The sequence below is a fragment of the Faecalicoccus sp. LCP19S3_E2 genome (genome assembly GCF_052121255.1).
Classification (GTDB): Bacteria; Bacillota_I; Bacilli_A; order Erysipelotrichales; family Erysipelotrichaceae; genus Faecalicoccus.
Genome location: NZ_JBQKEP010000009.1, coordinates 1 through 55,551, shown reverse-complemented (window position 1 = coordinate 55,551; position 55,551 = coordinate 1). Strand labels below are relative to the sequence as shown.

Genomic DNA, 55,551 nt, shown 5'->3' with positions numbered 1-55,551 from the left:
TATATTAGTTTTTATGGCAACGAGGCTTATATCAAGGGAATGCACATTGCACCGTATGAGCACGGGAATATATTTAATCATGAGGAAACAAGAGATCGAAAACTATTGTTGCATAAAAAAGAGATTTTGAAGTTGGAGCAGTCGGCACGTATAAAAGGCTATACGGTAGTACCTACACGACTGTATTTAAGTAAAGGCTTGGCGAAATTAGAGATTGCTCTGGCTAAGGGTAAAAATCTGCATGATAAACGAGAAGCGCAGAAGAAAAAGGATGCGCAAAAAGAGATTCAGAAGGCCTTGAAGAATGATTATTAGTGCGTTATAATGGCTTTCCTGGGGATGTTTATGGTATTCGATGAGTAAACGTTTGGATATGACCACAGCCACGAAGGACACGTGTAAAAACCACTTAAAATTAATTGCTAAAACTAAACTTGCTAATGTTTTTGGTGTAAACCAGAGCATGGCTTTCGCTGCTTAATTTAATTGCCTACGTTTGGCTTGCAGCCCCAATGGTCTAGGTTCGCTTTCTTATTAGCTATTGCAGGACACATAAAGAAGATAAGATGAAGTAGTGATCCGATACTTCATACGAAAATTTTAGGATCACATCTTAAGATCTTTGTTCTTATCCAAAGCTTAGGATTATTTTGATAAGAAAAGCTGTAAACGTTGTATCGTGGGACTTTGCTTAGACAGGAGTTCGACTCTCCTCATCTCCACCAATAGCTTGTAACTCCTTTATGTAAAGGAGTTTTTTTAATTTTTTTATCAAAAATTGCGAAAAAATTGCAAAAATTTGCGAATTTTATTCAATTTTACATGTTTCATCCAATATTTTTTTCATGTTTTGTCTCATAGAATCATATATATGTGCATAAGTTTTTCTTAGCTCTGTCACTGTATGTCCTAATCTTTCGGCAATCAAAGAATCATCGATTTTGTTTTTGATCAAAAAAGAAGGTATCAGAATATGGACAGAGATAAAGTAAACCAATCTCTGCTTTTCATGGTGGATATACAAGTCCTATAGCCATTTTTACGGAAGAAGGTAGGATTGAATCTGAAATTAATTATTACAGACGAAGACTCAATGAGTGTAAACCCATTGAGCTTTTTCTTTAGCGGACCAGAATTTTTTGTTTGATTTACATTTCTTCTTTTTAAATAGTTGGAATGTAGTCGAGAAATATGGTTATTCAAGAAAAGGTTTATGGAAACATATCAGAAGTGAGATAGCAAAGCTAATTTAATGTATACGTATAAAAATACGTATTAATATATTGACATACGTATATAAAGGCGTATAATATACTTGCAGGGAGGAAAAAAGATGCCAAAAACTTTTAGAGAAATTGTGAAAATCTTGAAAAAAAGATGGGTGGTATCAAGTTGGACAGAGCGGATCTCATGTGCAATTCAAACATCCAACAAAATCAGGAAGAGTTACAGTTCCTAAACATGGCGGACGGACAATCGCTCCGGGCACTGAAAAAAGTATCTATGACCAGGCTGGACTAAATAAAAAATAGCCCGGCAGGTCATAGGTTTGGCATCTCAATTATAAAAAAGAAAGGACGGAGAAAATGCTATGAAAGGATTAACTTATTTAGCTGTCTTAGAACCATCAGGAGAAAAATCGTATAGTTTGTATTTTCCGGATATGCCTGGTTGTTATTCAGACGGAAAAAATCTAGAGGATGCTTTAAAAAAAGCAAAGGATGCGTTGGAATTACATTATTATGGCATGGTAAAAGATGGAGAAAAGGTACCCAAATCAACAGGAAAGGTATCAAAGGAAGATGCAGAGGGATGTATTGTATGTCCGGTTACAATCTATCCTGATGTTGTAGTGGAAAAGTACAATAATAAAAAAGTAAAAACAAATTGTACTTTACCGGCATGGCTAAAAGAAATAGCAGAGAATAATCATATTAATTATTCACAAGTATTAGAAGCTGCAATTAAACAAAAGCTTGGATTGAATCAGTAAGAATTATAAAGAGTACACACTGTGTACCAAAAAGAGAGTATATTAATATCATCAAGAAGTCTCAGATAAAAAGTTTGAGGCTTTTTCTTTTGGAAAGAAGTGATTTTGTGGAAAGAAATAGACATGATCAAGGTGGTACCCACCGCCTAGCCTTTGAGCGGAATAAGAAAAAGATATTTGTTATTCAAGAGGTGTGTGGATTATGTGATAAGCCTGTCGGCTTTAGCTGCAAGTATCCTCATCTTTTATCAGCATGTATTGATCATATTATTCCCGTCAATTAAGGCGGACATCCAAGCGACATAAACAACTTACAGTTGGCTCATTGGACTTGTAACTGGCAGAAGCCCGATAGATTATGAAGGAGTAAGGGATCTAAAAAAAAGCCAAGAATATTTGAAGTGGTTCCCAAGCTAAGGATAAGATAAAAACCTACTTTATAATCGTGATTTTTTTCCATTTGGTTTATGATCAGCATAAACACATGAAAAAAGTTATCAAAAAATTGCTTTAGTTCGTTATCTTCGTTTTTATTGAAAGAGGTGGAATCATCATGAATTATCAGGATATTGGAATACTGTTAAGATGTAGTTAAAGCTAATTTTGCAGTTATTTTATCTTTGTATCTATTCAATATGCTATATCAGTCTATTTAGTGGATGTGCTTGCCTGACTCATCTGTAAGTGGCTCGAGAAGAAATTAAAGAAGTAGTGTAATGAGCACAAAAAAAGAGAGTTACTCTCCCTTTTTATGTTTCAGGCACTTTGCTCATTTGACTACCTGAATTACAGCATAGTATCAAGCATGGTCAATTTGTTAATCACACTCAATTTTGTCATTAAATTTCATATGTATATCAGCAGTGTTTACAAATAAAATAAATATGCAATTTGTTATGAAACAGCGCCTTCTGGAACAGATATATGTTCTTCTATCATCGTTTCAAGTAAGCCTTTATCTATTTTATCGATTTCTTCAGCCAGGTTGACCGCATGATCATTGATTCGATCATAATCGGTTAAGATTCTGGAGAAAGCAATTCCCAGTTCACTGGAAATAGTTTTGTCTTTTAAGCCCTGGATCTGAGCCGTTCTCCATTCCTGTGTGTTTTCATCGATTTGGTTATTGTAGTTGTTTGCTTTGTTTAGATCAAAGATAAAATCATGCATTTTGAAAGTTCTTTTTTTCATCTTTCGCAAGATTGTTTTTTCGGCATCATTTGTGGTTTCTTTCGATATAATCAAAGCCTGTCGATCCATATTGATCGCATAATCACTGATACGTTCAATATCGACTAACATCGTATAATAAGCGGTAAGTGTTTTTGAAGTTTCCTGATTTAAGTTGCCATAGGCAAAGGCATCGGTAATATATTTGGAGATCGCACTGTTCAAGAAGTTAACAGCCGCTTCTCGTTTCTGAATCGATTTGGAACGATCTTCTTTATAGTTGATCAGCTGATCAAAAGCATCCGATACGTTGGTATAGGCAAGCTTCATCATACGCATTATTTCATCATTGACCTGCTGCACATTGATGGCTGATAAACCAATGATTTTATTGCTTTTGGGTAGAGGCTGTAAATACATTAAACCCTCCGAATCCACCGATAATTTCTCACTTGGAAGAACGTGCTGGGCAAAGGCAGCTAAATAAGTTCCAAACGGCAACAACAACAGGGTGGTGACCACATTAAACAACGTATGCATATTGGCAATCTGCTGGGCTGCATTATCCGGTGACCATCCGGCAACCACGGAAGTGAGCGGCGTCAACAGACAAACCGTGGTAAAGATGATCGTACCGATGATGTTGAAACTCAAGTGAATAATCGTTGTCTGCCTGGCTTCTCGACTGGTTCCAAAGGATGCCAAAATGGCTGTAATACAAGTACCGATGTTTTGTCCAAACAATACAAAGACTGCACCATCCAAACCAATCAAACCACTCCGGGCTAAAGCCTGCAAGATACCTAAGGAAGCCGAAGAACTCTGAATGAGAGCGGTGAATAAAGCGCCTACTAAAATACCGATGGCAGGATTGGAAAAGTTTGTCAACAATGAGATGAACGCTTCGGATTCTCTGAGTGGACTCATAGAAGAAGACATCATGTCCATACCAATAAACAAAATACCCAAACCGGCAATGATCGAACCAAAATAATGAAGCTTTGGATTCTTCAAGAAAACGATCAATACAACACCGGCAAAGGCGATCAGTGGTGCAATCTCACTGACATTCAGTGCCACCAGCTGTCCGGTGATGGTCGTACCGATATTGGCACCCATAATGATCCAAACAGCCTGCTGCAAAGTCATCAAACGGGCATTTACAAATCCGATGACCATGACCGTTGTAGCACTGCTGGATTGAATGGCTGCAGTAATCAAGGCACCTACGATCACGCCAAGGAAACGATTGGATGTCAGCTTTTCCAGGATGGTCTTCAACCGGTCACCGGCTGCTTTTTCCAGACCATCGGACATCATCTGCATCCCATACAAAAACAGGGCAAGACCCCCAAGTAATTTCAAAATTAAAGAAAGATCCATAGTTTTCTCCTTTAAGGTTTACTTCTACATAATAAAAGGCAATGCCTATGATTTCAATAAAAAATATAAAATAATCCTTAAAAGGATGTTACACAGCTATAATCTTTTTATAAGAGATAAACATTAAAAAGTTTAAACCCTTAAAGCAATATAAATGCATTAAGGGTCTAAACATAGATCAGGAGAGAAATATATTATATGGAGTAATACTTCGATAAAAATTTAATCATGCGTTGAATATATTGTTTTTGAGCTTTAATACCTGTTCCTCCAGAGCCATTAAGCCAACTCATAGTGAAGTTCTCATTTTCGAAGAAAAATGTAATCGTACAACGCAAAAAGTTATTCTTAATTGCGATATTTTTTATTTGTGTTAAAGGAATATGAAATTTTCCAGTTACACGGGTAACATCCAGAGGATTTAAGAGAACTATATTCAAAAATGATTTGGTGATTCCTACATAACAATAGTTATTGAGATTACCGGTTGTTGAAGGAGCATCACCTAGAATAAATGCATATAGTTTAGGTGTGGTTCTAGAAAGTGTAGCCCAACTGACGGATACATATTTTTCACTTTCGGTTAATAACGGGAGCAGTTCTTTCATCATGCTCTTTTCATTCATAGTGATGGACATCATCATTAACTCCATTTTCCAATGTTTTATATAAAATTGAAAGATTTTCTTGTAATGTATGATTTTTATTAAATAATCCGGAAGTACCACCTGTAAATAATGTTGCTCCTGCCATTGCGCAAGATAAAATAGTATTTCTGTTTATATTCCCATCCACTTCAATGGGGATAGAAATGTTTTCTTTGTCCATGCGTTTTTTCATTTCCTTTATATGCTCTAAAGCCGGTTTATAAAATTTTTGACCTGAAAAACCAGGGAACACAGTTAGTTTTAATATAGAATCTGCCTCGTTAGCATAAGTTAAAAAATCATCTGGAACATCGGTGTTGCAACAAAAGCCTAATATTGCTTGTAAACCTGCTTGTTTGATGATTTTCAGATTACTTAATACATCGCATTTCGATTCGTAATGAATTATGATTCCATCGGCTTTATTTTTAATAAATGTAGGGATATATAATGTAGGTTCTTCACAAGCTAAGTGAACAATAATGGGTTTATCAGTTAAACTTTTAAATACAGGTAACATGCGATCCCCGAACATAAAACAGTTGTTGAATCTTCCGTCAACTACATCATAATGCAGATTTGAAATACTCGAATTATTGATTTCTTGCATTGAATCTTTAATATTACATAAATTAATACATGTTAATGACGCATTGATTTTGTATTTATTTAAATTTATCATGATTGTAACATCTCCTGAATTAGAGGTTCATAAGGAGTATGACGGCAATTTTTTAATGCCGCTTTTAAATAAGATTGACTAGTTTTGACATTATGTAAATAATGGTACTGTAGACCAAGCAGATATTCATATACTCCGATTCGAACACGATTAGCTTCTTTTGTGTAAGCATCTTTTTGTGATTTGAGTTGATCCAAGCTCTTTTTAATTTCTTGAATATGATTACTTTTCTTATCGGCTAGTATATCGTACATTATTTGCATCACATGATATTCGTTTGTGTTAGGATCATCCTTGCAAACAGAGAGCATTTCATGTGCTTTTTCAAATTGACTTGTTTCCAGATAAAAGTAAAAGGCATGTTTAGCTAATGGTAATTTTTGTTTTTTGCTCATTCTAAGCTTTTGGAACATGGTTGCATATTGTTCTTCTATCTTTTTTCTGTCGCCTTGCATAGTATAGGAAGTCAATCGCATAAATTCACGGTTATATGGCTTATAAGAGAACGTGCACCAAAAACTATCTAAAATTTCATCTAATGTATCATACTCTTTGTGAGAAAGGGCATCGGTCATTTTTTTATAAATTCTTTGTTTCATGAATTTAGGGAAAATCCATAAAATACCAATTGCAATAATTACAATAATGAATACAACAGTCAAGATAATACCTCCTAATACATACTCATTTTCAAATTCTCTTCGCAAACTTTTTTGAATTCATCAAAAGAATTTACTGTTAAAATTTCCTGCTTGAATTGATTGTTAAAAAGTAGTGGAGATAAATATTCCCATGCTCTAAAGGCTTCTAAATTATTATTCTGGATGCACACCAGAAAAATAAGATTCACATAGTTTCCTTCAATATCCCATTGAGCCGGTTTTTCTAATATGATTTCTCCAATAAAAGAAGCATTCGTTGTTGAGTGCATTGGATGGAGAATCGCAATGGAGTTTCCAAAGTAGGTACTTCCTAATTCTTCGCGCAATTCAATTTCTTCTCTTAAATTTTTGCAGTCATGTAGTTTCATTGCGGTAGATACCAAGCATTCTTGAATTTCTTCTTTTCTTGTAAAGTCTTTGATAAAAAATAGATTGGGATCAAAGAGCTTCATGATATCTTCTACATTTTTAAATCCTTCGATTCGTACCTTAATTTTTTCTAGTTCATTAGCGTCAGGGAAAAAGTTTATTTTTGTCGCAAGTCCGGATTCCGTTGCACGATTATCCTCCGTTGAGAAAAATAAGTCATATCGGTCTAAATCTAAAATTTCTAAATCCTTTGTTGTCACAAATGTAATAGAAGTAATATACTTTTGAAATTTATCATATAAGTATTGCTCTAATAAGAAATATTCAGACCGTTTTAAATTTGTAATGATGCATATTCTTTTATTTCCCCTTAATGCCGATAACTCCTGAATACTTTTATTAAAATAAATGGCCAAAAAGGCTGTTTCACTTTCCTTTATTTTGATTTTATATTTTTGAGATAATAAATATGAAAAGTAAGTCGCTATATCAAAAGCATATGGGAAGCTTTGTTTAATATAATCCAACATTTCATTTTTTATTTGAACATTATTTCGTGCCCGTGAAATCATGGGAACACAATGCAAGGCTAGTTCCATTCGAAGATTTACATCGTGTCTAAAGTCAGTTGGATAGACTTCATATATTTTTTGCAGAGCTTCTAAAATAAAAGCGTTTAAATCTTCAGATATATAATCGGTATTGCTAAAATTACTATGGTTGTTGATATAGAGACCTAAGAAGTTTATCTCTGTTTGTGGAACACGAATCAAGTAATGTTTTTCAATGCGATCAAATATTGTTTTCGCAATTTCGATTTCTATGTCATAATTTTGTCCATCGCTAATATCTTCTTCATTCAGATAAAAGAAATTACTGATGCGTTTAATAGAAATATTGATCCAAATAATAATGTTTTGAAATTCAACATCGGATATGGGATATCGCTTGTCTAAGAGTTCTTCCATTAGAATTTGTCGTATAAATTCAAACTGGGCTGATTCATTTGGAGATATTAAATTGCTGGGAATCATTTGGAAATAACTGTAGTCATTTTCCATTAAGCATATTCGTTTATCTCGCTCTAAACCATCGATATATACCAGCCCTTTTGTTTGAATAAGGCGTAAAGAGAATTTATTCAGAAGTTTTTCTAATTCTTTTAAATCGGTAGTTAAGGTAGACTTCGATACATAGATATAATCTGCACATTTTGTTAATGAAATACTTTGCCTTTGGTTTAAAAGAAAATGTAGAAGCTTGAATACACGATCATCTTTATAATTTAAAGATAGTTCATCAGATTGCATTCGTATCTCATTGAGTTTTTTAGTAAATTGTTCATTATCTACAATTTTGATACGGGTACCGAAAGGAACTTTAGATTCAATTATAAAAGCATTTTTATTAACAGAAGAAAAATCTTTTATCGCTTTGATATCGTTTTGAATTGTGCGAAGACTTACATTGTATTTGCTGGAAAAATAATTTGCCTTGAACCAAGAGCCCACTTTATTAGTGAGTTCAAAAAAAATACTTGCCTGTCGTTTCGTCAACATTTGCTATGCTCCTTTCTATTTTTATGGATACAGTAAACTTTATACATTCTATAACTATAATAACGGAAGTATAAATGTGGAAAATATTGCCTTTTGCGTAATTAATATGCAATAAAAATTAAATAAAGATTGCGTAATTAATCTGAAAATGATTAAAAAAAACGCAATCTTTTCTTTTTTATAATGCCTTTAGAAAAGCATAAACAAAAAAGGAGGATTATATGAAAGCATGTGTAATCGAAAAACCACTGCATTACAAAATTGAAGATTTACCAATTCCTCAACCAAAACCGGATGAGGTATTACTGCGGGTGACGACAGCAGGAATCTGTACCAATGATGTCAGAGATTACAAAGGATCCAAGTATACCTATCCTCGCATAGGAGGACATGAATATGCCGGTATAGTTGAGAGGCTTGGAACTGACGTAGATACTTCGTTTTTTAAGCCAGGCCAGAAAGTAGTCAATTATATCATTGAAGAATGTGGAATGTGTTATAGCTGTAAGCATAATGCAGAAAATTTATGCGATGCTGCGGAATCCGGAAAAGTATTTTATAACGAAAATGGTATTTCTGGATATATGGGTTATGCCGAGTATGTTTGCGTAAAAGCCAGACATCTGTATCACTACAGCGATTCTGTTTCAAATGAAGAAATCGCATTTACTGAACCTTTGGCATGTGTCATTAACAGTATCAATAAAACGAATATTCGCATGGGTGATGATGTAGTGATTATTGGTGGTGGTGTCATGGGTTTGCTTCATGTCTTATGTGCCAAAAAACAAGGCGCTTATGTCATCGTAAGTGAGACGGATGCAAAGAGAAGAGAAATCGCATTAAAAATGGGAGCTGATAAAGTCATTGATCCTATTCATACAGATCCAGTAGAAGAAGTCAAAAAGTTGACTGGACAAAGGGGAGCACAAGTTGTATACAACACAACCGCTATTCCTGCTGTTGCCAGTCAGGCTATTGAGATGGTTGCAAAAAGTGGAACGGTAAATATGTTTAGTTCCATGCATCCGAATGATCCAATCTTAGTTGATGCAGGTAGACTACATTCTCAGGAAATCAAGGTTACTGGGACAGTTAGTCCAACGGAATGCTCTTTTGCACAGGCTGTAGATTGCATAGAAAAAGGAATCATTGATGTCAAACCTTTAATTGACAAAGTATTTGATTATAAAGATGTGACAGAAGCTATGGAATATGCAGCTAGACCAGATACATATAAAGTCATGCTTAAATTCTCAGACTAGGAGGGACAATCATGAAAATAGTCAATGGATTTGATTTAATGGATTATGCTCAAAAACGTAATGTTATGTTGCCAGCTTTTAATACAACGAATTTGGAAATGACCAAAGCCATCATTCAAGGATTGAACTCAGTACATATGCCGGGGATGATTCAAATTTCATCAAATAATCTTCATCTTTCGGATCCGGAAACGATTGCCTTTCTGGTTAATAAATTTTTAAAAGGGACGGATACACCTATTGGTTTGCACTTGGATCATGGAAAAAGTTTTGAGGATGTAAAAGCGTGTGTAGATGCAGGTTTTACTTCCATCATGGTAGATGCATCAGATCAAGATTTTGAAGGGAATATTGCGGAAGTGAAAAGAACGGTAGAATACTGTCATTTTTATAATATTCCAGTAGAAGCTGAACTAGGTGCCATTATGGGCAAAGAGGATGATCATGTCAGTGAAGCAGACTGTCATACAGATCCGGCGCTGGTAAGAGAATTTGTTGAAAGATCGGGTTGTGACTTATTGGCTGTATCTATTGGAAATGTACATGGATTTGATGTAGAACCAAAAGTTGATCTTGATTTGTTGAAGAAAATAGCCGGAGTGTCTCCGGTGCCTTTGGTTCTTCATGGTGGTTCTGGAATACCGTTTGAACAGGTCAAAGCAATGAAACAATATAAAATGTTGAAGATTAACTACGGTTCCGATTTAAGGTCAGCATATATCAAAACTTTTGGAGAAGCATATGAAAAGAATCACAAAGAAGCAAATTTGTTTGGGTTGTGTAAGAAAGCCGTAGAAAATGTGGCCAAGACAGCTAGTGATTTAGTTTTGATTATTAATGACATGAAGTAGGGATACTATGTTTGCGATTGGATTTGATATCGGGACATCTTCTTTAAAAACATTAGTATTGGATGAAAAACAACAAGTTTTATTTGAAAAAAGTTATTCATATCAATATCAGGAGTTAAAAGATGGTTATCGCCAAATTGACCCCATAGTATGGACTGATGCTGTAATGACAGGCTTAAAAGAAGCAATGGATGTAATTGGTGATAAAGGAGAAGTTGTGATTGGTGTAACCGGGCAAATGCATACGACGGTTTTTTTGGATAAAAATGGAAAACCTGTTTATCCAGCTATATTATGGAATGATTTGCGAACAGCCCATATTGTACCAGCACTAAAAAAAGAACTTTCAACGTATCCAGAAACGAAATACATTTCTAAAATCATTTCTCCTGGATCTCCGGCTGCGAATACAATATGGTTTCATAATGAGCACCCTGAACGCTTTAAAACAGTTTGCCATATTCTTACTCCTTATGATTATATTGTTTATTTTTTAACGGGTAGATATAGTCAGGACTATTGCGATGCTTCTACAAGCTCAATATATGATATTCAATCTAAAATGTGGTCGAGTATTATGATGCAGAAATGCAAAGTAACAGAAAGTATTTTGGGTAAAGTTATGCCAAGTTGTCAAATAGTCGGTAAAGTGTTACCGGAAATCTGTGATGAGTTGAAATGCAAGAATGCACCAGAAGTCATCGTAGGTACTGGAGATAACCCGGCGAATGCGGTTTCTTTACATCTTATCGAGCATAAAGATCCTGTCATTTCTTTAGGTACATCAGGCGTAGTTTTAATAGCTAAAGAAGATGGGGATTTTGAAGGAAAAGGAAAAAATGTTCTTTTTAGTAAGGATGGAAATCATATTGTGAATATCGTACAAGGGACAGTCCGTTCTGCTGGTGGAGCACAAAGATGGTGGGTGGAAAATGCAGTACAGACATCGGATTTTGGGGTAGATCAGAAAAATATCCTGGAAGATGATCTTGGCAATAATAGTGTGCTGTTTTTTCCGCATATAACAGGAGACAAACTCATTTATCAAGATTTGGATATTCGTGGAGCATTTATTGGATTAAGTGCATCAACGAAAAGAAAAGATATGACACAGGCGGTGATGGAAGGCGTAGGATACGCTTTAAAAGAAGTTATGGAGAATATGGGATTGAAAAACTGGCCACAGAAGATTCGCATTAATGGTGGAGGAACGAAAAGTGAAATATGGATGAGAATACTTTCTTCTATTTTAAATGTTCAATTAGAAGTGGTGAGGGGCAATGCATCTCCATGCTTTGGTGTTTGCCTTCTGGCTCTACAGTCAAAAATGGATTTGGAATACGCAGTAGAAGCACCACAAGCAATATTTTACCCGGATAAAAAACGTGTGCATAAATACAACGAAGGGTATCGCAAATATAAGAAGATCTATACAGCTTTGAAAGAAATTGCGTAATTAATATGAATTTCATTGTGATAAATATAACAAGGTTTTGTTTACAATTAGACCGTAAGATGTAAACGCTTTCAGTCGAATGTTTCAAAACCGTACTTAATGGAGGGAGGATAATATGAGAATTATTTTAGTATCTCATGGTTCTTTTTCGAAAGGGCTGTATCAAACGATGGAAATGGTCCTTGGCCCGCAGGAGAATTTATCCTATGTTGGACTATATCCTGAGCAAGGGGTAGACATCCTAAAAGAAAACATTGAGAAAGAATTTAAAGAGGCTAAAGAAAATGAAGAAATTTTGGTCTTAACAGATCTTTTTTACGGAAGTCCATTTAATGCCGTTGTGCAACTCATGAACAAATACGATGTCTATCATTTAACAGGGATAAACGTTCCATTGCTAATGGAGATTTTGATTATGAGAAGTAACGGTAAAAATGCAGAGGAAATTTGTGAAGAAGCAATGAAACTCGCCGGAAGCACAGTACAAGATGTCCGTAAATATCTTGCGGACATGATGAAAATGGAAGAGGAGGATGAAGAATGCGAAACATCGTTTTAGCTAGAGTTGATGACCGATTGATACATGGTGAAGTGGTTACTGCATGGACACCTAGTTTAAGCGCAAATCGAATTGTCATTGTTGACGATCAGGTAGCTGCGGACAAGTTTAATAAACGCGTATTGATGGCATTAGCTCCACAGGGAACTAAAGTAGCTGTATTGACAGTTGAAGGAGCTACAAAAGCTTTACAGAAACCAGATCCAGGTGGAGAAAGAGTTATTGTATTAACAAAAACACCTATTGTATTTGAACAACTCATTGATGGAGGAGTTGATATCAAAGAAGTTTGTCTTGGAGGAATGGGCATTCGTGGTGATAGAAAACCATTTGTAAATAATGTGTCTGCCAGTCCTGAAGAAGTCGACTCGATCCGTCGTATGCGACAAAAAGGTGTGAATGTTTATTATCAATTAGTACCTGAGCAGAAGGTTGTCGATATTTCAAATTTGTTATAGCGACAGAATCTGCAGACATAAACATAATAGGAAGAGAGGAGAAAGATTTATGTCAATTTCGGTTTTACAAGCTGTCCTTCTGGGAATCTTGTATTGGATCGGTGAAGCAAACCTTCCATTTGTTGGTTTGTGGACCATTCAGCGACCATTGGTTTGTGGTTGGATTGCCGGGATTATTTTAGGTGATCCACTAACAGGAGCTATGGTCGGAGCTTCTATCAACTTGGTTTACCTAGGATTCATTTCAGCTGGTGGATCCATGCCTGCTGATATGGCTTTAGCTGGTACTTTAGGTGCCACTTATGCCATTACTGGTGGACTGGATGCTGATACAGCATTGGCATTGGCAGTTCCAATTGGTATCTTAGGAACATTAGTTTGGTATGCTCGTATGACATTGGATTCAATTTTTGTACATGTCGGAGATAAATTTGTAGAAAAAGAACAATATAATCGTCTTTGGATCTCCAATGTATTATTACCACAGATCATGGCTGCTGTAATTTGTATCATTCCTTGTTCATTGGCTGCATATTTCGGTGCTGCTTATATCCAGGATTTTGTAACGATGCTTTCTGGAACACCATTAAAAATATTCCAGATTATCGGTGGATTAATGCCGGCACTAGGTATTGCGATTACTCTACAATATATTTTTAAAGGTGAGAGTCGCGTGTTCCTATTCTTCGGATTTGTCGTTGCAGTTTACTCTGGATTAGGATTATTACCTTTAGGTGTAATTGCTTTATTGATTGCTTTGATCTATGTCCAATTAGCTTACAAACATGGAAATGATAAAAGCTCAATTGCACAGGAAGCTGAATTAGAGGAGGATTTCTAACATGGCAGAACAAAATAAAATTAAACATGTCATTCCTAAGAAAGCCTTGTATCATGCAGCTTTCAACTGGGAAACTTGGGTACAGTGTTGTTATAACTATGAACGTATGATGGGTATGGCCTGTGGACATACATTTGTACCGGTCATCAATTATTTATATAAAGATGACCCTGATGGTGCAGCCAAACGTAAAGAAGTTATGGAACGTGAGATGGAATTCTTTAACGTTCATATTGAATTTGGTTCTTGTATTTTAGGTATGGCCATTGCATTGGAAGAGCAGAAATCTCTTGGTGAGCCGATTCCAGGTGATTTTATCACTTCTTTAAAAACTTCTTTGATGGGACCTTTGGCTGGTATCGGTGATACCATTTATCAAGGTGTATTGATTCCAATCTTATTGGCAATTTGTATTGATATCACGTTAACTGGTACTGTTTGGGGATCTATTGCATATTTAATTTTGATGCTTGCGATTTCTTATGTGTTTAGTTTTGCAAACTTCTTCTTTGGTTATCAGCAAGGTTCGGATGCCATTATGGATTTCCTTGAGAAAGGGGTATTGGACAAACTGTTGTTAGGTGCTCAAGTCATGGGATGCATGGTTATGGGTGGTTTGATTGCCAACTATGTTACTTGCTCCTGCGGTCTTGAAATTGTAACTTCTGGTTCCACCTTTAATGTACAGGAAACTTTGTTTGATGCCGTTATGCCAAAGATTCTTCCATTAGGATTTACGATGCTTGTTTACTGGTTGATGAAGAAACGCTGGACTTCCATCAAAATTATTATTCTAATTGTTATCATTGGTGTTGTTGGAGGACTTACTGGAATTTTAACAGCATAATTTGAAAGGAAGAGACTGGTGAAATATGCTGTGTCTCTTCTTTTGTTTATTTAGAGGAGGAAATAAAATGAAAGCTTGTGTATTGGTTGAACCTGGCAAATATTCTATTGAAGATATTCCAATGCCGGAGATTAAAGAAGATGAGGTTTTAGTTAGAGTTTTAACTTCAGGGATTTGTGTAAATGATGTAAGAGATTATAAGGGAAGCAAATGGTCATATCCTCGTGTGGGCGGTCATGAATACAGTGCTGTTGTCGAAAAAATAGGCAATGATGTAGATCCGTCAATGGTTCAAGTCGGAGATCATGTAATCCCATATATTATCGATGATTGTGGAATATGCTATGACTGTAAACATCATCATGAAAATATTTGCGCAAATTTCACAAAAGGAACTTCTTATTTTAATCCAGACGGACTTTCAGGGTTCTTCGGGTTCTCTGAGTATGTGGCTGTTCCAGCAAGACATTTATATGTATATCCAAAAGAAACTCCGGATGCCCAAGCGGCATTTACAGAACCGCTTGCATGTGTTATCAACAGTATCAATCGCTCTAATATTAAGATGGGTGATGATGTAGTTGTGATTGGCGGTGGAGTAATGGGTCTTTTGCATGTATTATGCGCAAAGAAACAAGGTGCTCGTGTTATCTTGAGTGAAACGGATGCAGCTCGTAGAGAATTTGGTTTGAAAATGGGAGCTGACGTGGTAATAGATCCATTGGAATCAGATCCGGTTGAACAAGTAAAAAAACTAACAGGGGGTCGCGGTGCAAACGTTGTAGAAAATACAACGGCAATTCCATCGGTTGCGGCTCAGGCAATTGAAATGACCGCAAAGAGTGGGGTATGTAACATGTTTAGTTCGATTCATCCTAATGATCCGATTTTAGTCGATGCCGGAAGATTACATTCGCAGGAAATTGTAGTGACTGGTACACAAAATGGTACCATTGAAACTTTTGCACAAGCAATTGACTGTATTTCAAAAGGAATTATTAATGTTAAGCCTTTAATTGAAGCAGTTTATCCATATCAGGAAATTAAAGAAGCTATGGAATGCGCTTGTAGACCAGATACTTATAAAGTCATGGTTCAATTTTCTAAATAAACAAGGAGGATCATCATGTTAGCTACTTTGAATGATATTTTTAAAATGGCAGAAGAGAAAAAAATCGCAATAGGTGCTTTTAATGTTGTAAATTTTGAAAACATTTTAGCGGTATTGGATACAGCAGAGAAATTGAATATGCCTACAATTCTTGCCTTTGCTCAAACTCATGAAGAAAACAACGTTATGGATTTGGATACGATTGGACCTGTTATGGTGTTAATGGCTAAACAAGCTAAAGTGCCTGTTGTTGTACATTTGGATCATGGAATTAATTTAGATTATATTGAAAAATCTTTAAAAATGGGATTTACATCCATTATGTTTGATGGTTCTGCTCTACCATATGATGAAAATGTAGAAATGACTAAAAAAGCGGTTGAAATGGCACATAAATATAATGTAAGTATTGAAGCTGAAATCGGAAAAATGGCAGGTATTACATTAAATAATGAAGGGATTACTGAAAACCGTAAATCAGATAGAAGTAATTATACAGATCCGGCAGAGGCAAAAGATTTTGTTGAAAAAACAGGGGTTGATTGCTTGGCTTGTTCTTTCGGAACAGTTCACGGAGAATATTTTTCTGAACCAAATCTAGATTTTGATCTAGTAAAAGAATTAAGTGATGCGACAGGAGTTCCTATTGTGATGCATGGCGGTAGTGGAGTAAGCCATGAGGATTATAAAAAAGTTATAGCCAACGGAGTGCGTAAAATCAATTATTTTACTTATATGGATAAAGCCGGCGGGGAAGGTGCCAGTGCAGCTTGCCCAACAAAATATTTCCATGACATCGCAAAAGCCGGCCAGGATGCGATGCAAAAAGATGTAGAATCGGCAATGCGTTGTTTTGTGAACATGAATTAGGTGATTATTATGAGAATTGATGCAGAACATTTTGAAATCAATGATTATCTAGGTCAAGTTTTTGAATGCGATTGTCAAAGAATTCATACGACAAATCTTTCTACAGTCCAAATAAAAGACAATGTAAAAGAGGATATTGCTGATTTTTTGTCGAAAAAAGGATACAAACATATCTATATAATTGAAGATGAAAATACTAAGCAAGCTTATGGGGAAGAATTAGAAAACTTTCTGGTCAAAAAGGGTTTTGCTTTAGATTCAATTGTTTTAAAAGGCGAAGTTGTTCCCAATGAGAAAGCTGTCTTTGAAATTCTTTTAGGGATGAAACAAAAATATGATTATGTTCTTGGAATAGGCTCTGGAACTCTTAACGATCTTAGCAAATTTATCTCAAAAAAAATTGGACTTGATTATGGTATTGTGGCAACTGCGCCAAGCATGGATGGTTTTGCTTCTGTAGGTGCTGCGTTAATTACTGACGATCTTAAGACAACCTATGATTGCCATGTACCTACAGCTATTTTTGGAGATTTGGAAGTCTTAAGAAATGCGCCGATTGATATGATCAAAGCAGGACTTGGTGATATTATTGGAAAATATAACTGTTTGGTTGATTGGAAAATAGCACATATCATTAATGAAGAATACTATTGTAAGACAATTGTGGATATGGTGTATAAATCAATTCAAGAAGTTGTTGATAACGCAAATGGTGTACTAACTCGAGATAAAAAAGCGATAAAAGCCATAACAGAAGCCCTTGTCGAAACGGGAATGGCTATGGGCTTTGTTGGCAATTCAAGACCAGCTTCCGGCAGCGAACATCATGTATCTCATTATTGGGAAATGAAATTTTTGTTTGAACATAGGCCTCCTGTTTTCCACGGAACAAAAGTAGGGTTGGCAACCCCGGGGGTGATAGCGCTATGGTATAAGCTGATCAATGAAGATATTGACTTTGAACAGTGTAAACAAAAAGTAAAAGCATTTGATTATGAGAAATGGGAAGCATTGGTCAAAGATAAGTTTGAAGGAGCTGCAAATGGTGTTATTGCTTTAGAAAAGAAGGCTGGAAAGAATAATATTGAAAGTGCATTGAACCGTATTGATACCATTGCAAACAAATGGGAAGATATTAAAACAGTTATACAAAATGATTTACCTAAACCTGAATATGTTGTTCAAATTTTGAAGTCAGTTGAAGCCGCATACCGTCCTGAGCAGGTAGGCATTGATGAAATGATGACCAAAGACAGCTTAATTTTGGCAAAAGAGGTACGTGTTCGTTACGGATTGTTGCAATTGCTATGGGATCTTGGGTTATTGGAAGATTACAGTAATGCATTTGTACAATATTATCGTTCGAACTAGGAAAGTTTATGTTAACAGATTTAAATGAGATCAAAGAAAGAATGAAGGGAATAAAGGCCTTTGTTCTAGATATGGACGGAACGATTTATTTGGGGAATGAACTTTTTCCTTATACCCATAAGTTTCTTGATAAAGTAGAAGAAACGGGACGTAAGTATTATTTTTTTACGAATAATTCATCGAAAGATTTAGATACGTATATTTCTAAATTATCCAAAATGAATATTCATATTACTGAAGATCAAATGATGGTTTCTACGGATGTTATACTGGAGTATCTACATGAACATCATAAAGGGGAACATCTGTATGTAGTGGGTACACCGGCCTTGTTAAGGGCATTTGAAAAAGATGGATGGATCTTAGATGATGGAAATCCGGATGTTGTTATTTTAGGTTTTGATACGACTTTAACTTATGAAAAGTTGGAGAAGATCTGCACATTTATTCGGCATGGGAAGACGTATTACGGTATTAATCCGGATCTGAACTGCCCCATAGAAGGGGGAGAGTTCATACCGGATTGTGGTAGTATCGCAAGATGTATTGAATCCAGCACTGGGGTATATCCAGAGTTTTTTGGTAAGCCTAGTCCAAGGACACTGGAATATATTCAGAAAGTGACAAAATTAGAACCGGAAGAGATTGCCATTATAGGCGATCGTATGTATACCGATATTGCTGTGGCTGAGGGAAGTGATATCGTTAGTGTTCTAGTATTAAGCGGAGAAACGAAAAAAGAAGAACTGAAGAATTATTCTACACAACCGGATATTATGGTTGATAATATTGGTCTTTTGACTAATCTTTTAGACAAGATGTAAAAATTTAAAAAATAGCTAGAGGGTTTGCATCATCTTCTAGCTATTTTTTTTAGAATTTATGTGTATTGAATAGTATTCTTTAGTTGTCTGGCAGAATATATTCATACTTTTCAATTATTTGATTTACAAGTAACGAACTATTTGCATTATCTAATTCTTTTCTAAACTCCTCGTTTTGAAATAGATTTAGGAGATGAAAAAGTGCTTTTAAATGCGTTTTATTATCTACTGCACTTAATGTTATGACATATTTTATAGGATCAACTTCAGGAGAATTAAATATAATAGGCTTTTCAAGCCTGATCATATTCATTCCTGTTTTATAGCTTCCTGATTCCAAACTTGCATGAGGAATGGCAAGGCCGGGCATTAAACAAAAATAAGGACCTAGTTCTTTAGCGTTTTCAATCATGTTCGATATATAATCCTGCTCAATATATCCATGTTCTAATAACGGCATAGCTGATTTTCTAATAGCATCTATCCAATCAGTGGCCATTATATTTAATTGAATAAAATTCGGTGATAGTAGCTGGTGTAAATAAGGTGAAGTTAGCTCTTCCTGATATGTTTTTGTATGATTAAAAAAACTACGTAGCTGCTTCTTTATTTCTTTATAAATAATTTCTGCATTATCAGGAATCATGTTATAAAGGATTGGTCTTATGACATTTGCAATATCTCCAGCTGTAATCTCCTCTTGTTGTTGGCGAATAGGTGTATGTTTTCTTGCCTGTAATTCTGCGATTTTATTTCCAATTGTCCTATAATCCTCTTCATTAAGAAGTGATGATATAACAATAAAATCTATCGGCGCATTTTGTATAGGTATGGTTGATATCAAAAAATCAGCACTATCTTTTTTTAATTTGGATATTTGATGTGAAGAAATTACAGAGGCAATATTTAGGTGATACATTTTTTTAAGTTTTGCTGCGATATATTCTGATGTTCCTACTCCTGCATTACAAATAACTACAACATCGTAAATGATTTTAGAATTCCTATATCGTTCAATGGCTGCACAAAAGTGTATGACTATATATATAATTTCTTTATTGGTTAATGTTCTGCCGAAAAAATTCTCAACTGGTTTTATGTTTTTACTTACTGCATCGACTATTTTTTTTTGCGATTTTTGTATATCAGATATGACTGGATTGTCGATATAAGTAACAATATATTGGTTATAGATTGAAGTTAAATGGTTTGATAAGTTTTCATACAACTGATAATCGCTGGTTAAATCTATGTGCATGGATTTTGATACATCGCTAATTAATTTTCGAGCACAAACCTGAATCGCGATAGATTCTTTATTATTTGTAATGGTTGATTGATATATGATTTCATTTTTAATTTTCAATGCTAATAAATACGCTTCGGCCTCAGTTGTATGTATTTTACAATATTGGCAAATATATCTTAATATATCTTTGGCTATATGATATTCTTCACCATTTACTTTTCTGTGCCTGCTAATATAGTGACAATTGGCATTTCTATCAATAAGTATAATTAAAAAATATCGAAGATCATGAAAGGATTGATCGCTGAAGTTTATCTGATATTCCATCTCAATTTCTGAAATAATGTTATCGATGATTTTAATGTTTTTATTGGATAAAATTATTCGATTATTTAATAAATAATTAGATAATTCATGATTTAAACTTTCTGGATTAAATATTTCAGTCAAAGCATTTCTGATATTTATTTCTAATCCTTCAACATGTAAGCCTTTATTGGGATATGTCTGCAAAGTCAAAGAAAAACCAGATAGGAACTTTCTAATGTCAGGAAGGTCTTTTACAATAGTTGTTCGGCTGAAATACAATGTATCAGCAATTTGAGATATGGTGATATAGTTTGGTTCTAACATTATCATAGCTGCAGCAATGATGACACGTTCATGACGTGATAATCGATAATAATAAAAATCATCAATTTTTAGAAAAGATCTGCATAGAAAAAAATCTTGACTTGGTATGATGCGTCCATCGCTTTGAATAATCAATAATTTGAAACCATAAGTATAAAGAAATTGGTTGATGGACTTCAAATCATTATATATCGTTCTAACGGTTACATTGTATTGGCTTGCGAGTTGTTTAACTGTATATGCTTTTTCATTGTCACTTAGACAGTTAATTATATCTATTATCCTTTGACTCAATTCATATTTCTTTTCCATACTAAAATACCTGCTCTAATTATCATAAGATATTTATAAAACTCATTAAAATAATAGCATATAAATTTTTGACAAATAGTATCTTTTTTTTCTTCTCATGAAATCAAAGATATTAATACACTAAGTTTCACTGTGTGGAAATAAAGAAGTCTTTTCAAAAATAGACATTTAATCAATAATGTAAGCGTATTCAAGATATCCGGAATCTAATGCATACAAGAAGGAGAGGATAATAAAATGACTGTATTACCTACAGAGACTTTAAATCAACCAGAGACACCAAGTGATTTTAAACAACAAGTCATACTGTACTCGAAAATTTTGGACCAAAAGAATTTAGTCAATTCACTAGAGGGGAATATTTCCATATATGATAGAAAGAATGATTTGTTATATATTACACCTTCTGGAACAAGGAAAATATTTTTAGACGAAGATTCGATCGCGGTATTAAAGGGAGATAATCAGATTGAAGGAAATAGAAAAAGATCAAGTGAATATCTTCTTCATAAAGTAGCTTTAGAAGCTAGGCAAGATTGCAATGCAGTAGTTCATGTTCATGCACCGTTTCTTACAGCTTACGCCTATTGCCAAATGAGCATCGAAATGAAATGTTCAACTACATTTACAATATTACATGATGATATTCCATGTATTCCATATGGCGAACCAGGAAGCTTAGATATTACTAATGGATTAACGGAGGCACTTCAAAATCATAATCTTGTCCTATTGGGCAACCATGGTTTGGTCTGTGTGGGTAAGGATTTAGAACAAGCTTGCTCTATTGTTGAAGCAACGGAAGAAGTAATGAAAATATACTATTTAGCAAAACAAATGCAATTACATAATCTTAGTGATAAAGAGTTAGAATCAATGAAATTGGCAAAGAGACCGGGAGGAAATAAATAAAATGAAAGCAGCTTTAATGTATGGACCAAATGATATTCGTGTCGAAGAAATAGAAAAACCAACATGTCCTAATGATGGTTTACTGATTAATGTTAGAGCTATTGGTTTGTGCGGATCCGATATCAGAAATTTAACTAGTGATTCGTTACCGGGTAAATATCCTCATGTATTTGGACATGAAGTAGTAGGTGAAATCGTTGAAGTTGGAAGCAATGTAGTTGGATATGATGTAGGTGAAAATATTTATGTTTATCCAGTTGCCCATTGTGGTCAATGTGAACCCTGTCGATCAGGCCATTCGGAGATGTGCGAAAATGCCACAGACTATATAGGAAGACAAGGTGGTTTTGCCGATTATTATGTTGTCACCCAGGAACAGTTGAGTAGAGATGCTGTATTTAAAATACCCGCTAATCAGGATATTGTGGCTGCCACATTAGCTGAGCCGCTATCATCCGTCTATGCATGCCAAGATAATATTGATGTTCGATACGGTGACACAGTAGTCGTTATAGGAGCAGGTCCTATTGGCTGTTTCCATGTTCAATTAGCTCATTTAAGAGGAGCTACTACCGTCATATTAATTGATATTAATGAAACAAGATTGAATATTGCGAAAAGATTTGAACCAGATTATATCATTAACAGTTCTGTACAAGACCCTGTAAAAGAAGTATTAAAAATCACGAATGGAAAAGGGGCTGACAAAGTAATTTCAGCAAATCCATCTACACAATCACAAAATCAAGCCCTTTATATGACAAAGAAGAGTGGTATTACTGTATGGTTTGGAGGAGTTCCTAAAGGTTCAATGGCTGAAGTAGATTCAAATTATGTGCATTACAATGGTTTATGGATTTATGGTCATTATGGAGCGAATAGTATTCAGGTGGAACAATCCTTTCATCTAGCCCTTTCCGATGCGTTTGAAGCCAAAAAGTTTATTACTCATGTTCTTCCCTTAAGTAAGATAAATGAGGGCATTCGTTTAACAAAAACAGGAGAAGCTATTAAAGTTGTATTAATACCAAACGAGGAGGTCAACAAAGATTTATTATGAAAAAACCAGTTGAAATATTAGTTGCTTGTGGCAGTGGGATTGCTTCGAGTTCCGTTGCAGCTGAAGAAGTTAAAAAAATTTGTGGAGAAGCAGGCATACCGGTAAATGTGCACAAAGGTACTGTTCAGACAATTCAATCGTCTGCAAAAAATATGGATATTGTAATGACCACATCAAATTATCGAGGCCACTTGGATTGTCCGTTAATTAAAGTTTTTGGATTAATCAGTGGTATTGGCAAAGATCAAGTATCAAAGACAATTATAGATACATGCAATGAAATATTAGCTAAAAGAGATGAATAAATAATAGAGGAGAAGAATTTATGGATTGGTTATTAAACGCTGTGCAAACTTTATTAAATATGGGAGCTGTTGCCATATTGCCAGTAATGATATTAATCATTGGCTTAATCTTTAGAATGAAGTTTGGGGAAGCACTTAAAGCAGGCTTACTGGTTGGAATTGGATTCCAAGGTTTATCATTAGTAATTAGTTTGTTATTTACGACAATTGACCCAGCTGTTTCCTATTATCAGGCAATGGGTTCAGGTTTTACAGTTACAGATATGGGTTGGGCTTCTGTTGGTGCCGCTAGTTGGTCTGTACCATTTGCACCATTTGTAGTTCCAGTTATATTTTTGATTAACGTAATCATGATTCGTTTAAAATTAACTAAAGTTATTAATGTAGATATTTGGAATTTCATTCATATGTTGATTCCAGGAGCATTAGCTTATGCGATTTTTAATAACATTTGGATTGGAATAGTCATTACATTAATCATGGCTATTGTCGCAATTAAGTTTGGTGAAAAAGTTGCTCCAGCCTGGCAAGAATATTATGGATTAGAAGGCACAACTTGTTCTACTGCATCATTTGTTTTAATGTATCCATTGTTCAGAGCTCTGGATAAGCTGTATGATCATATCCCGGGATTTAATAAGATTGATATTAATATTGATCATTTAAGCTCAAAGCTTGGTGTATTTGGTGAATCTAGTTTTATTGGCCTTATTATTGGGGTTATCTTAGGATTGTTAACTCAACAACCTATAACAACTATTTTTACCATGGCGATTGGTTTTGCCTCCGTGCTTGTTTTAATTCCAAAAATGGTTGCTGTAATGATGGAAGGGATAACTCCTATTGGTACAGCCGCAAATGAGTTTATGAAACGCTGGACCGGAGATAGTACACAATTGCTTGTAGGTATGGATGTTTGTCTAGGATTGGGGGATCCAACATGTATCACCGCAACAGCTTTATGTATTCCATTTACAATTCTTTGTGCATTTATTATTCCAGATATGAGCTATTTTCCTGTAGGAATTTTAAGTGTAATTTGTTATACAACAGTTATGCCTACCTTAGCTCACAGAGGAAATTTTATTCGCACAATGATTAGTTGTTTGATTATGGTATACTTTATTGCTTTCATGACAAATTTATTAGCACCGGAGGCAACAATGATGATGCATGTAACTGGAATTGAAGTTTCAGGAACAGTGACAGATTCATTCTTTGGTTATAATTTAATGAATGTCTTGTTAGGAATGATTCATCATTTCTTTATGGTCTAGTGGTTTGATAAGGAAGGAAATAAATGAAATATTTTGCAATAAAAGGTCATGCGGATACAGATAGTGAGGCCATTGAATTATGCGCAAATAAATTATTTACAGAAGGCTGTGTAAATCAATCCTTTAAAATGAATTGTATTGCTCGCGAAAAGGAATTTCCCACTGGACTTCCCAGTGAAATTCCAGTCGCAATGCCTCATTCAGAGATATCAGGAGTAATACAGAATGCTGTTTGTATGCTGATTCTAGATGAGCCGGTAAAGTTTAGAAGAATGGATGATGATTCCCAAATAATTGAAACACAAATGATATTCAATTTAGCTCTTACAGGATCTCAGGAACATATGAACACATTAAAAAATTTAATGTCTGTTTTTTATAACTATGATCAGTTATCTGACCTTTATCATTCAAAATTAGAGGATTTACCAGATAAGTTAAGTAAATATTTAGACTAAGATAGTATGAAAAAGATTAAGAGTGAATACATCAACAAAGAAGAATATATATTAGAAATTACTAGCGCTTTACATCCACAAAATTTCAAAATGAATATATTTGTTTTGATCTTATCGTCCTACATGATTTTATATAGTGGTGCCTATATGAGAAATCTTGACACATCAATTCTTTGGTTTTGTATCACTCTTCTTTTACTTTTTGGTTTCTATTTTGCAGATACTAAAAGTATTTATAAGAGGACTTTAAAAAAATATTTAAAAGATTATGGAAAAACAGATGTTCATGTTGTGATTCACATTTCCAAAGATATTGAATATACCATTGAAAAGCGAAAAATAAACTTGAAATTTAAAAATCTAAAGCGAATCAAGAATACAAAAAACTTTCTTATTTTATGTTTTCAAAATGAAATAGTACCTATTAAAAAAGAAGAGAATATAAATGATCAAGAACTATGTGCCTACCTTTTAAGAAAGAGGGATGAAAGATGAAAATAAATTTAAAAAAAATAGAAAAAATGGGGGATCCTACTAGAAACCAGAAAATATTACTAGATGATATTCTCATTGAGAAAAATGCTTTAAGTAAGTTGCCAGAAATCATGAATACATATTACAAAGATTATCAATCTATAGTAATGATTTGTGATGAAAATACATATAATATCGCCGGAAAGAAGGTTGAATCTAAACTTCCTAATATTAATACGATTGTTCTGGATCCAAATCATCTTCATGCTGATGAACATGGTGTTGAGCAGGCTAATATTCACTTGAAAAAAATTGGGAAAATTGATTTTTTGATTGCTTGCGGTTCAGGAACAGTACATGATATTACTCGATATCATGCATATAATCTAGGAATCGATTTTATGTCAATTCCTACAGCTGCAAGTGTGGATGGATTTGTTTCTACCATGGCCGCTATGACGTGGAAAGGAATGAAAAAAACTTTTACAGCCGTAAGCCCAAGATTTGTTTTAGCAGATACTGAAATTTTTTCAAAAGCCCCTGCACGCTTAACTGCAAGTGGTGTAGGAGACTTGTTGGGGAAATATACAGCTCTTTGTGATTGGAAGATTGCCCATGCCGTGACAGGAGAGTATATTAATTGGGATATTGTTAACTGGGAATATGATATTTTGGAAGAATTAGTTCAAACGCTAGATGGCTTATCAAAAAATGATGAAAAAGCCTATGAGAACCTAATGTATGGCTTATTAATGAGCGGGTTAGCAATGCAGCTTATGGGATATTCTAGACCTGCATCTTGTTGTGAACATCATTGCTCCCATTTATGGGAAGAAGCAGCTATTAATGAACCCATTGATTTTTACCATGGTGAAAAAGTAGGTGTTGGGATGATTATCTGTACGCAAGTATATAAAAAAGCTCTAAGTTATTTGAAACGTGGTGATTATACATTACATGCTTCTGTAGACGTTGAATTTGATTTAATTAAAGATAATTTTAAAAATGAAATTTTACAAGAAGAAATACTTAAAGAAAATGAACCTAATATCATGGAAAATATAACAGGAAAAATGCTGAAGGATAGAGAAAGTGATATCATTTCAATCTTGGAAACTTTACCTAATGTTACTACCATGATGGAATGGATAAACAAAGTGAATGGTTGTACTTCTATGAATGACATTGGGTTATCTGAAGATTTAAGACCTTTGACATTAAAACTTAGCCCCTATGTAAGGAAGAGGCTATCTTTTATGAGATTATTAAAGTTTTATGATTTCTATAATGCAGTGATAGAATAATATGTTAACAGATTTAAATGAAATCAGAGAAAGAATGAAGGGAATAAAGGCCGTTGTTCTAGATATGGACGGAACGATTTATTTGGGGAATGAACTTTTTCCTTATACCCATAAGTTTCTTGATAAAGTAGAAGAAACGGGGCGTAAGTATTATTTTTTTACGAATAATTCATCGAAAGATTTAGATACGTATATTTCTAAATTATCCAAAATGAATATTCATATTACTGAAGATCAAATGATGGTTTCTACGGATGTTATACTGGAGTATCTACATGAACATCATAAAGGGGAACATCTGTATGTAGTGGGTACACCGGCCTTGTTAAGGGCATTTGAAAAAGATGGATGGATCTTAGATGATGGAAATCCGGATGTTGTTATTTTAGGTTTTGATACGACTTTAACTTATGAAAAGTTGGAGAAGATCTGCACATTTATTCGGCATGGGAAGACGTATTACGGTATTAATCCGGATCTGAACTGCCCCATAGAAGGGGGAGAGTTCATACCGGATTGTGGTAGTATCGCAAGATGTATTGAATCCAGCACTGGGGTATATCCAGAGTTTTTTGGTAAGCCTAGTCCAAGGACACTGGAATATATTCAGAAAGTGACAAAATTAGAACCGGAAGAGATTGCCATTATAGGCGATCGTATGTATACCGATATTGCTGTGGCTGAGGGAAGTGATATCGTTAGTGTTCTAGTATTAAGCGGAGAAACGAAAAAAGAAGAACTGAAGAATTATTCTACACAACCGGATATTATGGTTGATAATATTGGCGTATTAAGTGATTTATTAGACTAATAAGAAGCTCTGAGGTCAATAAGACTCAGGGCTTTTATTGTATAGTGGATTTATTGATAATGATTTCTAACTTTTATATTTGTTCCAATTAAAAGAATTGGTTAAGTGGTACTTGATTGCTAATTAATGATCATGAAAAAAGGTAGAAATTTTAAATGTAGACGGCGATAGGACAACCCTCTCTTATCCAAGTTCTGTATGTTTATACGTAACCCTTTTCATGTTACAATATTAACATCAGGGAGGTGTTCTTCATGATTCAAAAAGAACAAGTTTATATAACACCTTTTTCAACTTATCGAACTTTGCACATTCATCTTCCACAAGACTACAAAAACAGTACAGAACGATATCCTGTCATGTATATGTTTGACGGGCATAACCTATTTAATGATGCAGATGCGACCTATGGAACTTCTTGGGGCCTGGAAACATTTTTAAATTCTTATGATAAACCATTTATCATTGTAGGCTTGGAATGTAATCACGAGGGAAATCAACGATTGTCAGAATTTAGTCCTTATACATTTTCAACGCCGTATTTAGGCCATGTTTACGGTAAAGGCGATCAGCTGATGGATTGGATGGTCAATGAACTAAAGCCTTATATTGACTCTCGGTATCGTACGATGCCTTTACGTGAATGTACCGGCATTGGTGGAAGCAGTATGGGAGGTCTTATGGCTTTATATGGTATTCTTCATTACAATTCGATTTTCTCAAAAGCCGCTTGTCTTTCCAGTGCCGTGTTTGGCTGTAAAGAAAAGATCCTTTCTGAATTTCAGAAAACCAGTCTTTCACCGGATACAAGAGTATATTTAAGCTGGGGAACGAAGGAACTGGCTAAAAGTGTGTTTCAAGATCAAAGAATCAATGATATGAAGATGCTTGTCAATGAATTTACGGCACGAAATGCATCTGGTATTTTTCGTCTGATCGAAAACGGTCAACATAATGAAGCGACATGGAGACAACAAAATAAAGCTGTCTTTGATTATTTGTGGCGCTCCTAAAACATCTCAAAAGAACGAACAAATTTTAATTCGATATTCAATTGATCAATAAAGGTTGGAAAGCTTCCGACAGGAGGCTTTTTTCCTTTCTTTTCATTCATCAAAGAATGAATAAGTTTATCTTGTAAAAAGTCATAAATCTTTTCTCTCTGTATGTCGTACTTGTGCTAAAATAAATGACAAAAGAGGAAATAGGTTATGAAGAGAAGAAACGGTGAAAAATACATAGATCATGTCATAAGAATTAAGGGGGAATTTTGATGAAGTATGGTTTATGGGCCGCCAAAGGTGTTGTGTTTCTTTTATTGATCATACTCATGTTGAATGTCTTTAGCGGTCCAAAGATGAGTAAAGAGGATTTTGGTGTTGTGTTATCCAAAGTACAGGAGAATTTAGATTTAAGCACTCTGTTACAGCAGGATAATCAGGCGATACGAAAAAATTTGGGATTAGATCCGGAAGCGTATGAAAGAATCGTATATTTTAAGATTGATGATGTCATGCAGGCCAATGAATATGTATTGGTGCAGTTTAAGGATACGGATCAAAAAAATGCGTTTCAACAAGCCATCGAAAGCCGTATTGCCGAGCAGACAAACTTATATGACGGCTATGCGCCGGATCAGGTGCAGTTATTAAAGCAGGCTGTTGTGGATATACAGGCGAATTATGCATTGTATGTGGTCGATACGAATGCCAAAACAATGGATGAACAGTTCTTGGAAAGCTTATAAGGGGGTGCGTGTATGGTATTTAATTCTTTGATTTTTATATTTTGTTTCTTACCGATATCCGTGCTTCTTTATCGCTTCCTGCCGTCACAGTTTTTAAAAAATATTGTGTTGTTTGTGCTGAGTTTGTTGTTCTATGCATGGAATGAGCCGTATTATGTTTTATTGTTGTTGCTGAGCATCGCATGGAATTATATCAGTGGTCTGCAGTTGATGCAGGAAGAAGATGAGCGGCAAAGAAAGATAAACTTTTGGTTATCCGTTGCCGTTAATCTTTTGATTTTGGGTGCTTTTAAATATACGAATTTTTTATTGGGCATAGTAGGGCTGGAAGGCTTTGATATCACATTGCCGGTAGGGCTCTCCTTCTTTACTTTTAGTGCTTTGTCTTATCTGGCTGATGTATATAAAGGTACCAGCCCGGCACAGAAAAATCCATTGTATTTAGGATTGTATATTGCGTTCTTTGGAAAGATCACCAGTGGCCCGATTGCCTTTTATCATGATATGGAACATCAGTTTTCGTATCATCCTTTCCAAAGAGAAATGTTTTATTCCGGCACCTTGTTGTTTGTCAAAGGCTTGATCAAAAAAGCGCTTCTGGCAGATCAGTTTGCTCTGGTATTTTCCAGTCTGTCACAAAATACAAGTATGTTGGGAGCCTGGCTTTATGCCCTTAGCTATATGTTGGAAATCTATTTCGATTTTAGTGGTTATAGTGATATGGCCATTGGAATTTCACGCATGTTTGGCTTTGATCTAAAACCAAACTTTGATCATCCGTATGTGGCAGTCAGCGTACAGGATTTCTGGCGAAGATGGCATATCAGCTTATCAAGATGGTTTCGTGATTATGTCTATATTCCATTAGGTGGGAATCGTCATGACTATGTACGAAATATCTTGATCGTATGGTTTTTGACCGGTTTATGGCATGGAGCCAACTGGACATTTATATTCTGGGGACTTTATTATGGTGCTTTTATCTTGCTGGAGAAGTTTGTGCTTCGTCCTATTTTGGAAAAACTGCCACGCATCGTAGGTCATCTTTATACTTTAGTTGTCGTATTGATCGGTTGGGTATTTTTCTGTAGTCCAAGTATTATGAATGCGTTTGGAACGATTGGTCGTATGTTCCACTTCGCAGAGTTGGTTAACACGGAAGCCTTATTTGTGCTGACCGGGCATTTAGTATTATTTATAATCGGTATCCTGCTTTCAGGTACACTGTTTGATCGCATCGAAGAAAGATTGATGCAGGTCAAAGGAAATCGAATGGTATTAGCCTTTACGGTTTTATATCTGGTTTTCTTTGGTATCAGTATCGCTTTTGTGGTAGGTAGCACATACCAGAGCTTTTTGTATTTTGCGTTCTAGATAGGGGATGGGATGAATATGAAAGATAAAATGACAAAATTATCGAAAAAAATGAGTCCGATTCTTGCGGTTTGTGTCGTGATCGTATGTGTATTGAATTTGTTGTGGCCCGATGCCAAGACATCTTCGATGGAGAACCGTTCGCTGCAGCAGTTTCCGGCCATCAGCTTGTCTTCTATCAATGATGGTCAATTTTTTAAAGATGTCAATAACTGGTATTCGGATCAGTTTGTAGGACGAGATCAATGGATTCAGTTAAAGTATCTCATCAGTAAGATGACAGGTGTTAAAAAGATCGATGATGTATATTTGGGTAAAGGCGCATTGATTGAAGATACCAGCGCTGTCAACGAAGAACAAAAGGAAAGAAATATTCAGGCAATCAATCAGTTTTGCACAAGCTCCGGTAAAGCATCGTATTTTCTGTTAGCACCGAATGCGGTTAGTGTGCAATCGGATAAGCTGCCTTCTTTTGCGACACCATTGGATCAGAATGCACAGATCGACGATTATCTATCTAAATTAGATGTATCGATTCAAAAGGTGGATGTTCGTGATTCCTTTAAAGAGCATAAGAATGAGTATTTATATTATAAGACTGATCATCACTGGACTTCTTTAGGTAGCTATTATGCGTATCAAGCCTTGTCTTCCAGCATGGATCTTGGACAAACGGAGATCTCCGATTACCATGTGTATCCGGTTTCCACAGATTTTAAAGGGACTTTATCCGGTAAGGTCGGAAGTGCCTTTATGGAAGATCAAATTGATATTTATGTGCCAAAAGAAAACAGTGAATATATCATGACCGATGAAACAAGCAGGGACTCTTCACGCTCTATTTATTCTATGGATGCCTTACATACCAAAGATCAATATACGGTCTTTTTGTCAGGGAACACCGGAAGAATTTCATTGGAAATGGATAATGACAGTGATCGGCATCTGTTGTTGATCAAGGATTCCTATGCCAATTCGATGATACAGTTTTTAATTCCGCATTTTAGAACGATTGATATCATCGACCCCCGTTACTACTTTGAAGATGTATCAAAGCTGTTGGATTCTCAATTGATTACCGATATCTTGTTTCTATATAATTCAAATACATTGATGCAGGATACATCCATCGCGGATTGTCTAAATGTTTCTGCAGAGGAATAATCAAAACTTTAAAAGCTCTTATCAAACTTTATGTATAGTTTCATATACATTGATTTGAATAAGAGCTTTTTTGAATTTATACAAAATTTTATGTCATAGATGAAATTTATTTATATGATCTAACCGCATATATATATTTTGAGGTTAAAATGAACTGCTTATTAACATAAATAATATCATCATCCGGTGAAGATACAGTTTGCGTGACTAATAATAGAGGCGTTCCAACGGTAGTGTGAAGTAGGTCTGAAAACTCTTTATTTGAAAAAGAAATTTGAAACTTATCTTCAAATTTAGAAAGAACGACACCACTTTTCTCGGTTAAAAGTTGAATTAAAGAAGTATTTTCTATAGGTGTTTCTAGTAAAAAATCAAAATGTATAGGGAAATAATCAATTTCTATAATACATGGAATGGAATCAACGTATCGTACTCTTTTTATAATGATGGCTTCTTGTTCGTTATTTAGTAGCTCGCTGACTTCTAAGTCTATTTTATTTCTTTCAATAGAAATGATGCGCGTATAGGGTGTAGCATTCATTTTGATACAAGTCTCTGTAAAACTTCCACCACAAAAATAATTTTCAGTATAAATTCTAGATTTTACAAAAGTACCTTTTCCATGTCTTTTAATAAGAATGTTTTCATCTACTAGTTGTTGTATTGCATTTCTAACGGTTACTCTGCTTACATTGTAGATTTTTACTAATTGTGGCTCGGATGGTATTTTATCACCAGGCAGATATTTTCCACTTTTTATTTTATTGGTTATTTCTAGTTTAATTTGATCTTGAAGAGTTAAAGGTATTTTTTCTGTATTTTTTGACATAATTTACTCCTTTTCCATATTATAAACTAAATTTTAATATAGGGGTACTTTAAAATAATATCTTAAATTATTCAACGGGAAAACACAGAAAAAGAATCTATATGCTTTATATAAAGCACTCTCATAAATTGTATTAACTTGTATTATTATATCATTGACACCGCTTACATTAGGGTGTATCATTGTTTTGTAAATACAAGATAATACAAGTTAAAGAGGAGGGAATATGTCTAGAAAAATAATAGTTGCTTCACATGGAGGACTTGCCAAAGGGATTGTAGATAGTTCTTCAATGATTATTGGAATTCCTTCATATCCAATTGAAGTTTATACTTTGTGCCCAGGTGAAGTGGCAGACGATTTTGCGAAAGAGATTGAAAAAGAAATACAAGCAAATTTGGATGTCCAATATATTGTCTTGACAGATTTGTTTGGGGCAAGTGTTTTTAATGCTATGTACTCACTATTAAAATTTGAAAATGTGAAACTTTGTACGGGGATAAATTTGAATCTTCTTTTACAAATATGTATGGAAAGTAAGGATTGGTTGACGGATCAAGATATGTCTAGAATTGTCTTAGAATCTAAAGAAGGAATTCAGTTTATTGAAAATACAGTAATCGAACAGGAGGATTTTTAAAAAATATGAAAAGTGATTTTTTAAATTTATTTAGTAATAAGAAACCAATATTGGGAATGATTCATTTAAAGGGAGAGGATGATAATGAAATTTTCGAAAGAATGAAAAAAGAAATTAAGATTTATTTAGAAAATGAGATTGATTGCATTATTTTAGAAAATTATTTTGGCGAGTTTCATAATTTAAAAGATGCATTGAAATATGTAAAGGATTTAAACTTGCCAATACCATATGGTGTCAATTGTTTAAACGTGGATACTATGGGATTTGAATTAGCTGCACAGTATGGTGCAAGATTTGTTCAATTGGATTCAGTGGTAGGACATGTAAAACCAAGAGATGAGGATACATTAAGTGCTTTTTTTCAGATGTATAAAGAACGATACAATATACCGGTATTGGGAGGGGTTCGCTTTAAGTATCAACCTGTACTTTCTAAGAATAGTGTGGAGGAAGACTTACAAATTGCAATGAATCGATGTGATGCAATCTGTGTTACTCAGGATGTGACAGGGCAAGAAACCTCATTAGAGAAGATAAAACAGTTTAGAAATGCCATAGGTGATTTTCCGTTGATTGTAGGAGCCGGTGTTACACCGGAAAATATGGAAAAACAATTTAAATACGCAGATGGAGCTATTGTTGGAAGTTATTTTAAGGAAAATCATATTGATGTTGGTGAAGTGTCTGACGAAAACGTTAAAGAAATAATGACAACCGTAAAACATATCAGGAGGGAATTAATATGATCAAATTAACAAGAGTGGATCATCGTTTGTTACATGGACAGGTAGCATTTTCATGGACTAAGTTTCTAGATACGGACTGTATTTTAATTGTATCCGATTCTTTAGTTAAAGATGAATTAAAAATGAATGCTATGCGTATGGCTAAACCGACGGGTGTAAAACTCGTTATGAAAAGCATAGAGGATTCAATTTCAGCTATTAACAGTGGGGTTACTGATAAATATAATTTGTTTATTATTGTGGAAAGTGTAGAAGATGCTTATAAATTAGCTCAATCATGTTCGACTATAAAGCAAATCAATTTGGGTGGTATGAAAGCTAGTGAAGAACGACATCAAATTTCAAAAGCTGTATTTGTCAGTGCTCATGATGAAGTTCTTCTAAAAGAGTTAAATGGTAAAGGGATTGAAGTCTTTACTCAATTGGTGCCGAATGACTCTAAACAAGACGCAATCAGCTTATTGCATACAAAATAAAGGGTGAAAGATATGTCAGATAATTTATTAATACAATCATTATTAATAACTTTGGTGGCTTTTATAGCTTACATGCACTGTTATTGGGGATCTACAATGAACAATAGGCCAATTATCGTTGCGCCTATGGTTGGATTGGTTTTAGGTGATATTACGACAGGAATTATAGTTGGAGCAACATTAGAATTAATTTTCTTAGGAGCAGTACCTATCGGCGCAAGTAATCCACCAGACATTACTTCCGGTTCTATTATAGGAACAGCGTTTGTTATATTGACTGGCCAGGAAGTAGGATCTGCTGTTGCACTGGCTGTACCAGTTGCTACTTTGGTTTTATTGTTTGATAACCTTCAAATGATGTTTTTATTAACTTGGAGTACTCATTTAGCTGATAAATACGCCAAAGAAGGTGATTATAAAAAAGTAGAATGGGTGGCTAGATTATCGGGTATAGGTAACAAGGTAGTTTTGTCTGTAGTTGTAGGTATTGCTTTTTATTTAGGTGTGCCTGTTATTAAAGATGTCTTGGATGTAATTCCAGAATTTATCACTGATGGAATGAATGTTGCTGCTGGTTTATTGCCGGCCGTTGGGTTTGCAATGTTAGCACGAATGATACTCACAAAAGAATTATCTCCATTCTTGTTGGCTGGTTTCTTATTGGCGGCATATGTGCAAGTTCCTGTTTTTGGAGTAGCATTGACAGGGCTGGTAATCGCATCCTTAACTTATTTTTCGGATATGAAGAAACAGAAAGAGCAGGTATTTATAGATGATAACGAATTCTAGTATTACAAAGTCAGACTTAAGAAAGGTTTTTACACGATCTTGTACTTTGGATAGCGCTTGGAATTATGAGAGACAGCAAAATCTAATGTATTGTTATTCTATGATTCCAATTTTAAAACGTTTATATGGTGATGATAAAGAAAAAATGGCTGAAGCACTACAACGGCATTTGGAATTTATGTCATGTACTCCACATATAGTCACATTGTTAATGGGAATCACTAGTGCTATGGAAGAGGAAAACAAAAATACTGAATCCTTTGATGCATCTAGTATAAGTGCAGTAAAAACATCTTTAATGGGACCGATGGCAGGTATAGGTGATTCATTTTTTTGGGGAACATTGTTAACGATTGCCATTGGAGTTGCTGTTTCTTTTAGTCAGCAAGGAAGTATAATTGGTCCTATATCATTCCTATTAATTATTAATATTCCTGGGTTCTTGGCAAGATTTTACTGCTTAAAAACAGGATTTAAATTTGGCGTTAAATTCTTTGGAGATGCTAAGAACCAACAGATTATTGAAAACATAACCAAAGCTGCTTCTATATTGGGATTGATGGTTATTGGCGCGATGATTGCTACAACGGTGAATATTACCATTCCATTGGAGATAGGTGTTGAAGGTGCAACACAGCCATTGCAGACATATTTAGATCAGATTATGCCTTGTCTATTACCATGCATAACATTTGGATTAATGTATTGGTTATTGGGCAAAAATGTAAAGCCGACAATGATCTTAATGGGTTTGATTATAATTTCTTGTATAGGAACTTTTATTGGAATCTTTTAAGTAATTTGAGTTCACGAAATAAAGTGAACTCTTTTTCTATACAATTTTGAAAAAACGAGTATAATACGGCCTGTGAAAGAAGGATGTTTATGAAGCACGCAAGACAAATGGATATGATACAAGGGCCGATCTTTTCCAAATTGATCGTCTTTTCTATACCAGTTATACTGTCCGGTGTCTTACAGCTTTTATTTAATGCGGCTGATGTCATTGTGGTAGGACGATTTACCGGCAGCAGGGCTTTGGCAGCGGTTGGCTCGACATCCAGTCTGATCAATTTACTGATCAATCTGTTTTTAGGAATTTCTATTGGCGCCAATGTGTTGGTTGGACAATATATCGGTGCCAGAGATGTAGAGAATGCGCAAAAAGCTATTCATACCGGCATTTTATTTGCCTTGTTTGGCGGATTGTTTATGGGTGTATTTGGCTTTTTTGCGGCCGGGACTTTGTTGAGCTGGATGGCTACTCCGGAAGATGTATTGCCATTATCGACAATTTATATGCAAATCTATTTTATCGGTTTGCCTTCTTTACTTATTTATGACTTTGGGACTGCCTTATTAAGAGCTGTCGGTGACACGAAAAGACCACTCTATTTTTTAATGATCTCAGGTATGGTCAACGTTGTTTTGAATTTGATCTTTGTCATCGTGTTTGACTGGGGCGTAGCCGGTGTAGCTACCGCAACGATCGTTGCCGAAATAATCAGTGCCATTTTAGTGCTGCTTTGCCTGCATGCCCATGAAGGGCCTATTCGCCTGCAGAGAAAGAGTCTTCATTTTTCTTTGGATAAAGGAATCAAGATGGTAAAGATCGGTGTTCCGGCCGGTGTACAGGGAATGTTATTTAGTATATCGAATGTATTGATTCAATCCAGTGTCAACAGTTTTGGATCGATCGTCATGGCAGGAAATACCGCCAGTTTGAACATAGAAAACTTTGTGTATATTTCGATGAATGCGATCTATCAAACCAATTTAAGTTTTACCTCGCAAAATATGGGTGCCAGACAATTTAAAAGAATCGATAAAATTCTTCTGGAATGTTTGGGAATTGTGGTTTGTGTGGGACTGATTCTGGGCTGGGGTGCTTATTTAGGCGGTAACTTTTTACTGCATATTTATTCAGCCGACCCTGAGGTCATCCGGATCGGTTTGATTCGATTGTCATTTATTTGTACCACGTATTTTTTGTGCGGCATCATGGACGTATTTGTGGGTAGCTTACGAGGAATGGGGTATTCGATTTTGCCTATGCTCGTATCTATGATGGGGGTCTGTGTATTTCGTATCTTTTGGATCTTTACCATCTTCCAGGCACATCGAGAATTGTCAACGTTATACATATCCTATCCAATCTCCTGGGTATTGACGATTGCCGTAGATATTGTTTGTTATATTTATATTCGAAGAACGATTGAAAGGAAGACAAGATGAAAACTGTAGATTTGCGTATAGAAGATGAAAACCGAAAGGCGGAAGGAAAACGGACAAAAGCGTTGTTGTTTGAATGGAATCAATGTGATCCATCATCGCCTAGATACAAAGAAATTCCAAAAGAACTGTTTGGTGAATTCGAAGAAGGCTCTAAGGTACATACGCCTTTTTACTGTAATTTAGCTAAAAACATCCATATTGGAAAGAATGTAACGATCATGCCGTATTTTAAATGTATGAGTGCAGGGCAGGTCTATATGGAAGACGATGTTCGTATTGCCTTGGATGTAAAGGTGATCACAAACAATCATGATTTTTACGATCGAGATATCTTAACAGTGGAAGATGTGCGGATTTGTAAAAATGCCTGGATCGGAGCCGGTGCCACGATCTTGCCAGGCGTGACGATTGGAGAAAATGCCATTGTCGGTGCCGGAAGTGTTGTGACCAAGGATGTGGAAGCCGATACGATCGTTGTGGGGAACCCGGCCAAACCCATCAAAAAATTAGATTCAAATCGGTTTTAGTATGTTATACTTTTTAAAAAAGTGAGGAAATGTATGGAGTATCAGGCTGTATTATTTGATTTAGACGGAACATTGCTTCCAATGGACCAGGAACAATTTGTGAAAACATATTTTGGATTATTGGTTCAAAAGGTTGCCCCTTTAGGGTATGATGCCAAACAACTGATCGATTCGATCTGGAAGGGAACCTATGCGATGATTCAAAACGATGGTTCGTGTATGAATTACGATCGTTTCTGGGAAGTGTTTGTTTCGATTTACGGAGAAGAAAAACTGAAGGACAAAGAAGTATTTGACTCTTTTTATGCCCATGAATTTCAAGCGGCCAAACAAGTCTGTGGGTTTAATCCATTATCGAAAAAGATCGTGGATGCCTGTAAGAAAAAGGGAAGAGTGGTATTGGCAACCAATCCTATCTTTCCACAGGTGGCCACACATTCAAGGATTCGCTGGGCAGGGTTAGAACCGGATGATTTTGAATACATCACAACGTATGAGAACTCCCGTTTCTGTAAGCCGAATCCATATTATTATCGGGAAATCCTGGAGCAAAGGAATCTGGATCCTCAGAAATGTTTAATGGTAGGCAATGATGTACAGGAAGATATGATCACCATGGAACTGGGAATGGATACGTATTTGATTACGGATTGTCTGATCAATTCTAAAAATAAGGATTTAAATGTGTATAAAAAAGGGAATATGGAAGATTTTCTACAGTTTATAGCGTCTTAAAGGCGCTTTTTTCATGAAAAAAGGATCGCGAAGATCCTAAAGTATTTGAATATTGTTTTTGTAACATTCTTCGATCATATCTTCCGGCCAGATGCTTGCCTGTACTTCACCGATATGAGCTTTCTTCAATAATAACATGCACAATCGAGATTGACCGATACCGCCTCCGATCGTATAAGGCAATCTTTGTTCTAAGATGGCTCTATGGAAAGGAAGCTGTAATCGTTCTTCTTTTCCTTCTTTACGAAGCTGTTCCACCAGACTGTTTTCATCGACACGAATTCCCATGCTGGAGATTTCTAAAGCACACTGTAAAGGTTCATACCAGAATAAGATATCCCCGTTTAACCGCCAGTCATCATAGTCCGGTGCACGACCATCGTGCTTTTCACCGTTAGATAGCTTGTCGCCAATCTTCATGATAAAGACACAGCCCAGTTCTTTGGTGATGGCATTTTCACGTTCTTTAGCCGTATAGGCTGGATATTTATCTAAAAGCTCCTGCGTTGTGATGAAGTGAATTTTATCCGGTAAATGGTTAACCGCTTCTGGATACTTATACCAGACTTCATGCTCCATATGTTTGATGACTTTAAAAATCGTGCGAACATGTTGCTTGAGAACATTTTCTGTTCTTTCTTCTTTTGTCAGTATTTTTTCCCAGTCCCATTGATCTACATAGGCAGAATGCAGGTTATCTAATTCTTCATCTTTACGAATCGCATTCATGTTGGTATATAAGCCTTCATGCAGTTGAAAGCCATATTTCTTTAAAGCCATACGTTTCCATTTAGCTAAAGAATGTACGACTTCTATACGTTCATCACCAATATCCTTCATTGTAAAATGAACCGGTTCTTCAATGCCGTTAAGATCATCGTTTAACCCGGAACGTTTTTCAACGAATAACGGGGCGGAAATACGAAGCAGATTCATCTCTTTTCCAAATTCGTGTTGAAAAGTATCGCGAATATATTTAATGGCTTCCTGTGTCTGACGAACGGATAGAACAGGATTGTAATGCTCTGGAATTGTTAATTTCATAGTCTTTCTCCTTAAAATATGAACTATTATATCATATCAAATGTAAAAATATATGAAAAGTTTCATCGTGTTACATTGACTTACATCTTTTGAAAGAATACAATGTAACCATGACTTATAAACGCGGAGGATGAGATTATGAAAAACTTATTAAAATGTGGTCTTGCGCTGGCGGCGGCTTTCTCTTTGGCAGCTTGTTCAGGTGGAGGCCAATCCGAAGACACAACGAAAATTGGAATCATTCAGCTGGCCGAGCATCCGGCTTTGGACCAGGCCTATGAAGGCTTTATGGATGGTTTAAAGGAAGCCGGATATACAGAAGAGAATACGACATTTGATTATCAAAATGCTTCAAACGATCAGTCAAACTGTGCTACGATCGTGGATAAGTTTGTGAATGATGGTGATGATCTGATTTATGCGATTGCGACACCATCAGCGCAAACAGCAGCTAAAAAAACAAGCGATATTCCTATCATTGTCAATGCCGTGACCGATCCGGCAGCTTCAGGAATCGTTAAGGATAATGAAGAACCGGGAGGAAATGTAACAGGCGTTAGTGATTTAACACCGGTGGAAAAACAAATTGAGCTATTGACACAGATTGTACCGGATGCCAAAAAGGTAGCGGTTATGTACTGCAGCAGCGAGGATAACTCCAAGATTCAGGCTGAAATGGCCGAAAAGGCATTGGACGCTGCTGGATTGGAATGGCAGGAAGCTACTGTAGCGGATTCCAGCTCTATTCAGCAGGTGACAGAATCTTTAATTGGTAAAGTCGATGCGATCTATATTCCAACCGATAATTTATTAGCGGAAGGTATGTCTGCAGTAGCTCAGGTTTCCAATGCGAATGGAATTCCATGTATTGTCGGAGAAAGTGGCATGGTAGAAAACGGTGGTTTGGCAACTTATGGTATTGATTATCATAAACTGGGTGAAATGGCAGCTAAACAGGCTGTAGAAATTTTAAAGGATGGAAAATCACCAGCTGAAATGCCGATTGAATATCTAGATCCGAAAGACTGTGTTTTGACGATCAATAAGAGTGCTGCAGAAGAACTTGGTATCACTATTCCGGATGATTTAGCGGCAAAAGCAGAAATGGTAGAAACGGCAGCATAATCATGAGTATTTTATTGGCTATGCAGGGTGCCTTGAGCCAGGGGATCCTATGGGGATTGATGGCTTTAGGTGTCTATATCACGTTTCGATTATTAGATATTGCCGATTTGACGGTAGATGGCTCTTTTGCGACTGGCGGAGCTGTCTGTGCTGTCTGTCTGGTCAATGGTGTAGATCCGGTCTTGTCTTTGATTTTAAGTACGATTGCCGGATTTATCGCCGGCTTTGTGACAGGTTTTTTACATACAAAATGTCAGATTCCGGCTATTTTGGCAGGAATACTTACGCAAATTGGTTTATATTCGATCAACTTACGAATCATGGGGCGCTCCAACACGCCGTTACTTCAATATGATAATATTTTTGAGGGATTGGAAAACCTGACAGGTCTTTCCAATAACTGGATTGTTTTGATTATTGGATTGATCGTTACGATTTTGGTGATCGTAATCTTATATTGGTATTTTGGAACAGAGATTGGCTCCAGCATTCGTGCGACCGGAAATAATGAGCAGATGGTACGTGCCTTAGGCGTGAATACCAATGTTACTAAAACTTTGGGCTTGATGATCTCCAATGGTTTGATTGCCTTATCCGGTGCTTTGGTCACACAACAACAAGGCTATGCGGATGTGCGTATGGGAATCGGTGCTATCGTTATCGGGCTGGCTTCTATCGTAATCGGTGAAGTAATCTTTGGTTATAAAGGTGCATTTGGAACGCGTCTAACTTCCATCGTTGTCGGCTCTGTAATCTATCGTATCATTGTGGCGGTTGTTTTACAGTTAGGGCTAAATACGGATGATTTAAAGCTTTTGACGGCAATTTTAGTCGCAATAGCCCTGACTGTTCCAATCGTTATGAATAAACACAAACAGCTTTCTATGTATAAGAAGCTGACCGGAAAGGAGCGTTAACATGCTGGAGATCAATAAGGTATCGAAGACGTTCAATCCGGGAACCGTCAATGAAAAGAAGGCTTTGAATGCGATTGATTTAGTGGTAAATGAAGGTGATTTTATTACGATCATCGGTGGAAACGGTGCTGGAAAAAGTACGATGATGAACATGGTTGCCGGTGTATATCCAATCGATTGTGGAACTATTTATTTGGATGGAAAAAATATTTCGCTTTTGGCAGAATACCAGAGAGCGCAAATGATCGGACGTGTTTTTCAAGACCCTATGTTGGGAACAGCTGCCGATATGGCCATTCAGGAAAATCTGGCAATGGCGAATCGTCGAGGCAAGAAAAGAGGCCTGCGCTGGGGTATCACACCTAAGGAAAAGGAAAATTTCCATGAACAGCTAAAGCGCTTAGGATTAGGTTTGGAAGATCGTATGACATCAAAGGTAGGTTTGTTGTCCGGTGGGCAAAGACAGGCTTTAACGTTATTGATGGCTACATTGATCAAACCAAAGCTGTTATTGTTGGATGAACACACAGCGGCATTAGATCCAAGGACGGCGAAAAAAGTATTGGATTTGACGCAGGAAATCGTCAGTGAACAAAACCTGACAACTTTGATGGTTACGCATAACATGCAGGATGCGATTCATATTGGCAATCGTTTGATTATGATGCATGAAGGGCAGATCATTTATGATGTTAAAGGAGAAGAAAAGAAGAAATTAAAAGTTTCGGATCTTTTAAGAAAATTTGAAGAAGCCAGTGGTGAAGAATTTGCCAATGACCGTATGATGTTAGGATAGGAGGAATCGAAATGAAAATTCGTTTTGAAGAAAGAAAAGATCTAAAAGAGAAACCAACCGGAAATCTGGGATTTGGCAAGTATCAGACCGACTATATGTTTGTCATGGATTATGAAGAAGGACAAGGTTGGCATGATGCGCGTATCGTACCTTATGGACCGATTGAATTTGATCCGGCCAGTATGGTCTTACATTATGCGCAGGAAACCTTTGAAGGAATGAAAGCGTACAAAGCCAAAGATGGACGTATCCTGTTGTTTCGCCCGGAAATGAATGCACGACGCTTTATCAATTCCAATAAACGTTTAAGCATGCCGATCATTGAAGAAGATGATTTTGTACAGGCTGTAGAAGAAATCGTTCGTGTGGAAAAAGACTGGATTCCAACAGGTGAAGGCGAATCTCTGTATATTCGTCCATATATGTTTGCGACGGAAAAGGCTATCGGCGTACATCCTTCGCACTCTTACAAGTTTATCATTATTTGTTCACCGGTAGGTGCATATTATCCGGAAGGTGTCAATCCGGTTAAGATTTATGTAGAAGATGAATTTGTTCGTGCGACAGTGGGTGGAACCGGATTCACAAAATGTGGTGGAAACTATGCCGGTTCTTTAGCGGCACAGGTCAAAGCCGAAGCTTTAGGCTATACACAGGTATTATGGTTAGATGGTGTAGAACGTAAATATGTGGAAGAAGTAGGTTCTATGAACGTAATGTTTGAAATCAATGATACGATCATTACAGCACCGACCGAAGGAACGGTTTTACCGGGTGTTACACGTGATTCTATCTTACACATCTTGCGTGACTGGGGTTACAAAGTCGAAGAAAGACATTTGGCCATCGATGATCTGATGAAAGCCGGACATGATGGTACATTACAGGAAGCCTGGGGAACCGGAACCGCTGCTGTTATCAGTCCGATTGGGGAATTGTATTATAAGGGTGATGTCGTGCAGATCAACGACTTTAAAACCGGTGCTTTGACACAAAAGATTTATGATACATTAACTGGTATTCAGTGGGGTGATCTGGAAGATACCTACGGTTGGACACATGAAGTAAAATAGAAAGAAGAAGTTCTGTGCAGGCACGGAACTTTTTTTCTACGGGAGAATGTATGGATTATAAAAAGAGGATTCAAAGCAAAGACGGTTATGTAGCGCACTTTACTAAAACACCATTTACCTTACAGGAAAAGACAAGAAAGCTTTGTCAGTCACATGATCAAGATCCTGACAACAAAGAAATCTTACAGACTTTATTTGGTACTTGTTGTGATCATGTCAATATTGCACCGGGATTTCATTGTGATTATGGCTTTAATATTCATTTTGATGGATTTTGTGTCATTAATTATAATTGTGTGATATTGGATACATCACCGGTACATATTGGAAATGGCGTTTTTATTGGGCCGAATGTCACAATAACTTGTGCCGGGCATGGCGTGTTTCCAGCACAGCGAAAAGAAGGAATGAATACGTCCCAACCCATTACCATTGGTGAAAATGTGTGGATCGGAGCTAATTGTGTCATCTGTCCGGGGGTAACGATCGGAAAGGATTCTATCATCGGTGCTGGAAGCATCGTAACCAAAGATATTCCGGAAGGTGTTATTGCCTTTGGCAATCCATGTCGGGTGCAACGCAAGATTACGCAGGAAGATCGCCTGGCATACAGTGAAGGAATGGAAAAAGAATAAATTGAAAATTTCTTTCATAAAAATGTTGCGTTCTTTTCATTTATGGAGTATCCTATAGTAAACCAAGGCGGAAGAGATCAAACAGAAAGATGTGCGCCAAGCGAGTCAGGGGTGGTGAAAGCCTGATCGTAACAGTTCTGCAAATGGACTTCCAAGGGCAAGGTGAAAACGAGTGAGTAGCCAAGACGTGACTTGTACGTTACAACAAGAGAAATGTGATAGCATTTTATATGAGTGGGTATTTTTACCAATACAGGTGGTACCGCAGATCAAGAAACGATTTGTCCTGTGTCAAAGTATTTTGACATGGGACTTTTTTCTTTTATACCCGCGAATTGCTATCCAAACAATGATAAAGAAAAGGAGAAGACAAAATGAAAACTTTATCAAAATTGGCAGCTGCCGCATTGACTTGCAGCGTATTGTTTGGATGTTCTTCATCCGGTTCGGATATTCCGACAGTCGGTGTTTCTCAGTTAGTGAGCCATACTTCACTCAACACGATTCGCGATGCGTTTGTAGAACAGATGGAAACGCTGGGGTATAAAGACGGAGAGACGATAAAATATGATTTTACCGATGCTTCCGGACAGACAAGTAACTTGACTTCGATCATGTCACAATATCAGGATGAAAAGGTTGATGCGATCGTTGCCATTGCCACACCGACAGCGCAGGCAGCGGCTAATGTATCCGATGAGATTCCGGTCGTATTCAGTGCCGTCAGTGACCCGGTTGGGGCAGGATTAGTCAAAGATATGGATAAACCATCCGGCAATATTACAGGAACCAGCGATGAAGTACAGATCGATCAGATCTTAGACCTGGCTAAAGAAATCAATCCTGAAGTCAAGACAGTTGGATTCTTGTACAATGCCAGTGAAGCCAATTCCAAGGCAAACTTAGAAAAGGCAAAGAAATACTGTGAAGAAAACGGATTGACATTACAGGAAGGTACCGGCTCTAACTTAACCGAGCTGCAGAGTGCTGCCAGTGTTCTATGTGAACAAGTGGATATCTTATTAGCACCAAATGATAATACGGTTGCCAGTGGTATGGCAGCTCTATCACAAATTGCACTCGATGCCGGTGTTCCATTCTATACCGGAGCTGATTCCATGGTGCAGGACGGTGGTTTTGCGACGGTTGGTATCGATTATGAAAATTTAGGTAAAGAAACAGCCAATATGGTGGATGAAATTTTAAAAGGTAAAAGTCCTGCCGATATACCGGTAAAGGTCTTTAAAGATGATTTGAATATTTATGTGAACCAAAAGGTATTAGATACTTTAGGAATTATCTTACCGGAAGATATTCAAAATAACGAACATTTAGTGATGATGTAAGATAGGAGTGAGCTTTGTGTCCTTGGCAATACTTGAAAGAGCGTTAGAGTTAGGATTGATCTTTTCCATCCTTTCTCTGGGCGTATATATTTCGTTTCGAATTTTAAATATTCCCGATCTGACAGTAGATGGAAGCTTTACGACCGGTGCGGCTACATGTGCGGTATGTACGGTACAGGGACATCCGATACTGGGACTTTTGTTAGGTTTTTTGGCGGGCTGTGTGTGTGGCTTGATCACAGCATTCTTACAGACAAAAATGAAAATTCATGCGTTATTGGCCGGAATCTTGACCATGACCGCTCTTTATTCCATCAATCTTAGGATCATGTCCGGCTCTCCCAATATTGCCTTGTTGAATACGGATTCCGTGTTTACGATGATTCCGTTTACTTTGTTGGTCCTGGTAGTAATCAGTGTTTGTGTGGGGCTATTCTTATTTGCCTTCTTTAAGACCAATACTGGTTTGATGTTGCGGGCGACCGGCGATAATGAAACGATGGTCAAATCCAGCAGTATCAATGTAGATACCATGAAATTTTTAGGCATGTCTCTATCCAATGGACTAGTTGCCTTATCCGGTGCTTTACTGGCCCAATACCAAAACTTTGCCGATGTGACCGGAGGAACCGGGATGATGGTATTAGGATTGGCTGGTATCATTATCGGAGAAGCGATTCTGCGCAAAAAGACGATTGGTTTTGGCCTTGCCAGTGCCATCGTGGGGGCCTGTATTTATAGGGTGCTTTACACGATTGCCCTGCAGTTTGGCATTCCGGCAACCGATATGAATATGATGTCTGCCATTTTAGTTGCCTTGACTATTTCCATTCCGTATCTAAAGAAAGTGAGGGAAAAAGAAAATGCTTAAATTAGAAAATATATCGGTCATTTTCAATAAAGGCACTTCTTTAGAGAAAGTCGCATTGGAGGATTTCAGCGCTACGATCCAGGATGGTGATTTTATCACGATGCTGGGCAGTAATGGGGCCGGAAAAAGTACATTGTTTAATGTGATTACAGGTGCATTAAAACCGGCGAAAGGAAAGATTTTTCTAGATTCGGAAGATATTACACGACAGAAGGAGCATGTACGGGCTCGCTATATCGGTCGCTTGTTTCAAAACCCGGAGCATGGAACAGCCCCGCATCTAACGGTGGAAGAAAATCTTGCTTTGGCGTATTCTTCCGGGAAATATGGAAAGTTTTCTCTGGCGGTGCATAAACAGGATCGTGCCTATTTTCAGGAAAAGCTGAAAACCTTGGACATGGGCTTGGAAGATCGTTTAAAGACACCGATCGGACTTTTATCCGGTGGGCAAAGACAGGCGGTAGCTTTGATGATGGCTGTGTTAAATCCGCCAAAGATCTTATTATTGGATGAGCATACAGCGGCTCTAGATCCTAAAAGTGCGCAAAAGATTCTGGAAATTACCAATGAACTGATTCAAAAAGAGCATATGACAGCGTTAATGATCACGCATAATATTCAGGATGCTTTGGATAATGGAAATCGTCTGTTTATCTTAAATGAAGGGAAATTGATTCAGGATATGGATTTTGCCCAAAAAAGTCAGTTAAAGCCGGCAGACATTCTAAATTACTATGCGGTTTGACAAACGGTAAAAAACAGATTAGACTAAAAGCACGAGGTATATGAATATGAGTGCAATTGATGAATTGAAATCTATTTCTACAAAAAAACATGTTGTGACCAGTATTGAGTATGACTGTCCATCTCAGGAAAAAGAAGATGAGGTTTTTGATACGGTACAAGGTATCTTAAAACATCATTTGGATGAAGTCGCAAAGATCACATATGATCTGGAAGCAGAAAACAAAGTAAAAGTTGAAGTGACACAAAACTTATAAAATTTTATTGAATTCGTTGAACGATGACAATTCCTGAGAGGGAATTGTCATTTTCTTTAAGAAGATTTTTTATTCATCCGAGAGTAAATAACGGCGATGATCAAAATGATACATCCTGCCAGAACGGTCGGTGTCTTAATAAATACATAAAGCAGAAATAATAGAGCGGCTAAAAAATAAAGAAGCATCGCAATGATATTTTTATTCATACAGACCTCCATTTCTTTTTATCCATTATAAAAAAGGGACTTTGTAAATACAAGCGTATTGTATCTATACGAAATATTAATTTGTAGATAATGTCTTTCTATGATATATTTCATACATGGTTTTTTAAGGAGGTACCTATGATAAAGATGATTCTTCAGGGAATGATTGTTGGTATTGCCAACATTATTCCGGGAGTAAGTGGTGGCACGATGATGGTGGCCATGGGATTGTATGATAAGTTGATTCACTCTATTACTCATTTAAAGAGTGAATTTAAAAGTAGTATGAAGTTATTATTGCCAATTTTCTTTGGTGCTGCTTTGGCTATTGTTATTTTATCCCGCCTGTTTGAATTTCTCTTACAGAACTATCCCATTCCGACGAATTTTGCGTTTTGCGGCTTGATTGTCGGAAGCCTGCCATTTATTTTAAAAAAGGTAAAAGGATCAAATCCCGTAAAATCAAGTAATTGGATTCCTTTGTTGATTTTCTTTGCTATTGTGGTTGGTATGGCTGTTATAGGAGAAGATAGTGGTTCAGCACAAAGGCTTCAAGTGGATCTTTTACAATTTCTTGTTTTGCTGTTTGTGGGAATCATTGCAGCGGCTACCATGGTTATTCCTGGCGTGAGCGGGTCTATGATGTTGATGCTTTTAGGTTATTATGAAACGATTTTATCTTATGTAAATCAAACTGTAGATGCTATTACAAGTTTTGATATACCGGCTTTCATCAACTGCTGTATGGTGATGATTCCGTTCGGTGTTGGCGTTGTTTTTGGTATTTTTGCGATTGCTAAGCTAATTGAATGGATTTTAATGCGTTGGGAAATATCAGCGTATTATGCTATCATTGGTTTGATAACGGCCAGTCCTGTAGCAATCCTATTAAAAACGGACTGGAGTCAATCCTCGATTATGATGATCGTTATAGGTCTGATTACTTTTATTGCAGGATGGTTTGTCGCCAGCAAACTGGGGGATGAATAATCGATAGTAAATGAACTTGCATGTTGAATTTTAGACATGCAAGTTTTTTTATATAAAGAATCGATGAGATTTACTAATATCAGAAATTAGTCCTTAACATATTCAAATTGAATGGGAAAGACTTTCTTTACCAATCAGACAAAAACAATCGGTTTATGGTATAGTGGTTCAAACGAATAAACGAAAGGAATGTAACGATGAAAAAGATACTGATCGTAGAAACCAATATACGCACATATGGAGCAATTGATAAGCCGACCGGTTTATGGTTGGGAGAACTGATTCATTTTTATGATGAAATGGTCAAGATGAACTATGAGGTGGATTTTGTCAGTCCGGCAGGTGGCTATGTGCCTATTGATCCGGTTTCCATAAAATATGCTGATTCTATCGATTATAAATGGTATAAAGATAGAGATTTTATCGATCGAGCTTTGGCAAAGACCCAAAAGCCGCAAGAGATCGATCCCTGTGCCTATCAGGCAATCTATTATACCGGAGGACATGGTGTCCTGTGGGATTTTGTAGAGAATACAGAACTGAAACAGATTGCGGAAACGATTTATGAACAAAAAGGATATATCAGTGCCGTATGCCATGGTGTAGTTGGTTTATGCCTCTAAGTGATGGTAACGGGCACCTCTACTAAAAAATAAACATGTGACAGGCTTTACCAACACAGAAGAGTTGTTAAGCCGGAAACGAAATCTGGTTCCTTTTTCTACGGAAGATGCTCTTAAAGAAAAGGGAGCATTTTATTCAAAGAAAAGATTCTTTACAAGCTATGCGATTGAGGATCAAAGACTGATTACCGGGCAAAATCCATGGTCACCCAGAACTGTCGCAAAGCTGTTGATTCAAAAACTGGAGGAAGTAGTATGAAACATGACATAAAGATTGATGTGCAAAAATGTATAGGATGCAGACAATGTATCAAAGATTGTCCGGAGCAAAATATCAGGCTGATACAAAACAAAGCACAAATTCAATCGCAGGACTGTATGAAATGTGGTCATTGTGTGGCAATCTGTCCACAAAATGCGGTAACGATGACAGGCTTTGATCAAGAACCCATTCAATGCGATCAAAAGGAAATGGATCCTAAAGAACTTTTATACACTATTCAAACAAATCGTTCTGTACGCCAATTTCAGAAAAAAGAGATTCCAAACGATGTGATACAAGATCTCCTGGAAGCAGCTCGTTATATGCCTACTGCCAGAAATATGCGAGATGTGGAACTGATCTTGTTGCAGAAAGAGCGGGAGCAGGCAGAAAAGATTGCCGTACATTTGTTTCGAAAACTTTTAAAAGGGCTGAATTTATTTAGTAAAAGATATAGAGAATTTCTAATTGATGATCATTTCTTTTTCAAAAAGGCACCTTTGGTAATCGTTGTTGTCGGTAAGGATAAAACGAATGCGGTATTGGCGGCTTCGGCCATGGCACTCATGGCCAAAGCACATGGTCTTGGCGTTTTATACAGTAGCTTTTTTACACTGGCAGCTCATACTTCTATAAAGTTGAAGCGAATGTTGAAAATTCCTAAAGGTAAAAAAGTACAGACAACGCTTGTGATAGGGTATCCTTCTATAAAGTATGCACGTGGTGTACAAAGAGAGGCGCTTCATGTCCAAAGTCGATAATTCGTTGCAGGAAGCGTGTCAAAAAAGGATCAAAGATCTCCGTAAAGATTTTTTAAGTTTGCGCACAGTCTTTTTAGCTTTGGGAGATGAAACCAGACAGCTCATCCTTTTAACATTGTTGGAACAAGAGCCAAAGGAACTTCGTGTTAATGAGCTTGCACAACATACCTATCTATCAAGACCGGCTGTATCGCATCATTTACAAATCTTAAAGAATGCCGGTCTTCTTGAATTGCGAAAAGAAGGAACAAAGAACTACTATTCTATAAAGAAAGAAACAATGATTTTTTATCAAATGAAAGAAATGTTCTCTAAAATTGAATGTACTATCAGGGAGAAACAAAACCAAGATCAATAAAATTAGAGTTAATATATAGTTTTTATAGGTATATTCGTATACAATAGATAAAAATCAACAACAAGGAGAATTTTAATGAACCAAAGAAAAGTTGCCTTATTTACTCTATGTACAGGAATTATGATATGTGGTGTTGTTCTATGGATCTTGATCAATAAGCAACAGGAAACAAAGACTGAGACTCCGAAAGGTTGTGAGGAGCACTCCGCCTGCAGTATTGATGAAACGGATAATCAAAAAGACGATTGGTTTATAGCATTAACGATGGAAGATGTGTTACAAAAACTAGAGGATCAGGAAGATGGCGTATATTATTTTGGCTATGAAGATTGTCCATGGTGCCAGGATGCTGCACCGGTTTTAAAAGAAGTGGCACAGGAACATCAGAAAGAGGTTTACTATATTAAGACCAGAGATGAAGATCATAATCTTTTGTATGATGATGAACAAAAGGAAAGAATCATCAATTATTTGGGTGAGTATATGGAAACGAATGAAGATGGTCAGCTTACCTTGTATGTACCGATGGTCGTAGAGATGAAAGATGGAAAAGTAAAGAATTCTCATATTGGAACAGTAGATAGCTATGATCCTAATGAAAGAGAAATGACAGAAGAAGAAACCAAGCAACTAAAAGATATTTATGAAGCATTCTTTAAGGAGTAAAAAAATATCAGCCGATTATAATGGAGTTAGTCGGCTGATTCTATTTATTGGATAGAAAGTGAAATATGGTTTGTATTGAATTTGTCATGAACAGGAAAAAAATAAAAAAGCCTTCATCTAAAGGCTTTCGAGACAATGTGGAGCAGGTGATGAGAATCGAACTCACGTAGTCAGCTTGGAAGGCTGAAGTTCTACCATTGAACTACACCTGCAAAGTGGTGACCCGTGGGCGATTCGAACGCCCGACCCTTTGATTAAAAGTCAAATGCTCTACCAGCTGAGCTAACGGGTCAAAAATAATGGTGCCGACTATAGGAATCGAACCCACAACCTACTGATTACAAGTCAGTTGCTCTACCAATTGAGCTAAGTCGGCACAAAATAATAATGGTGGAGGCTAACGGGCTCGAACCGCTGACCCTCTGCTTGTAAGGCAGATGCTCTCCCAACTGAGCTAAGCCTCCAATTGCCATACAATAATAGCAGATGTTTTTAGGGCAGTCAAGCATAAAATACACTGGAGCAGGTGAGGAGAATCGAACTCCCGTATACAGCATGGCAAGCTGTTGTTCTACCATTGAACTACACCTGCATTTAGTGGCTGGGGTAACTGGATTCGAACCAGTGAAATGCAGGAGTCAAAGTCCTGTGCCTTACCGCTTGGCTATACCCCAAGAAATGGTGGAGGAGGACAGATTCGAACTGCCGAACCCGAAGGAACAGATTTACAGTCTGCCGCGTTTAGCCACTTCGCTACTCCTCCATGTTTAATTGTTGGGGCTAAAAAATGGTGGAGGCTAACGGGCTCGAACCGCTGACCCTCTGCTTGTAAGGCAGATGCTCTCCCAACTGAGCTAAGCCTCCATTCATTTAGCGCTTTCTTATACTAACAAATTCTTTTTTGGATGTCAATTTTTTTCTGAAATTTTCCACAAAATTTTTATATTGGATATCCAGTCCTTTTAAATAAGCCTCTCCAATAGCTTTGTTGTGGGTACGAATCGACTTATAAACAAGCGTATCCTGATAAAAAAGATAAATCGCCGGATCTAAGATCGTATAAGTTTTTCCAAAAACAAATTTTTGACGAATACAGCCAAGTTGATCAAATAAATCTTTATTTGTACTTTTTCCTACTTGAAGACTGGTGGCATACGTATTCAAAAAATTCTGTATGGTTGTGCTTTCATCTTGCGTGAGAATCCATATGGGCAAATGAATTTGGGTAAATAATTCTTCCCAATCCAACCAATAATCCAGATATTGTTTTCCTTTTTCCGTTTCCAAATGCTCTACGATCGTCAAAAGTGTAAAGTCGGTTGGAATTTCCATTTTTTTATTCTCTGAAGAAATGATTTCTATTTTCATGATTTATACATGAATGCGCACTTATAGTATAACATAGAGTCTGACTTTTAACTATGCTATACTTATATTATATATAGAAAGTGATGAAGATTATGATTCGAGTAGGTATTGATTTAGGAGCCGATAAAATTCGACTGGTCATGGAAAACGAAGGTTTGCTCTTTGATGAGGCTTGCATGGTCGCATTAGATCAAAAAGGCAATGTACTTGCCATCGGTGATGAGGCAAAGGAAATGAAAGAATCTTTAGATCAAAAAATCCGTGTCATTTCGCCTTTATCACAAAACAAGATTGACTTTGATGCCTTACATGCTTTGTTGGAACAGCTGATCTATGACTATAAAGTTTTTCGAATGTTTAAGAAGACGGTTCTATTGTTTAGTTATCCGATGGCGCTAAATCGTCAACAAAGAGAAGAATTGAAACAGCATTTATTAGAGTTTGGAGCCTATCGTGTTTATTTTGAACAGGAAATCTGGGTGGCGGCTATCGGTGCGCAGTTAAATCTGTTTATTCCTGTTGCCAGCTGTGTATTAAATCTGGGTTCTTCTAATTGTGATATTGCCGTATTCAGTAACGGGCAGATGCAAAGAAGCAGTCAGTATAAAGTAGCGGGAAGGCATGTTAATTTGCTGATCCAAAAATGGCTGCGTCAAAGTTGTCATATGCAGATCAGCGATTCCATGGCTGAAAAGATCAAAATCAACATCGGGCAGACACAGATGCAGAAACAACCGAAAACCATGTTGGTGCAGGGTGTGAATATGCAAAGTCAAAAATTGATGTCTTTGCAGTTGGATGAAAATATGCTGGTTCCGGTGTTATATCCATTGTGTGAACAATGGGCCAGATGGATCTATCATTTTTTGTCCGGCTTGAGTCCTGAACAACAGGAAGATGTACGCATGCGAGGAATCATTTGTTGCGGCGGGACCATGTTGTTAAAGGGATTGAAGGAAAACCTGCAGAGTTTAGTCAACTGTCCGGTCTATGTAACGGATGATCCACAAAGTACCGTATCACAGGGCTTGGAAATCTTATTGGAGCGTATGGGAGAAAACGATGCTGGAAGATGAGATCTTTAAAAAATATACGGTAGATTGGAACTTGCTTGTATCTTATGGCTTTATCAAAGAAGAAAAGGGATATCGTTATGTCAGAAATCAGGTTCCCGGTTTTAAAGCGATTGTATTTGTGTTTAAGGATGGTCATGTAAAGGGGACGATATGGGATACGGCCTTGGATGAAGAATATGTTAACTATCGAATCGAAAGTCAAAACGGGGCCTTTGTTTCCGAGATTCGGGAAGCATATATCGCATTGTTAAAGGATATACGAGCACACTGTTTTAAGGAAACGCCTTTTGTATCCAGACAGGCCAATCGAATTGCACAAAGGATATTGGAGGAATATCAGGTTAGTCCGGAATTTTTATGGAAGAGAGATCCGCTTAGTGGTGTATTTCGCCATCCTAAGAATGGAAAATGGTTTGGAATCATACAACATATCAAAGCCGATAAATTAAAAGAAAAAGCACCGGGCTTTATCGATATACTGAATGTGAAGCTGGATGAACAATGTGCTGTAAAGATACTGGAACCCGGCTTTTATCCCGCCTATCATATGAATAAAAAGAGTTGGATCTCAGTTTGTCTGGATGATACGCTCAGTGATGAAGAAATCATGGATGTGGTTAAACAAAGCTATATGATCAATAGTCCGGATCCGTACTGGCTGATTCCCGCCAATGCCAATTATTATGATATGATCCATATTTTTGATAATACGGATGCCACGCTTTGGAAACAGTCGGTACCTATGTATGAAAAGGATATTGTTTTCTTATACGTATCAAGTCCTTATTCCAGTATCTTCTATCAATGTGAGATCATAGAAGCAATCTGGATCATGTATTTGAGGATGAAAATATTCATATGCAGAAAGCTATGCGTTTAAAGCTGAAAAAGCGTTATGATATTTCAGAATTTACTTTGGAACGCTTAAAAGAATATGGGATCAAATCGGTGCGAGGGCCTCGTCATGTGCCAAAAGCACTGGTAAAATTGTTGAAAGAATAAAAAAGTCAGGAAAAAGTGCATGTTTTCTTGGCTTTTTTTGATTTTGTTTGGTAGAATGATAGATGGCTATTTATGCCAAGTCATTTCATTATTCAGTAAGGAGGCGTTGTAGAATTCATGTCGAAGCAGGATAAGATCGAGATCGATGGGATCGTTGTTGACACATTACCTAATGCTGCTTTTAAGGTGAAATTGGAAAACGGACACGAAATCATGGCTCACGTTTCTGGTAAAATCCGTATGCACCACATTCGCATTTTACCAGGTGATCGTGTAACTGTGGAAATTTCACCCTATGATTTAACACGTGGGCGTATAACATTCAGAAGAAAGTAGGAGGGATTAGACAAATGAAAGTAAGACCATCCGTAAAACCGATGTGCGACAAGTGCCGAGTAATACGACGCAAGGGTCGCGTCATGGTAATTTGTGAAAACCCAAAACACAAAC

63 protein-coding genes, 8 tRNA genes, 1 other RNA gene and 3 pseudogenes (1 of these 75 only partly in view) are annotated in these 55,551 nt (G+C 36.5%); 56 read left to right on the top strand and 19 right to left on the bottom strand.

Translation table 11 applies throughout. The annotated features are described in order from the left end of the window. Together smpB and ssrA are read left to right on the top strand one after the other, a co-directional pair. Positions 1 to 315, top strand: partial view of an SsrA-binding protein SmpB gene (smpB, locus tag ACTQX6_RS09060; protein ID WP_022790381.1) — the 3' portion only. It extends 138 nt beyond the left edge of the window; only the last 315 of its 453 coding nucleotides appear in the window; its start codon lies off the left edge, out of view; its stop codon occupies positions 313 to 315. Between the two features lie 20 nt (positions 316 to 335). Then, positions 336 to 725: a transfer-messenger RNA gene (ssrA, locus tag ACTQX6_RS09055) on the top strand. An 83-nt stretch (positions 726 to 808) separates the two neighbouring features. On the opposite strand, the gene ACTQX6_RS09050 is transcribed toward ssrA, so the two are convergent. Continuing rightward, positions 809 to 955 (bottom strand): hypothetical protein, encoded by a 147-nt coding sequence (locus ACTQX6_RS09050; RefSeq protein WP_441657716.1) that lies wholly within the window; start codon positions 953 to 955, stop codon positions 809 to 811. A gap of 427 nt (positions 956 to 1,382) precedes the next feature. On the opposite strand from ACTQX6_RS09050, the pseudogene ACTQX6_RS09045 reads away from it, so the two are divergent. The 3 genes and pseudogenes from ACTQX6_RS09045 to ACTQX6_RS09035 form a co-directional block, all read left to right on the top strand. Further along, positions 1,383 to 1,532: pseudogene (locus tag ACTQX6_RS09045) on the top strand (type II toxin-antitoxin system HicA family toxin); the annotation flags it as partial. A 59-nt stretch (positions 1,533 to 1,591) separates the two neighbouring features. Next, the gene (locus ACTQX6_RS09040) at positions 1,592 to 1,993 is read left to right on the top strand and encodes a type II toxin-antitoxin system HicB family antitoxin (protein ID WP_294687288.1); all 402 of its coding nucleotides are present in this window, start codon (positions 1,592 to 1,594) and stop codon (positions 1,991 to 1,993) included. Between the two features lie 293 nt (positions 1,994 to 2,286). Continuing rightward, a pseudogene (locus ACTQX6_RS09035) lies at positions 2,287 to 2,355 on the top strand (HNH endonuclease); the annotation flags it as partial. Between the two features lie 532 nt (positions 2,356 to 2,887). Here ACTQX6_RS09035 and ACTQX6_RS09030 read toward each other — a convergent pair. The 5 genes from ACTQX6_RS09030 to ACTQX6_RS09010 all read right to left on the bottom strand — a co-directional run bounded on the left by ACTQX6_RS09030 (position 2,888) and on the right by ACTQX6_RS09010 (position 8,465). Then, entirely contained in the window at positions 2,888 to 4,546 is a 1,659-nt protein-coding gene (locus ACTQX6_RS09030; RefSeq protein WP_294687285.1) for a Na/Pi cotransporter family protein, read from the bottom strand. A 194-nt stretch (positions 4,547 to 4,740) separates the two neighbouring features. Continuing rightward, the gene (locus ACTQX6_RS09025; protein ID WP_441657429.1) at positions 4,741 to 5,172 is read right to left on the bottom strand and encodes a hypothetical protein; all 432 of its coding nucleotides are present in this window, start codon (positions 5,170 to 5,172) and stop codon (positions 4,741 to 4,743) included. Beyond that, positions 5,165 to 5,875 (bottom strand): ribulose-phosphate 3-epimerase, encoded by a 711-nt coding sequence (locus tag ACTQX6_RS09020; protein WP_294687282.1) that lies wholly within the window; start codon positions 5,873 to 5,875, stop codon positions 5,165 to 5,167. The genes ACTQX6_RS09025 and ACTQX6_RS09020 overlap by 8 nt, the downstream gene beginning before the upstream one ends. Then, entirely contained in the window at positions 5,872 to 6,537 is a 666-nt protein-coding gene (locus tag ACTQX6_RS09015) for a hypothetical protein (RefSeq protein WP_294687279.1), read from the bottom strand. Before ACTQX6_RS09015 ends, ACTQX6_RS09020 begins: the two co-directional genes overlap by 4 nt. Positions 6,538 to 6,548: 11 nt before the next feature. Next, positions 6,549 to 8,465 carry a BglG family transcription antiterminator gene (locus ACTQX6_RS09010; protein WP_168966208.1) on the bottom strand — a complete coding sequence of 639 codons (1,917 nt, stop codon included), beginning with the start codon at positions 8,463 to 8,465 and terminating at the stop codon, positions 6,549 to 6,551. Positions 8,466 to 8,686: 221 nt separating this feature from the next. Here ACTQX6_RS09010 and ACTQX6_RS09005 point away from each other — a divergent pair, with 221 nt between their 5' ends. The 11 genes from ACTQX6_RS09005 (at position 8,687) to ACTQX6_RS08955 (ending at position 18,918) form a co-directional block, all read left to right on the top strand. Further along, entirely contained in the window at positions 8,687 to 9,730 is a 1,044-nt protein-coding gene (locus ACTQX6_RS09005; RefSeq protein ID WP_294687274.1) for a zinc-dependent alcohol dehydrogenase, read from the top strand. 11 nt (positions 9,731 to 9,741) lie between these two features. Continuing rightward, the gene (locus tag ACTQX6_RS09000; protein ID WP_294687272.1) at positions 9,742 to 10,581 is read left to right on the top strand and encodes a class II aldolase; all 840 of its coding nucleotides are present in this window, start codon (positions 9,742 to 9,744) and stop codon (positions 10,579 to 10,581) included. Between the two features lie 7 nt (positions 10,582 to 10,588). Then, positions 10,589 to 12,037: a xylulokinase gene (locus tag ACTQX6_RS08995; protein WP_441657428.1), complete on the top strand. Its 1,449-nt coding sequence runs from the start codon at positions 10,589 to 10,591 to the stop codon at positions 12,035 to 12,037. A 115-nt stretch (positions 12,038 to 12,152) separates the two neighbouring features. Further along, a complete protein-coding gene (locus ACTQX6_RS08990; protein ID WP_168966203.1) occupies positions 12,153 to 12,596 on the top strand; it encodes a PTS sugar transporter subunit IIA in 444 nt (147 codons plus the stop codon). Then, positions 12,578 to 13,054 carry a PTS system mannose/fructose/N-acetylgalactosamine-transporter subunit IIB gene (locus ACTQX6_RS08985; protein WP_168966201.1) on the top strand — a complete coding sequence of 159 codons (477 nt, stop codon included), beginning with the start codon at positions 12,578 to 12,580 and terminating at the stop codon, positions 13,052 to 13,054. The genes ACTQX6_RS08990 and ACTQX6_RS08985 overlap by 19 nt, the downstream gene beginning before the upstream one ends. 49 nt (positions 13,055 to 13,103) lie before the next feature. Then, positions 13,104 to 13,895, top strand: coding sequence for a PTS mannose/fructose/sorbose/N-acetylgalactosamine transporter subunit IIC (locus ACTQX6_RS08980; RefSeq protein ID WP_206198264.1), 792 nt, complete (start codon positions 13,104 to 13,106; stop codon positions 13,893 to 13,895). A 1-nt stretch (position 13,896) separates the two neighbouring features. Then, positions 13,897 to 14,742 carry a PTS system mannose/fructose/sorbose family transporter subunit IID gene (locus ACTQX6_RS08975; RefSeq protein ID WP_294687265.1) on the top strand — a complete coding sequence of 282 codons (846 nt, stop codon included), beginning with the start codon at positions 13,897 to 13,899 and terminating at the stop codon, positions 14,740 to 14,742. A gap of 67 nt (positions 14,743 to 14,809) precedes the next feature. Then, positions 14,810 to 15,853, top strand: coding sequence for a zinc-dependent alcohol dehydrogenase (locus tag ACTQX6_RS08970; RefSeq protein WP_294687262.1), 1,044 nt, complete (start codon positions 14,810 to 14,812; stop codon positions 15,851 to 15,853). A gap of 15 nt (positions 15,854 to 15,868) precedes the next feature. Then, the gene (locus ACTQX6_RS08965; protein ID WP_294687259.1) at positions 15,869 to 16,723 is read left to right on the top strand and encodes a class II fructose-bisphosphate aldolase; all 855 of its coding nucleotides are present in this window, start codon (positions 15,869 to 15,871) and stop codon (positions 16,721 to 16,723) included. Positions 16,724 to 16,732: 9 nt separating this feature from the next. Continuing rightward, positions 16,733 to 18,094, top strand: a complete 1,362-nt coding sequence (locus tag ACTQX6_RS08960) for a sn-glycerol-1-phosphate dehydrogenase (protein ID WP_294687256.1) — start codon at positions 16,733 to 16,735, stop codon at positions 18,092 to 18,094. Positions 18,095 to 18,102: 8 nt separating this feature from the next. Next, positions 18,103 to 18,918, top strand: a complete 816-nt coding sequence (locus ACTQX6_RS08955) for an HAD-IIA family hydrolase (RefSeq protein ID WP_441657427.1) — start codon at positions 18,103 to 18,105, stop codon at positions 18,916 to 18,918. A gap of 79 nt (positions 18,919 to 18,997) precedes the next feature. Here the strand turns inward: ACTQX6_RS08955 and ACTQX6_RS08950 are convergent, their stop codons facing one another. Continuing rightward, positions 18,998 to 21,112, bottom strand: coding sequence for a BglG family transcription antiterminator (locus ACTQX6_RS08950; RefSeq protein WP_441657426.1), 2,115 nt, complete (start codon positions 21,110 to 21,112; stop codon positions 18,998 to 19,000). Positions 21,113 to 21,349: 237 nt separating this feature from the next. On the opposite strand from ACTQX6_RS08950, the gene ACTQX6_RS08945 reads away from it, so the two are divergent. The 12 genes from ACTQX6_RS08945 to ACTQX6_RS08890 all read left to right on the top strand — a co-directional run bounded on the left by ACTQX6_RS08945 (position 21,350) and on the right by ACTQX6_RS08890 (position 31,998). Further along, positions 21,350 to 22,024, top strand: a complete 675-nt coding sequence (locus tag ACTQX6_RS08945; RefSeq protein ID WP_168966792.1) for a class II aldolase/adducin family protein — start codon at positions 21,350 to 21,352, stop codon at positions 22,022 to 22,024. A 1-nt stretch (position 22,025) separates the two neighbouring features. Next, a complete protein-coding gene (locus ACTQX6_RS08940) occupies positions 22,026 to 23,084 on the top strand; it encodes an alcohol dehydrogenase catalytic domain-containing protein (RefSeq protein WP_168966790.1) in 1,059 nt (352 codons plus the stop codon). Then, positions 23,081 to 23,389, top strand: a complete 309-nt coding sequence (locus ACTQX6_RS08935; RefSeq protein WP_168966788.1) for a PTS sugar transporter subunit IIB — start codon at positions 23,081 to 23,083, stop codon at positions 23,387 to 23,389. The genes ACTQX6_RS08940 and ACTQX6_RS08935 overlap by 4 nt, the downstream gene beginning before the upstream one ends. A gap of 20 nt (positions 23,390 to 23,409) precedes the next feature. Further along, positions 23,410 to 24,666 (top strand): PTS transporter subunit IIC, encoded by a 1,257-nt coding sequence (locus ACTQX6_RS08930; RefSeq protein ID WP_168966786.1) that lies wholly within the window; start codon positions 23,410 to 23,412, stop codon positions 24,664 to 24,666. Positions 24,667 to 24,689: 23 nt separating this feature from the next. Further along, positions 24,690 to 25,124: a PTS sugar transporter subunit IIA gene (locus ACTQX6_RS08925; protein WP_441657425.1), complete on the top strand. Its 435-nt coding sequence runs from the start codon at positions 24,690 to 24,692 to the stop codon at positions 25,122 to 25,124. Positions 25,125 to 25,130: 6 nt separating this feature from the next. Beyond that, on the top strand, positions 25,131 to 25,619 hold the full coding sequence (locus ACTQX6_RS08920) for a hypothetical protein (RefSeq protein ID WP_441657424.1): 489 nt from the start codon (positions 25,131 to 25,133) through the stop codon (positions 25,617 to 25,619). Then, complete coding sequence (locus ACTQX6_RS08915; RefSeq protein WP_441657423.1) at positions 25,616 to 26,902, top strand: sn-glycerol-1-phosphate dehydrogenase; 1,287 nt, start codon at positions 25,616 to 25,618, stop codon at positions 26,900 to 26,902. Before ACTQX6_RS08920 ends, ACTQX6_RS08915 begins: the two co-directional genes overlap by 4 nt. A gap of 1 nt (position 26,903) precedes the next feature. Then, positions 26,904 to 27,713, top strand: a complete 810-nt coding sequence (locus ACTQX6_RS08910) for an HAD-IIA family hydrolase (protein ID WP_441657422.1) — start codon at positions 26,904 to 26,906, stop codon at positions 27,711 to 27,713. A gap of 254 nt (positions 27,714 to 27,967) precedes the next feature. Beyond that, positions 27,968 to 28,726: an alpha/beta hydrolase gene (locus ACTQX6_RS08905; protein ID WP_294687249.1), complete on the top strand. Its 759-nt coding sequence runs from the start codon at positions 27,968 to 27,970 to the stop codon at positions 28,724 to 28,726. A 260-nt stretch (positions 28,727 to 28,986) separates the two neighbouring features. After that, entirely contained in the window at positions 28,987 to 29,460 is a 474-nt protein-coding gene (locus tag ACTQX6_RS08900) for a DUF4358 domain-containing protein (RefSeq protein ID WP_294687246.1), read from the top strand. Between the two features lie 12 nt (positions 29,461 to 29,472). Further along, positions 29,473 to 30,834, top strand: a complete 1,362-nt coding sequence (locus ACTQX6_RS08895; RefSeq protein ID WP_294687244.1) for an MBOAT family O-acyltransferase — start codon at positions 29,473 to 29,475, stop codon at positions 30,832 to 30,834. A gap of 18 nt (positions 30,835 to 30,852) precedes the next feature. Beyond that, the gene (locus ACTQX6_RS08890; RefSeq protein WP_294687240.1) at positions 30,853 to 31,998 is read left to right on the top strand and encodes a DHHW family protein; all 1,146 of its coding nucleotides are present in this window, start codon (positions 30,853 to 30,855) and stop codon (positions 31,996 to 31,998) included. 106 nt (positions 31,999 to 32,104) lie between these two features. Here the strand turns inward: ACTQX6_RS08890 and ACTQX6_RS08885 are convergent, their stop codons facing one another. Further along, complete coding sequence (locus ACTQX6_RS08885; RefSeq protein ID WP_272001032.1) at positions 32,105 to 32,827, bottom strand: GntR family transcriptional regulator; 723 nt, start codon at positions 32,825 to 32,827, stop codon at positions 32,105 to 32,107. A 226-nt stretch (positions 32,828 to 33,053) separates the two neighbouring features. On the opposite strand from ACTQX6_RS08885, the gene ACTQX6_RS08880 reads away from it, so the two are divergent. The 8 genes and pseudogenes from ACTQX6_RS08880 to ACTQX6_RS08845 all read left to right on the top strand — a co-directional run bounded on the left by ACTQX6_RS08880 (position 33,054) and on the right by ACTQX6_RS08845 (position 38,978). Continuing rightward, the gene (locus ACTQX6_RS08880; protein ID WP_168966364.1) at positions 33,054 to 33,467 is read left to right on the top strand and encodes a PTS sugar transporter subunit IIA; all 414 of its coding nucleotides are present in this window, start codon (positions 33,054 to 33,056) and stop codon (positions 33,465 to 33,467) included. Between the two features lie 5 nt (positions 33,468 to 33,472). Continuing rightward, on the top strand, positions 33,473 to 34,216 hold the full coding sequence (locus ACTQX6_RS08875; RefSeq protein ID WP_294687234.1) for a BtpA/SgcQ family protein: 744 nt from the start codon (positions 33,473 to 33,475) through the stop codon (positions 34,214 to 34,216). Beyond that, positions 34,213 to 34,692, top strand: coding sequence for a PTS sugar transporter subunit IIB (locus ACTQX6_RS08870; protein WP_294687232.1), 480 nt, complete (start codon positions 34,213 to 34,215; stop codon positions 34,690 to 34,692). The genes ACTQX6_RS08875 and ACTQX6_RS08870 overlap by 4 nt, the downstream gene beginning before the upstream one ends. Before the next feature lie 12 nt (positions 34,693 to 34,704). Then, positions 34,705 to 35,481, top strand: coding sequence for a PTS mannose/fructose/sorbose/N-acetylgalactosamine transporter subunit IIC (locus ACTQX6_RS08865; RefSeq protein ID WP_294687229.1), 777 nt, complete (start codon positions 34,705 to 34,707; stop codon positions 35,479 to 35,481). Further along, the gene (locus tag ACTQX6_RS08860) at positions 35,465 to 36,277 is read left to right on the top strand and encodes a PTS system mannose/fructose/sorbose family transporter subunit IID (RefSeq protein ID WP_294687226.1); all 813 of its coding nucleotides are present in this window, start codon (positions 35,465 to 35,467) and stop codon (positions 36,275 to 36,277) included. The genes ACTQX6_RS08865 and ACTQX6_RS08860 overlap by 17 nt, the downstream gene beginning before the upstream one ends. An 89-nt stretch (positions 36,278 to 36,366) precedes the next feature. Continuing rightward, entirely contained in the window at positions 36,367 to 37,716 is a 1,350-nt protein-coding gene (locus tag ACTQX6_RS08855; RefSeq protein ID WP_294687223.1) for an MATE family efflux transporter, read from the top strand. Between the two features lie 347 nt (positions 37,717 to 38,063). Next, a pseudogene (locus ACTQX6_RS08850) lies at positions 38,064 to 38,243 on the top strand (DapH/DapD/GlmU-related protein); the annotation flags it as partial. A gap of 33 nt (positions 38,244 to 38,276) precedes the next feature. Continuing rightward, positions 38,277 to 38,978 carry an HAD family hydrolase gene (locus ACTQX6_RS08845; protein WP_294687219.1) on the top strand — a complete coding sequence of 234 codons (702 nt, stop codon included), beginning with the start codon at positions 38,277 to 38,279 and terminating at the stop codon, positions 38,976 to 38,978. A gap of 36 nt (positions 38,979 to 39,014) precedes the next feature. Here the strand turns inward: ACTQX6_RS08845 and asnA are convergent, their stop codons facing one another. Next, positions 39,015 to 40,022, bottom strand: coding sequence for an aspartate--ammonia ligase (gene asnA, locus ACTQX6_RS08840; protein WP_441657421.1), 1,008 nt, complete (start codon positions 40,020 to 40,022; stop codon positions 39,015 to 39,017). 138 nt (positions 40,023 to 40,160) lie between these two features. On the opposite strand from asnA, the gene ACTQX6_RS08835 reads away from it, so the two are divergent. From ACTQX6_RS08835 to ACTQX6_RS08795, 9 genes are all read left to right on the top strand, one after another. Next, entirely contained in the window at positions 40,161 to 41,147 is a 987-nt protein-coding gene (locus ACTQX6_RS08835) for an ABC transporter substrate-binding protein (RefSeq protein WP_294687214.1), read from the top strand. A 2-nt stretch (positions 41,148 to 41,149) separates the two neighbouring features. Then, the gene (locus tag ACTQX6_RS08830) at positions 41,150 to 42,064 is read left to right on the top strand and encodes an ABC transporter permease (RefSeq protein ID WP_294687211.1); all 915 of its coding nucleotides are present in this window, start codon (positions 41,150 to 41,152) and stop codon (positions 42,062 to 42,064) included. 1 nt (position 42,065) lies between these two features. Beyond that, a complete protein-coding gene (locus ACTQX6_RS08825; RefSeq protein ID WP_168966351.1) occupies positions 42,066 to 42,860 on the top strand; it encodes an ABC transporter ATP-binding protein in 795 nt (264 codons plus the stop codon). A gap of 11 nt (positions 42,861 to 42,871) precedes the next feature. Then, positions 42,872 to 43,933 (top strand): branched-chain amino acid aminotransferase, encoded by a 1,062-nt coding sequence (locus tag ACTQX6_RS08820; RefSeq protein WP_205141279.1) that lies wholly within the window; start codon positions 42,872 to 42,874, stop codon positions 43,931 to 43,933. 50 nt (positions 43,934 to 43,983) lie between these two features. Further along, positions 43,984 to 44,568 (top strand): sugar O-acetyltransferase, encoded by a 585-nt coding sequence (locus tag ACTQX6_RS08815; RefSeq protein WP_294687207.1) that lies wholly within the window; start codon positions 43,984 to 43,986, stop codon positions 44,566 to 44,568. A 374-nt stretch (positions 44,569 to 44,942) separates the two neighbouring features. Continuing rightward, positions 44,943 to 45,914, top strand: a complete 972-nt coding sequence (locus tag ACTQX6_RS08810) for an ABC transporter substrate-binding protein (protein WP_168966345.1) — start codon at positions 44,943 to 44,945, stop codon at positions 45,912 to 45,914. Positions 45,915 to 45,930: 16 nt separating this feature from the next. After that, positions 45,931 to 46,785 carry an ABC transporter permease gene (locus ACTQX6_RS08805; protein WP_294687203.1) on the top strand — a complete coding sequence of 285 codons (855 nt, stop codon included), beginning with the start codon at positions 45,931 to 45,933 and terminating at the stop codon, positions 46,783 to 46,785. Continuing rightward, entirely contained in the window at positions 46,778 to 47,530 is a 753-nt protein-coding gene (locus ACTQX6_RS08800; RefSeq protein WP_117446482.1) for an ABC transporter ATP-binding protein, read from the top strand. Before ACTQX6_RS08805 ends, ACTQX6_RS08800 begins: the two co-directional genes overlap by 8 nt. A gap of 46 nt (positions 47,531 to 47,576) precedes the next feature. After that, positions 47,577 to 47,786, top strand: coding sequence for a hypothetical protein (locus ACTQX6_RS08795; protein WP_229035628.1), 210 nt, complete (start codon positions 47,577 to 47,579; stop codon positions 47,784 to 47,786). 56 nt (positions 47,787 to 47,842) lie between these two features. Here the strand turns inward: ACTQX6_RS08795 and ACTQX6_RS08790 are convergent, their stop codons facing one another. Beyond that, complete coding sequence (locus ACTQX6_RS08790; RefSeq protein ID WP_168966343.1) at positions 47,843 to 47,995, bottom strand: hypothetical protein; 153 nt, start codon at positions 47,993 to 47,995, stop codon at positions 47,843 to 47,845. A gap of 138 nt (positions 47,996 to 48,133) precedes the next feature. Between ACTQX6_RS08790 and ACTQX6_RS08785 the strand changes: the two genes are divergently transcribed. The 6 genes from ACTQX6_RS08785 (at position 48,134) to ACTQX6_RS08760 (ending at position 51,655) form a co-directional block, all read left to right on the top strand. Continuing rightward, a complete protein-coding gene (locus tag ACTQX6_RS08785; RefSeq protein WP_117446493.1) occupies positions 48,134 to 48,985 on the top strand; it encodes a DUF368 domain-containing protein in 852 nt (283 codons plus the stop codon). 197 nt (positions 48,986 to 49,182) lie between these two features. Continuing rightward, entirely contained in the window at positions 49,183 to 49,608 is a 426-nt protein-coding gene (locus ACTQX6_RS08780; RefSeq protein ID WP_294687201.1) for a type 1 glutamine amidotransferase domain-containing protein, read from the top strand. A 37-nt stretch (positions 49,609 to 49,645) separates the two neighbouring features. Further along, entirely contained in the window at positions 49,646 to 49,867 is a 222-nt protein-coding gene (locus ACTQX6_RS08775; protein WP_294687199.1) for a hypothetical protein, read from the top strand. Further along, positions 49,864 to 50,631 (top strand): nitroreductase family protein, encoded by a 768-nt coding sequence (locus ACTQX6_RS08770; RefSeq protein ID WP_294687198.1) that lies wholly within the window; start codon positions 49,864 to 49,866, stop codon positions 50,629 to 50,631. The genes ACTQX6_RS08775 and ACTQX6_RS08770 overlap by 4 nt, the downstream gene beginning before the upstream one ends. Continuing rightward, a complete protein-coding gene (locus ACTQX6_RS08765; protein WP_168966337.1) occupies positions 50,615 to 50,989 on the top strand; it encodes an ArsR/SmtB family transcription factor in 375 nt (124 codons plus the stop codon). Before ACTQX6_RS08770 ends, ACTQX6_RS08765 begins: the two co-directional genes overlap by 17 nt. Positions 50,990 to 51,064: 75 nt before the next feature. Further along, entirely contained in the window at positions 51,065 to 51,655 is a 591-nt protein-coding gene (locus tag ACTQX6_RS08760; protein WP_294687195.1) for a transporter accessory protein, read from the top strand. Positions 51,656 to 51,793: 138 nt separating this feature from the next. On the opposite strand, the gene ACTQX6_RS08755 is transcribed toward ACTQX6_RS08760, so the two are convergent. From ACTQX6_RS08755 to ACTQX6_RS08715, 9 genes are all read right to left on the bottom strand, one after another. Further along, positions 51,794 to 51,867, bottom strand: a tRNA-Gly gene (locus ACTQX6_RS08755). Between the two features lie 4 nt (positions 51,868 to 51,871). Further along, a tRNA-Lys gene (locus ACTQX6_RS08750) sits at positions 51,872 to 51,947 on the bottom strand. An 8-nt stretch (positions 51,948 to 51,955) separates the two neighbouring features. Then, positions 51,956 to 52,031, bottom strand: a tRNA-Thr gene (locus ACTQX6_RS08745). A 12-nt stretch (positions 52,032 to 52,043) separates the two neighbouring features. Continuing rightward, positions 52,044 to 52,119, bottom strand: a tRNA-Val gene (locus ACTQX6_RS08740). Positions 52,120 to 52,173: 54 nt separating this feature from the next. Then, a tRNA-Gly gene (locus ACTQX6_RS08735) sits at positions 52,174 to 52,247 on the bottom strand. A 6-nt stretch (positions 52,248 to 52,253) separates the two neighbouring features. Beyond that, a tRNA-Gln gene (locus ACTQX6_RS08730) sits at positions 52,254 to 52,329 on the bottom strand. Between the two features lie 5 nt (positions 52,330 to 52,334). Then, positions 52,335 to 52,418 (bottom strand) — tRNA-Tyr (locus ACTQX6_RS08725). 25 nt (positions 52,419 to 52,443) lie between these two features. Then, a tRNA-Val gene (locus ACTQX6_RS08720) sits at positions 52,444 to 52,519 on the bottom strand. Between the two features lie 6 nt (positions 52,520 to 52,525). Beyond that, positions 52,526 to 53,023 carry a hypothetical protein gene (locus ACTQX6_RS08715; protein ID WP_294687053.1) on the bottom strand — a complete coding sequence of 166 codons (498 nt, stop codon included), beginning with the start codon at positions 53,021 to 53,023 and terminating at the stop codon, positions 52,526 to 52,528. Positions 53,024 to 53,115: 92 nt separating this feature from the next. On the opposite strand from ACTQX6_RS08715, the gene ACTQX6_RS08710 reads away from it, so the two are divergent. The 5 genes from ACTQX6_RS08710 to rpmJ all read left to right on the top strand — a co-directional run. Further along, positions 53,116 to 54,099 (top strand): rod shape-determining protein, encoded by a 984-nt coding sequence (locus ACTQX6_RS08710; protein ID WP_294687056.1) that lies wholly within the window; start codon positions 53,116 to 53,118, stop codon positions 54,097 to 54,099. Continuing rightward, positions 54,086 to 54,979 carry an MmcQ/YjbR family DNA-binding protein gene (locus ACTQX6_RS08705; protein ID WP_294687058.1) on the top strand — a complete coding sequence of 298 codons (894 nt, stop codon included), beginning with the start codon at positions 54,086 to 54,088 and terminating at the stop codon, positions 54,977 to 54,979. The genes ACTQX6_RS08710 and ACTQX6_RS08705 overlap by 14 nt, the downstream gene beginning before the upstream one ends. Continuing rightward, positions 54,958 to 55,101 (top strand): hypothetical protein, encoded by a 144-nt coding sequence (locus tag ACTQX6_RS08700; protein ID WP_294687060.1) that lies wholly within the window; start codon positions 54,958 to 54,960, stop codon positions 55,099 to 55,101. Before ACTQX6_RS08705 ends, ACTQX6_RS08700 begins: the two co-directional genes overlap by 22 nt. Positions 55,102 to 55,218: 117 nt before the next feature. Then, positions 55,219 to 55,437, top strand: coding sequence for a translation initiation factor IF-1 (gene infA / locus ACTQX6_RS08695; RefSeq protein ID WP_117446501.1), 219 nt, complete (start codon positions 55,219 to 55,221; stop codon positions 55,435 to 55,437). 14 nt (positions 55,438 to 55,451) lie between these two features. Further along, on the top strand, positions 55,452 to 55,551 hold a 100-nt coding region (gene rpmJ, locus ACTQX6_RS08690; RefSeq protein WP_173446955.1), incomplete at its 3' end, for a 50S ribosomal protein L36.

Coding starts and splice junctions, on each gene's coding strand:
- ACTQX6_RS09025 (WP_441657429.1), bottom strand. CDS start 5,172: ATGAATGAAAAGAGCATGATGAAAGAACTGCTCCCGTTATTAACCGAA.
- ACTQX6_RS08905 (WP_294687249.1), top strand. CDS start 27,968: ATGATTCAAAAAGAACAAGTTTATATAACACCTTTTTCAACTTATCGA.
- ACTQX6_RS08835 (WP_294687214.1), top strand. CDS start 40,161: ATGAAAAACTTATTAAAATGTGGTCTTGCGCTGGCGGCGGCTTTCTCT.
- ACTQX6_RS08950 (WP_441657426.1), bottom strand. CDS start 21,112: ATGGAAAAGAAATATGAATTGAGTCAAAGGATAATAGATATAATTAAC.
- ACTQX6_RS08945 (WP_168966792.1), top strand. CDS start 21,350: ATGACTGTATTACCTACAGAGACTTTAAATCAACCAGAGACACCAAGT.
- asnA (WP_441657421.1), bottom strand. CDS start 40,022: ATGAAATTAACAATTCCAGAGCATTACAATCCTGTTCTATCCGTTCGT.
- ACTQX6_RS08985 (WP_168966201.1), top strand. CDS start 12,578: ATGCGAAACATCGTTTTAGCTAGAGTTGATGACCGATTGATACATGGT.
- ACTQX6_RS08910 (WP_441657422.1), top strand. CDS start 26,904: ATGTTAACAGATTTAAATGAAATCAGAGAAAGAATGAAGGGAATAAAG.
- ACTQX6_RS08705 (WP_294687058.1), top strand. CDS start 54,086: ATGCTGGAAGATGAGATCTTTAAAAAATATACGGTAGATTGGAACTTG.
- ACTQX6_RS08800 (WP_117446482.1), top strand. CDS start 46,778: ATGCTTAAATTAGAAAATATATCGGTCATTTTCAATAAAGGCACTTCT.
- ACTQX6_RS08935 (WP_168966788.1), top strand. CDS start 23,081: ATGAAAAAACCAGTTGAAATATTAGTTGCTTGTGGCAGTGGGATTGCT.
- ACTQX6_RS09020 (WP_294687282.1), bottom strand. CDS start 5,875: ATGATAAATTTAAATAAATACAAAATCAATGCGTCATTAACATGTATT.
- ACTQX6_RS08760 (WP_294687195.1), top strand. CDS start 51,065: ATGAACCAAAGAAAAGTTGCCTTATTTACTCTATGTACAGGAATTATG.
- ACTQX6_RS08915 (WP_441657423.1), top strand. CDS start 25,616: ATGAAAATAAATTTAAAAAAAATAGAAAAAATGGGGGATCCTACTAGA.
- ACTQX6_RS08875 (WP_294687234.1), top strand. CDS start 33,473: ATGAAAAGTGATTTTTTAAATTTATTTAGTAATAAGAAACCAATATTG.
- ACTQX6_RS08965 (WP_294687259.1), top strand. CDS start 15,869: ATGTTAGCTACTTTGAATGATATTTTTAAAATGGCAGAAGAGAAAAAA.
- ACTQX6_RS09000 (WP_294687272.1), top strand. CDS start 9,742: ATGAAAATAGTCAATGGATTTGATTTAATGGATTATGCTCAAAAACGT.
- ACTQX6_RS08885 (WP_272001032.1), bottom strand. CDS start 32,827: ATGTCAAAAAATACAGAAAAAATACCTTTAACTCTTCAAGATCAAATT.
- ACTQX6_RS08980 (WP_206198264.1), top strand. CDS start 13,104: ATGTCAATTTCGGTTTTACAAGCTGTCCTTCTGGGAATCTTGTATTGG.
- ACTQX6_RS08960 (WP_294687256.1), top strand. CDS start 16,733: ATGAGAATTGATGCAGAACATTTTGAAATCAATGATTATCTAGGTCAA.
- ACTQX6_RS08975 (WP_294687265.1), top strand. CDS start 13,897: ATGGCAGAACAAAATAAAATTAAACATGTCATTCCTAAGAAAGCCTTG.
- ACTQX6_RS08765 (WP_168966337.1), top strand. CDS start 50,615: ATGTCCAAAGTCGATAATTCGTTGCAGGAAGCGTGTCAAAAAAGGATC.
- ACTQX6_RS08865 (WP_294687229.1), top strand. CDS start 34,705: ATGTCAGATAATTTATTAATACAATCATTATTAATAACTTTGGTGGCT.
- ACTQX6_RS08995 (WP_441657428.1), top strand. CDS start 10,589: ATGTTTGCGATTGGATTTGATATCGGGACATCTTCTTTAAAAACATTA.
- ACTQX6_RS08810 (WP_168966345.1), top strand. CDS start 44,943: ATGAAAACTTTATCAAAATTGGCAGCTGCCGCATTGACTTGCAGCGTA.
- ACTQX6_RS08930 (WP_168966786.1), top strand. CDS start 23,410: ATGGATTGGTTATTAAACGCTGTGCAAACTTTATTAAATATGGGAGCT.
- ACTQX6_RS08870 (WP_294687232.1), top strand. CDS start 34,213: ATGATCAAATTAACAAGAGTGGATCATCGTTTGTTACATGGACAGGTA.
- ACTQX6_RS09005 (WP_294687274.1), top strand. CDS start 8,687: ATGAAAGCATGTGTAATCGAAAAACCACTGCATTACAAAATTGAAGAT.
- ACTQX6_RS08880 (WP_168966364.1), top strand. CDS start 33,054: ATGTCTAGAAAAATAATAGTTGCTTCACATGGAGGACTTGCCAAAGGG.
- ACTQX6_RS08990 (WP_168966203.1), top strand. CDS start 12,153: ATGAGAATTATTTTAGTATCTCATGGTTCTTTTTCGAAAGGGCTGTAT.
- ACTQX6_RS08770 (WP_294687198.1), top strand. CDS start 49,864: ATGAAACATGACATAAAGATTGATGTGCAAAAATGTATAGGATGCAGA.
- ACTQX6_RS08715 (WP_294687053.1), bottom strand. CDS start 53,023: ATGAAAATAGAAATCATTTCTTCAGAGAATAAAAAAATGGAAATTCCA.
- infA (WP_117446501.1), top strand. CDS start 55,219: ATGTCGAAGCAGGATAAGATCGAGATCGATGGGATCGTTGTTGACACA.
- ACTQX6_RS08900 (WP_294687246.1), top strand. CDS start 28,987: ATGAAGTATGGTTTATGGGCCGCCAAAGGTGTTGTGTTTCTTTTATTG.
- ACTQX6_RS08860 (WP_294687226.1), top strand. CDS start 35,465: ATGATAACGAATTCTAGTATTACAAAGTCAGACTTAAGAAAGGTTTTT.
- ACTQX6_RS08815 (WP_294687207.1), top strand. CDS start 43,984: ATGGATTATAAAAAGAGGATTCAAAGCAAAGACGGTTATGTAGCGCAC.
- ACTQX6_RS08970 (WP_294687262.1), top strand. CDS start 14,810: ATGAAAGCTTGTGTATTGGTTGAACCTGGCAAATATTCTATTGAAGAT.
- ACTQX6_RS09030 (WP_294687285.1), bottom strand. CDS start 4,546: ATGGATCTTTCTTTAATTTTGAAATTACTTGGGGGTCTTGCCCTGTTT.
- ACTQX6_RS08830 (WP_294687211.1), top strand. CDS start 41,150: ATGAGTATTTTATTGGCTATGCAGGGTGCCTTGAGCCAGGGGATCCTA.
- ACTQX6_RS08795 (WP_229035628.1), top strand. CDS start 47,577: ATGAGTGCAATTGATGAATTGAAATCTATTTCTACAAAAAAACATGTT.
- ACTQX6_RS08925 (WP_441657425.1), top strand. CDS start 24,690: ATGAAATATTTTGCAATAAAAGGTCATGCGGATACAGATAGTGAGGCC.
- ACTQX6_RS08940 (WP_168966790.1), top strand. CDS start 22,026: ATGAAAGCAGCTTTAATGTATGGACCAAATGATATTCGTGTCGAAGAA.
- ACTQX6_RS08780 (WP_294687201.1), top strand. CDS start 49,183: ATGAAAAAGATACTGATCGTAGAAACCAATATACGCACATATGGAGCA.
- ACTQX6_RS08855 (WP_294687223.1), top strand. CDS start 36,367: ATGAAGCACGCAAGACAAATGGATATGATACAAGGGCCGATCTTTTCC.
- ACTQX6_RS08890 (WP_294687240.1), top strand. CDS start 30,853: ATGAAAGATAAAATGACAAAATTATCGAAAAAAATGAGTCCGATTCTT.
- ACTQX6_RS09040 (WP_294687288.1), top strand. CDS start 1,592: ATGAAAGGATTAACTTATTTAGCTGTCTTAGAACCATCAGGAGAAAAA.
- ACTQX6_RS09010 (WP_168966208.1), bottom strand. CDS start 8,465: ATGTTGACGAAACGACAGGCAAGTATTTTTTTTGAACTCACTAATAAA.
- ACTQX6_RS08825 (WP_168966351.1), top strand. CDS start 42,066: ATGCTGGAGATCAATAAGGTATCGAAGACGTTCAATCCGGGAACCGTC.
- ACTQX6_RS08895 (WP_294687244.1), top strand. CDS start 29,473: ATGGTATTTAATTCTTTGATTTTTATATTTTGTTTCTTACCGATATCC.
- ACTQX6_RS08845 (WP_294687219.1), top strand. CDS start 38,277: ATGGAGTATCAGGCTGTATTATTTGATTTAGACGGAACATTGCTTCCA.
- ACTQX6_RS08710 (WP_294687056.1), top strand. CDS start 53,116: ATGATTCGAGTAGGTATTGATTTAGGAGCCGATAAAATTCGACTGGTC.
- ACTQX6_RS08785 (WP_117446493.1), top strand. CDS start 48,134: ATGATAAAGATGATTCTTCAGGGAATGATTGTTGGTATTGCCAACATT.
- ACTQX6_RS08955 (WP_441657427.1), top strand. CDS start 18,103: ATGTTAACAGATTTAAATGAGATCAAAGAAAGAATGAAGGGAATAAAG.
- ACTQX6_RS08820 (WP_205141279.1), top strand. CDS start 42,872: ATGAAAATTCGTTTTGAAGAAAGAAAAGATCTAAAAGAGAAACCAACC.
- ACTQX6_RS08700 (WP_294687060.1), top strand. CDS start 54,958: ATGCAGAAAGCTATGCGTTTAAAGCTGAAAAAGCGTTATGATATTTCA.
- ACTQX6_RS08920 (WP_441657424.1), top strand. CDS start 25,131: ATGAAAAAGATTAAGAGTGAATACATCAACAAAGAAGAATATATATTA.
- ACTQX6_RS08790 (WP_168966343.1), bottom strand. CDS start 47,995: ATGAATAAAAATATCATTGCGATGCTTCTTTATTTTTTAGCCGCTCTA.